This window comes from Paraburkholderia elongata (assembly GCF_013177735.1).
Taxonomy (GTDB): domain Bacteria; phylum Pseudomonadota; class Gammaproteobacteria; order Burkholderiales; family Burkholderiaceae; genus Paraburkholderia; species Paraburkholderia elongata.
Map to the genome: position 1 here is coordinate 1 of NZ_WOEZ01000261.1, position 43,253 is coordinate 43,253.

The following is a 43,253-nucleotide window of genomic DNA, read 5'->3' on the forward strand; positions in this document are numbered from 1 at the left end:
CGTTCGCCACTCGCCACCAGGATTGCTCCCGTGCTGCCGTTCGACTTGCATGTGTAAGGCATGCCGCCAGCGTTCAATCTGAGCCAGGATCAAACTCTTCAGTTCAAACCTGTTACTGTTTTTCGGTTCTGTTACGAACCGGTCGCTCACTCAACGTACTGACGAATGATCCTCCTGCCTTCCGGCAGGAAAACCTTCCTTTAATACTAGTGTGAGACTTGATACTTTTGCTTTATGGCAGGCTCCGAAGAACCCACCCGCATCTCGCATCAAGCGCCCACACTTATCGGCTGTTAATTTTTAAAGATCGATTACGCATTCACTACCGAACCAGCACCGAACTTCCAACCACCCGGCACCGCTTCGTTCTGCGTCGCTGCATCAGCAGCAGAGAAACGAGATTATGAAGAACTTTCGCTACGCCGTCAACAGGTTTTTCTAACTTTCTCAACCCATTCACTTCGCTGAAAGCCTTGCCACTGCTGGCTCTCCCGCCCCCCGCGCCCCGGTGTCCGAGGCACGAAAGAGCGAGATTTTAGCGAGCGGAACGGTGCCTTGCAAGCGTTATTTTGACAAGCGTATTAACGATGCTTGAAAACCGGTTTGCGCTTCTCAACAAACGCGGCCATCCCCTCCTTCTGATCCTCCGTAGCGAAGAGCGAATGGAAGAGGCGGCGCTCGAAATGCACACCTTCTGCGAGCGTCGTTTCGTACGCACGGTTAACCGATTCCTTGACCATCATCACCGCCGGCAGCGGGAATTCAGCGATGGTTGCGGCCGCAGCCACCGCCTCGTCCAGCAGCGAAGCCGCGGGAATCACCCGCGAGACCAATCCAGCGCGTTCTGCCTCAGCAGCGTCCATGAAGCGAGCGGTCAGGCAAAGGTCCATCGCTTTCGCCTTTGAAACGGCGCGCGGCAGTCGCTGCGTACCTCCTGCACCCGGCATGATGCCGAGCTTGATTTCCGGCTGGCCGAACTTCGCAGTGTCGGCGGCGAGAATAATGTCGCACATCATCGCCAGCTCGCAACCGCCGCCAAGCGCGAAACCCGCCACCGCGGCGATGATCGGCTTGCGGATGGAGCGCACCGTTTCCCAGTTGCGAGTGATGTAGTCTCCTTTGTAGACATCCATATAGGTGTAGGTCGCCATCATGCCGATGTCGGCGCCGGCGGCAAACGCTTTCTCGCTGCCTGTCACCACGATCGCACCAATCGCGTCGTCGGCATCGAACTCGCGCAACGCTGCACCCAGTTCGTCCATCAAGGCGTCGTTCAGCGCGTTCAACGCCTTCGGGCGATTCAACGTGACTAAACCGACCCGCCCTCGCGTCTCAACCAAAATGTTCTCGTAAGCCATGCCGCCTCCTAATGGTTAATGGCGCGCAAAAAACGCTTCGCGCGGCCGTCTCAGTAATGCTACCATTCACCAACCAACCGGTCGGTCAATTATTCGACAGGCTTTTCCCAACGTACAGACAAGCCCCTCTGCCATGACACATCCGCTATTCACCAAGCACGAAGACACGCTGCAAAAGGCACTCACCGCGATTGAGACGCGCGGCTACTGGAGTCCCTTCGTCGAGATGCCCAGTCCGAAAGTGTACGGGGAAACAGCTAGCGCAGACGGCGAAGCCGCATTCAAAGCGCACCTGAACAAGACGTTCGAACTCGATCAGCCGTCGACCGGTGAAACCGTCGGCGCTGAAGTCTCGCCGTTCGGGTTCCCGCTTGGCGTGCGCTATCCGAAAGCTGATCCCGCCGCGCTGATCTCCGCGGCGGCCGCCGCACAGCGCGACTGGCGCGTGGCCGGCCCGCAGGCGTGGATCGGCGTATGCCTCGAAATTCTTGCGCGCGTGAATCGCGCCAGCTTTGAAATCGGCTACAGCGTGATGCACACGACCGGTCAGGCATTCATGATGGCCTTTCAGGCCGGTGGCCCGCATGCGCAAGACCGAGCACTCGAAGCGGTCGTGTACGCGTGGGACCAACTGCGCCGTATTCCCGCCGATGCCCACTGGGAAAAGCCGCAGGGCAAAAATCCGCCGCTCGCGATGCACAAACGCTACACCGTCGTACCGCGCGGCACCGGTCTCGTGCTCGGTTGCTGCACCTTCCCGACGTGGAACGGCTATCCGGGCCTCTTCGCTGATCTGGCAACAGGCAACACGGTCATCGTCAAGCCGCATCCGGGAGCGATTCTCCCGCTCGCGCTGACCGTACGCATCGCACGTGACGTGCTGCGCGAAGCCGGTTTCGATCCGAACATCGTTACGTTGCTAGCGACCGAACCGAACGACGGCGCGCTCGTCCAGGAGTTGGCACTACGCCCTGAAATCAAGCTCATCGACTTCACGGGCAGTACACAAAACGGCACATGGCTCGAGCGCAATGCGCACCAGGCTCAGGTCTACACCGAAAAAGCCGGCGTCAACCAGATCGTGATCGACTCGGTGGACGACATCAAAGCTGCCGCTCGCAATATCGCCTTCTCACTTGCGCTGTACTCGGGCCAGATGTGCACCGCCCCGCAAAACATCTATGTACCGCGCGCCGGCATCCGCACCGCCGAAGGCACACTCGGCTTCGACGAAATCGCTCAAGCTATCGCCGGCGCAGTGCAAAAACTGGTTGCAGACCCGGCGCGCGCCGTCGAATTGCTCGGCGCGATCCAGAACGAAGGCGTAATCCAACGTATTGACGAAGCTGCCAAGCTCGGCCGCGTTCTGGTAGAAAGCCAATCGCTCGAACATCCGGCTTTTGCCGACGCTCGCGTGCGCACACCGCTCGTGCTCCAACTAGATGCGGCAACCGACCACGGGCAGTTCACCAAAGAATGGTTCGGCCCGATCTCGTTCGTGATCGCGACGGACTCGACAGCGCAGTCGCTTGATCTTGCTGGCGCAATTGCCGCCGAACACGGCGCGCTGACGCTGTCGATCTACAGCACGGATGAAGCCGTGCTCGAAGCAGCGCACGAAGCATCGATCCGCGGTGGCGTAGCACTCTCGATCAATTTGACGGGCGGCGTTTTCGTCAATCAGTCTGCGGCGTTCTCCGACTTCCACGGCACAGGCGCAAACCCGGCAGCAAATGCCGCGCTGGCCGACGCAGCCTTTGTCGCGAACCGCTTCCGCGTCGTTCAAAGTCGCGTTCATGTTGAACCGAAAGCGGCATCAGCGGTAGCTGGCTGAATGGCATAAGACAAAAGCACGGCTTTCGTCCTATGCCGTTTGGCCGAATAGACCGAGTCGTGCGCCCCAAATAACATGAGACATCGGGTCGGCATGTCCCGCCGATCCGTCCCAGTAGGAGCCCACATGAACGACGCCTTCATTTGCGACGCGATTCGCACCCCAATCGGCCGCTACGGCGGCGCCCTGAAGGATGTCCGCGCCGACGACCTCGGCGCGGTACCGATCAAGGCGCTAATCGAGCGCAATCCTGGCGTCGACTGGCAGGCCCTCGACGACGTGATCTATGGCTGCGCCAATCAGGCCGGTGAAGACAACCGCAACGTCGCGCGTATGTCCGCATTGCTGGCCGGCTTGCCCACGGATGCGCCCGGCGCAACCATCAACCGCCTGTGCGGCTCGGGCATGGACGCGGTCGGCACCGCTGCTCGCGCCATCAAAGCTGGCGAAGCGCGGTTGATGATTGCAGGCGGCGTCGAAAGCATGACGCGCGCGCCGTTCGTGATGGGCAAGGCCACCAGTGCGTTCTCGCGGCATGCCGACATTTACGACACGACCATCGGCTGGCGCTTCATCAATCCGCTAATGAAGCGCCAATATGGCGTCGACTCAATGCCGGAAACCGCGGAAAACGTCGCCGCCGAGTTCGGCATAAGCCGTGCGGATCAGGACGCCTTTGCCCTGTCGAGCCAGCAAAAGGCAGCCCGCGCGCAGCGCGATGGCACTTTGGCTCAGGAAATCGTCGGCGTTGAAATTGCGCAGAAGAAAGGCGACCCCGTACGCGTGACGCTCGACGAGCATCCACGCGAAACGACGCTCGAAAGCCTGGGCAAGCTCAAGGGCGTGGTCCGTCCCGACGGCAGCGTGACCGCCGGCAATGCATCGGGCGTGAACGACGGCGCGTGCGCACTGCTGCTCGCGAATCAGGCAGCTGCCGATCAATTTGGATTGCGTCGCCGCGCGCGAGTTGTGGGCATGGCAACGGCGGGCGTGGAGCCGCGCATCATGGGCATCGGCCCGGCGCCAGCCACGCAAAAGCTGTTGAAGCAACTGAACATGACACTCGAACAACTCGACGTGATCGAGTTGAACGAAGCCTTCGCATCGCAGGGGCTTGCCGTCCTGCGCACACTCGGTCTGCGCGACGACGATCCGCGCGTCAATCCGAATGGCGGAGCGATTGCGCTCGGCCACCCGCTCGGTGCATCGGGCGCGCGCTTGATCACCACCGCGCTTTACCAGTTGGAGCGGATCAACGGCCGCTTTGCGCTTTGCACGATGTGTATCGGCGTGGGTCAAGGCATCGCCTTGGTGATCGAGCGGGTCTGACACCAACGCCACCCCGTCCGCCGCCCCGCCGGTCAAAGAGACTTTGAGGAGACACCCAATGTCATATGAAGCGATTCGCCTCGACATCGATACATCGAGTCGCGTGGCGACCATCACGCTGAACCGCCCTGACAAGCTCAACAGCTTTACGCGCGCGATGCATCAGGAATTGAGCACCGCACTCGACCAGGTCGAGGCGTCCAGCGCGCGTGCGCTTGTGCTGACAGGTGCGGGCCGCGGCTTCTGCGCGGGACAGGATCTCGCGGATCTCGACTTTACGCCCGGCGCGATGACCGATCTGGGCGAACTGATCGATGCGCATTTCAATCCGCTGATTCGCCGCCTGCAAGCACTGCCATTGCCCGTGATTGCCGCGGTCAACGGCACGGCCGCCGGCGCCGGCGCCAATCTCGCGCTGGCTTGCGATCTCGTACTTGCCGCTCGTTCGGCCAGTTTCATCCAGGCGTTCGTGAAGATCGGTCTCGTACCGGACTCGGGCGGTACCTGGTTCCTGCCGCAACGCGTCGGCATGGCGCGCGCCTTGGGTCTCGCCATCACCGGCGACAAACTCAGCGCGGAGAAAGCCGAAAGCTGGGGCTTGATCTGGCAAACGGTTGACGACACCGAGCTGGCCACCACGGCAAGCAAACTCGCGGCACAACTGGCGCAGCAACCCACGCGCGCCATCGCCGCGATCAAACAGGCGATGCGCGCGGGCGTAACACAACCCCTCGATCAGCAGCTCGATCTCGAGCGCGATCTGCAACGCGAACTCGGCGCTTCCCACGATTACGCAGAAGGCGTGCAAGCATTCGTGGAAAAACGCACGCCGCGCTTCGAGGGTCGTTGATATGTCCGCACAACCGAACCACCCGGCCCATATGACACCCGACGAACTCGCTCGCGCAACCGCGGCCGCCATGTACGAAAACGATGCATGCAGCCGCGCGCTCGGACTCGAAATCGTAGAAGTGCGCCTAGGGTACGCGCGCCTGCGCATGGCCGTGCGCGACGACTTCCTGAACGGTCATCAGATTTGCCACGGCGGCCTGATTTTCACGCTCGCTGATTCGACGTTCGCTTTCGCCTGCAACACGTACAACATCAACACAGTCGCAGCCGGCTGCTCGATCGAATTCCTGCTGCCGGTAAAAGGCGGCGACGTGTTGACGGCCGAAGCGGTCGAGCAAACGCTGAGCGGCCGCACCGGCATTTACGATATTCGCGTCACGAATCGCGCAGAGGAGACCGTGGCGATGTTTCGCGGCAAATCTGCACAGATCAAAGGCAACCTGATTCCTACGGGCGATTGAATAACAGATTGAACCGCAGAGTCGCGCCAAATTCGCAGCAGAGTCGCGGCGCGTCCGCAGCACATTGGCAGCACTTACATAGATAGCAATGAGTCCCCGGTTTTTGCGTGCAAGCGCACCGCACCCCAGACCCAAGCATTGAGGCAGCAAGGAGACAATCAATGACCACCGCCCTCCCGCTCGATCCCATCGAGACAGCCAGCCGCGACGAACTCGCCGCGCTCCAACTCGAACGGCTCAAATGGTCGCTGAACCACGCTTACGAGAATTCGCCTGTGTATCGGCACAAATTCGATGAGGCCGGTGTTCATCCGAGCGACGTGAAGACCCTCGCGGACCTGGCGCGCTTCCCCTTCACCACAAAGAAGGATCTGCGCGACAGCTACCCGTTTGGCATGTTCGCGGTGCCGCAAGAACAGATTTCGCGGATCCACGCGTCGTCCGGTACGACGGGCAAGCCGACAGTCGTCGGCTACACGGCGCGCGATATCGATACGTGGGCGAATCTCGTCGCACGTTCGATCCGCGCCGCAGGGGCGAAGCGCGGCGACAAGGTTCACATCAGCTACGGCTATGGTTTGTTCACAGGCGGCCTCGGTGCACACTACGGCGCCGAGCGCGCGGGGCTGACGGTGATCCCGTTCGGCGGTGGTCAGACTGAAAAGCAGGTGCAACTGATTCAGGACTTCCGGCCTGACATCATCATGGTGACGCCGAGCTATATGTTGTCGATCGCCGACGAACTCGAACGGCAAGGCGTCGATCCGGCGAATTGCTCGCTGCGCATCGGCATCTTCGGCGCGGAACCGTGGACCAACGACATGCGCCAGGCTATCGAAAAGCGCATGGGCATCGACGCCGTCGATATCTACGGTCTATCTGAAGTGATGGGACCTGGCGTCGCATCGGAATGCGTCGAGACCAAAGATGGCCCGACCGTCTGGGAAGACCATTTCTACCCCGAGATCATCGACCCCGAAACCGGCGAAGTGCTGCCGGACGGCGAGCTCGGTGAACTGGTATTCACATCGTTGACCAAGGAAGCACTGCCGATCGTCCGTTACCGGACGCGCGATCTGACGCGCCTCTTGCCAGGCAGCGCACGCACTATGCGCCGGATGGAAAAAATCACGGGCCGTTCGGACGACATGATGATCGTGCGCGGCGTCAATGTATTCCCGACGCAGATCGAAGAATTGCTGCTCAAGCAGCACGCCCTCGCGCCTCACTATCAAATCGTGCTAACCAAGGAAGGCCCGCTCGACGTACTGACGTTGAACGTCGAGCCCTGCCCGGAATCAGCGCCGGATACTGCCGCACTGACCACGGCGAAGCAGGCGTTGACCTATGACATCAAGGCGCTGATCGGCGTGAGCGCAGTTGTGAACGTGCTGGCTGTAAATGGGATCGAGCGTTCGGTGGGCAAAGCACGGAGGGTGGTGGACAAGCGGAAGCCGGGGCTTTAAGCCATGCGCCGAAACGCCGAGGGTTGACGCTTGATAACGGAGCTGATCGGCGTCAGCCCCGCTATCAAATGTGCTGGCGGGAAACCCGCCGCCCCCGCCAAACCCTCACGAATTCGGCAACAACAGCCACATCCGGCCGCCCTGCTTCATCTTGCCGGCCAGATCGCCGGCATCGTCGCCAAGACCCCAGAAGTAGTCCGCGCGCACGCCGCCTTTGATCGCGGACCCCGTGTCCTGCGCAAAGACGAGGCGATTCATCGGTGAGTTCGTCAACGGACGCGTGGTCTGCAAAAATACCGGCGTACCCAGCGGAATCGAAGTCGGATCCACCGCGATCGACCGCTCCGGCGTCAACGGCACACCCAGCGCGCCGATCGGACCGTCAGCGCCACCGCTCGGCGCACTCTCGCCAGATGGCATTTCGCGGAAGAACACGAAGCGTGGATTGGTATCGAGCAATGCGTCGACCCGCGTGGGGTTCGCGCGCGCCCATGCCTTGATGCCCTGCATGGTCGCCTGCGCCGGCGTCAGTTCGCCGCGATCGAGCAACCACCGCCCAATTGATTTGTACGGCTGGTTGTTGGTGCCGCCAAAGCCGACCCGCATCACGCTGCCGTCTTCCATCACAACGCGCCCGGACCCCTGCACTTGCAGGAAGAAGGCTTCGATCGGATCGTCGACCCACACGAGTTCATTGCCGTTGAGCACACCCGCACGCTCGAGTTGCGCGCGCGCCGGCAGCGGAGCACCCGCGCGATATCCGGATGGCCAACGGTACAGCGCCGTCTGATACACGCCGTGCCGCGTGCGCGAACCGCGCAGCAACGGCTCGTAGTAGCCGGTGACGAGACCATCGAGCGTGCCGTCGTTATTGGCTAATTGGAACGGCGTGAAATACGCCTCGAAAAACGCCCTCGCACTGGTAACGTCCAGATCGTCGATCTGCGAGGCCGCCGCGCATGCGCGGGACCAGTTCGGTTGACGCGCAAGCCTCAGGCAGTTTTGCCGCAATGCAGCCGTTGCGCCGATCAGCGAATCGTCTTGCCACCCCGGCACCTGCTGCCAGGCTACCGCTGTGAGCCGAGTCGCGGCGATCTGCCCGGGTATGATCGCGGCACCCGTGGGCGGCGAAACCGAAGGCCGGACCGCCCCACCGCCACCGCAGGAAGCCAGCATCACCGCAACCGAAAGCGCCCCAAGCCATGCTCCGGCCGTGCGGACAAAACGCATACAATGTTCGTTCTTGATGGAAACCGCCATGTCTGATCTGTTCGACGAATACCCGATGCTCATCTTCGCGCTGGAATCGCTCCTCGCGCTCTTCCTGCTCGTCTTTATCGTTGTATGGACGTCGTCCGGCAAGAAAAAGGCCGCGCGCGCCGCCACCAATGAACAGCAAAAGCAGCAAAAATCCCAGTAAAGCCGCGCCGTAAAGCTTCTTAAAGACCGCGAGCCGCGCCCTCGGTTCAATGCAAAGTACGCGGCATCCGCAGAATGAACTCGGGCACGGGTGCATCGAAGCGCTCGCCGTCCTCCGCCACGCAGAAATACTCGCCGCGCATGGTGCCGACGGGCGTAGCAATCACCGCCCAACTCGTATATTCGAAGTGCTCGCCCGGTTTGAGCAGGGGCTGATGCCCGACCACGCCCAGGCCTTTTACTTCCTGCACGTTGTTGTCGCTGTCGGTAATCACCCAGTGACGCGCAATCAACTGCGCGGGCACCTGGCCGCTGTTACGGATAGTCAGCGTGTATGCAAACGCATACTGGCGGCGCTCCGGGTCCGACTCTTCGGGCAGATACTGCACCTGCGCCGAGACGCTGAATTCGTACTGGCTCATCCTGATTCCGGTCTGGTGAAACGAGCTAAAAAATCGCGGGAAGCCCCGAACGCCAATGGTTTGCGGGCGCATTGGCGAAGCGGCACTTATGGTTTGGCATTCTGCTTGATGCGCGGCACGCCCGCAACCGGACAAATCCCTCTGGCCAAGGGCCGCTAAGGCGTTTTGTCACTTTTGCCGCGCTTGGTCGGTGCCGGCCTCAAACCGCCTGCGAGCCGGTTTAGAACTGCACAAAACGGTAAAATGGCGTTTTCCCGCTTGCATCCGCCCCCGCCATGACGCAATTCCGCATCGCCCCCAGCATTCTGTCCGCCGATTTCTCGCGCCTCGGCGAAGAGGTCCGCAACGTTGTCGCCGCCGGCGCCGACTGGATTCACTTCGACGTGATGGACAACCATTACGTGCCGAACCTGACGATCGGCCCGCTCGTCTGCGAAGCAATCCGTCCGCACGTCGACGTGCCGATCGACGTGCATCTGATGGTGCGCCCGGTCGACCGGATCGTGCCGGACTTCGCCAAGGCCGGTGCGAATCTGATCAGCTTTCACCCGGAAGGCTCCGACCATATCGATCGCACGCTGTCGCTGATTCGCGACCACGGTTGCAAGGCTGGCCTCGTGTTCAACCCGGCCACATCGCTGAACCATCTGGACTACGTGATGGACAAGGTCGATCTGGTGCTGATCATGTCGGTGAATCCGGGCTTCGGCGGTCAATCGTTCATTCCTGAGGCGCTCATTAAACTGCGCGAAGCGCGCAAGCGGATCGACGCCTACAAGGAGAAGACCGGCCGCGAGATTCATCTCGAAGTGGACGGTGGCGTGAAGGTCGACAACATCGCCGAAATCGCAGCGGCTGGCGCGGACACGTTCGTGGCAGGCTCGGCGATCTTCGGTGCGCCGGATCACAAGGTGGTGATCGACAAGATGCGCGCCGCACTCGCCAACATCGAGCACTGATCGGGCGCCGATCGATCACCGAGATCCCGCACTAAGAATGACGACTTCATACCCTGCCCCGACCTTCACCGGCCCGCGCCTGCAAGCCGCGATCATCGATCTCGACGGCACGATGATCGATACCGCTGACGATTTCACCGCCGGCCTGAACGGCATGCTTGCGCAACTCGACGCGGCGGAAACCTCGCGCGAGGAAGTGGTCGGCTACATCGGCAAGGGTTCGGAGAATCTGATTCGCAGTGTGCTGGCTCAGCGCTTCGAAACGGACCACGCACAGGACCGTTTCGACGAAGCGCTCGCGATCTATCAAGAGGAGTACGCCAGGATCAACGGCGTGCACACGCGGTTGTACCCCCAGGTCGAAGCCGGCCTCAGCGCCATGCGCGATGCCGGCCTCAAACTCGCGTGCGTCACCAACAAGCCGCACCGTTTCGCGGTCGAATTGCTGGCGCAATACGGGCTCAGCCAGTATTTCAGCGTCGTACTCGGCGGTGACAGCCTGCCGAAAAAGAAACCGGATCCGCTGCCGATGCTCGCCGCCGCGGCGCAGTTAGGCGTCGCGCCGCAAGCCACGGTCGCCATCGGCGATTCGGAAAACGACGCGCTGGCAGGCCGTGCGGCGGGCATGGCAACGCTGACGCTGCCGTACGGCTACAACCACGGCCGAGCTATACAAGAAATAAAATCCGATGGTATAGTTGCCTCGCTGCTCGATGCCGCCAAGGCTATCGCAGCGCACCATTCCACGACTTGAAAAGTCCCTCATCCTCATGTTTCTGAATAAAAAACGGAGTCTGATTAGCATCGACCGGGGTGCCTGGCCCTGGCGTCGCTGGTCGCGCTAACCTCGCCTGAGGTACGCTGAAGCTCGTCTTCGGCAACCGTTTTTTACTTCGCTGCGCTCACGCGTTTTTTCCATCACCTTGTTTCGCTGCATCGGTTGATTTGGCGTTCGTGTACCCGCAAAGTACATCTGTGCGCTGAAATCCCTTGCATGCGTCGATGGGAAACTCGCGCCGGTCGGTATCATCGTGTCGAAACGTCGAACGAACGCCTGACCGGCCGCGCAACGCCCCCGCTTTGTCCGACGCATAGTGCCGTCTGACGTACGTACAGGATCGGAACATGACCGAACTCGAATTCCAGTCCCTCGCCAACGAGGGTTTCAACCGCATTCCGCTGATCGCCGAAGCGCTTGCCGACCTCGAAACGCCGCTCTCGCTGTACCTGAAGCTCGCGCAGAGCGAACGCAACGGCGCCAACTCGTTCCTGCTGGAATCGGTGGTGGGCGGCGAACGCTTCGGCCGCTATTCGTTCATCGGACTGCCGGCGCGCACGCTGCTGCGCACCCGCAACGGCGTATCGGAAGTGGTGCGGGACGGCAAAGTCGTCGAAACGCACGAGGGTGATCCGCTCGAGTTCATCCAGCAATTCCAGGGCCGCTTCAAAGTGGCGCAGCGCCCCGGTCTGCCGCGTTTCGCGGGCGGGCTGGCGGGCTACTTCGGCTATGACGCGGTGCGCTACATCGAGAAAAAGCTCGCGCACTCCGCCCCGCAAGACGATCTGAACCTGCCAGACATTCAGTTGCTGCTCACCGAAGAAGTCGCGGTGATCGACAACCTCGCAGGCAAGCTCTACCTGGTGGTGTACGCGGATCCGACGCAACCCGAGGCGTACACAAAAGCCAAGCAGCGTCTGCGTGAATTGCGTCAGCGTTTGCGCACGACCGTGCAGCCGCCGGTCACATCGGCCAGCGTGCGCACCGAGACCTACCGCGAGTTCGCCAAAGACGATTATCTGGCCGCCGTGCGCAAGGCGAAGGAATACATCGCCGCCGGCGAGTTAATGCAGGTGCAGGTCGGCCAGCGTCTGATCAAGCCGTATCGCGACAATCCGCTGTCGCTGTATCGCGCGCTGCGTTCGTTGAATCCGTCGCCGTACATGTACTACTACAACTTCGGCGACTTCCACGTGGTCGGCGCGTCGCCGGAAATTCTGGTCCGCCAGGAAAAACGCGGCGAAGATCGCATCGTGACGATCCGGCCGCTCGCGGGCACCCGTCCGCGCGGCAATACGCCGGAACGCGATGCAGAGCTCGCCACCGAACTGCTGAACGATCCGAAGGAAATCGCCGAACACGTCATGCTGATCGACCTCGCGCGTAACGACGTGGGTCGCATCGCCCAGATCGGCTCGGTGGTCGTCACCGACAAGATGGTGATCGAAAAGTACTCGCACGTGCAGCACATCGTGAGTTCGGTCGAAGGCAAGCTGAAACCCGGCACCACCAATTTCGACGTGTTGCGCGCCACCTTCCCGGCCGGCACGTTGTCCGGCGCGCCGAAGGTGCGCGCGATGGAATTGATCGACGAACTGGAACCGGTGAAGCGTGGTCTCTACGGCGGCGCCGTCGGCTATCTGTCGTTCACCGGCGAAATGGATCTGGCCATCACGATCCGCACCGGCGTGATCGCAAACGGCAATCTGTATGTGCAGGCGGCAGCGGGTGTAGTCGCGGATTCGGTGCCGGAATCCGAATGGCAAGAGACCGAGAACAAGGCGCGCGCTGTGCTGCGCGCCGCCGAGCAGGTTCAAGACGGCCTCGATAGCGACTTCTGACCGGAGACACACCATGCTGCTTATGATCGACAACTACGACTCGTTCACCTACAACCTGGTGCAGTACTTCGGCGAACTCGGCGAAGACGTGCGCACCTTTCGGAACGACGAAATCACGCTGGACGAGATTGCGAAGCTCAACCCGGAACGCATTTGCCTGTCGCCCGGCCCGAGCAACCCGCAACACGCCGGCATCACCCTCGACGTGCTGCGCGAGTTCGCCGGCAAGACGCCGATTCTCGGCGTCTGCCTCGGCCATCAGGCCATCGGCGAAGCATTCGGCGGCCGCGTGGTGCGCGCGCAAACCATCATGCACGGCAAGGTGAGCACGATCGAAACCGACTGCAAAGGCGTGTTCGCCGACCTGCCGAAGCATTTCGTCGTGACGCGTTATCACTCGCTCGCGATCGAACGCGAATCGCTGCCTGACTGTCTCGAAGTGTCCGCATGGACCGAAGACGGCGAAATCATGGGTGTGCGTCACAAGGAACTGGCCGTTGAAGGCGTGCAGTTCCATCCGGAATCGATCCTGTCCGAACACGGCCACGCGCTGCTCGAGAACTTCGTGAAGCAGTCGAAGATGGCCCACCGCAACGCTTGATCAAGAGAGACGAAATCATGTCGATTACGCCCCAGGAAGCGCTGCAACGCACGATCGAGCACCGCGAAATTTTCCACGACGAAATGCTGCATCTGATGCGGCTCATCATGCGCGGCGAACTGTCGCCCGTGATGTCGGCGGCGATCATCACCGGCTTGCGCGTCAAAAAAGAAACCATCGGCGAAATCACCGCTGCTGCCACGGTGATGCGTGAATTTGCCCGGCACGTCGGCGTGCAGGACAACTCGAACTTCGTCGATATCGTCGGCACCGGCGGCGACGGCTCGCACACCTTCAATATTTCCACAGCGACAATGTTCGTTTCGGCCGCGGCCGGCGCCAAGGTCGCGAAACACGGCAATCGCGGCGTGTCGAGCAAGTCGGGCAGCGCGGACGTGCTCGAAGCGCTCGGCGTGAATATCGATCTTCAGCCGGAACAAGTGGCTGCTTCGATTGCGGAAACCGGCATGGGCTTCATGTTCGCGCCGAACCATCATCCGGCGATGAAAAACATCGCGCCGGTGCGCCGCGAACTCGGTGTGCGGACCATCTTCAACATTCTCGGGCCACTGACCAATCCGGCCGGCGCGCCGAATCAGCTGATGGGCGTATTCCACGCCGACCTCGTCGGCATTCAGGTGCGCGTCATGCAGCGCCTCGGCGCGAAACACGTGCTGGTGGTGTACGGTATGGACGGCATGGACGAAGTGTCGCTCGGCGCGGCCACGCAAGTCGGCGAGTTGCGCGACGGCCAGATCCACGAGTACGAAATCCATCCGGAAGACTTCGGCATGCAGATGGTGTCGAACCGCACGCTGAAAGTGGCCGACTCGGCCGAATCTAAAGTGATGCTGCTCGAAGCGCTCGACAACAAGCCGGGCGTCGCGCGCGAAATCGTCACGCTGAACGCGGGCACAGCCCTTTATTCGGCGAACGTGGCGGCGTCGATTGCGGACGGCATCCAGTTGGCGCGCGAAGCGATCGCGAGCGGCAAAGCACGGGCGAAGGTCGACGAGCTGATCCGCTTCACCCAGCAATTCAAGCAGTAACTACGTAGCGAGACACTCATGAGCGACATCCTCGACCGCATCATCGCGGTCAAACGCGAAGAAGTCCGCGCGGCCAAACAGAGCGCGCCGCTCGAAGAACTGCGCCTCGAAGCATCGTCGCGCGACATCCGCGATTTCGTCGGCGCATTGCGTGCGAAACACGCGGCGGGTCTTCCCGCGGTGATCACCGAGGTGAAAAAGGCGAGTCCGTCCAAAGGCGTGCTGCGCGAACATTTCGTGCCGGCCGAGATCGCGCGTTCGTATGAAAAGCACGGTGCAGCCTGCTTGTCCGTCCTCACCGACGTGCAGTTCTTCCAGGGCAGCGTGGCGTATCTGGAAGAAGCGCGCGCCGCCTGCAATCTGCCGGTGCTGCGCAAAGACTTCATCGTCGATCCATACCAGATCGTCGAGGCCCGCGCGATGGGGGCAGACGCGATCCTGCTGATCGCTGCCACGTTGGAAACCTCGCAGATGCAGGATCTGGAAGCGCTCGCGCATTCGCTGGGCCTCGCGGTGCTGGTCGAAGTGCACGACAGCAATGAGCTGATGGAAGCGCTCACGCTAAAGACACCCCTGATCGGCATCAACAACCGCAATCTGCGCACCTTCGAAACGTCGATCGAGACGACCATCGGCATGCTCGAATCGATTCCGGACGACCGCATCGTCGTCACGGAGTCGGGCATTCTGTCGCGCGTCGATGTTGAACGTCTGCGGGCGATGGACGTGCATACGTTCCTCGTCGGCGAGGCGTTCATGCGCGCGCAAGAGCCGGGTGTGGAACTTGCGCGGATGTTTTTCTAAGCGCAGGTTCAACACGCAGGCTAAGTAGCGGAGCAAGTCATGGGCATGGAACGTGAAATCAAGCTGGCACTGCCGGTGAGCCAGGTGAACGCGGCGACGCATTGGTTCGTCGCGCGCACCGGCAACAAGGGTCGCCCGATCGAGCTGGCGAATATCTACTTCGACACGCCGACACTGGTGCTCGCTCATTCGAAAAGCGCGCTGCGCCTGCGGCATACGCCGGACGGCTGGCTGCAAACGTTCAAGACCGTGGGCAACGCCAAGGATGGTCTGCACAGCCGGCACGAATGGGAAATGGCGGTGGCGGGCGAAAAACTCGAAATCGACGCACTGCTGCACGCATGCGACGAACCCGCTGCCGCTGAGGCCTTGCGCCAGGCGGCGCCGGAGTTGATCGAACTGTTCCGCACGAACTTCACGCGCACGCTCTGGCATATCGAGCTGGACGGCTCGGAAGTTGAGGCCGCGATCGACCAAGGCGACGTGCTCGCGGAAATGAACGGCGAAAATCGCCGCGCGCCGATCTCGGAAGTCGAACTCGAACTGAAATCCGGCGACGAAGCCGCGCTCAATACGCTCGCGAGCGAACTCGGCAAGCAGGTCGCCGGCCTTGCACCGGACAACATCAGCAAAGCACAACGCGGGTATCAGTTGCGAGCAGCCTGAGCGGTGGTGGCAAGCGCGGCGACGCGTCGTCGCGCTTGTCGGCCCGGTTGCAGACGCATCTTGAGCAACAGCGCGTTTGCTGCGACACTTCCCCGCCATGACCTCAGCTTCCCGTACCCGCTCCAATCCGTCGCAAGCCTCGTTGTTCGGCGACGCCTCTGCCACGCCGGCTGGCGCAACAGCGCAGCCGCAGCAGACACCAACAGCCGCCGGCTCGCCGCCGACGCTCGAAGCCCAATTCGCCGCCCTGCCCCCGGCCTGGCGCGCGCACCTCAAACCGTTCATCGAAAGCGACGCCTACGCGCCGTTGTGCCGTTTCGTCGACGGTGAGCGCGCGGCCGGCAAAACCGTCTATCCTGCCGACGTCTTCCGGGCCCTGCGCCTCACCAGCCCCGACGAAGTCAAAGTCGTGATCCTCGGCCAGGACCCGTATCACGGCGATGACCGCGGCACGCCGCAAGCACACGGACTGGCGTTTTCAGTGGCGCCGAACGTGCGCACGCCGCCGTCGCTGCGCAACATCTTCAAGGAAATCGCCGCGAGCCTCGGCCACGAGCCGCCGCGTCATGGTTGCCTCGACACATGGGCCAAACAGGGTGTGCTGCTGTTGAACACGGTGCTGACCGTCGAGCGCGATTCGGCCGCGAGTCACGCGAAACGCGGCTGGGAGAAATGCACCGACACGCTGATCCACGAACTGGCCATGCGCCATGACGGCCTTGTATTCATGCTGTGGGGCGCGCACGCGCAAGCCAAACGCGCGCTGCTCGGCGGCAAGTCGCATTACGTGCTGGAGGCGCCGCACCCGTCGCCGCTGTCGGCGCATCGCGGCTTTCTCGGCTGCGGACACTTTGCGTCGGCGAATGAGTATCTCGTGAAGCACGGCCGCACACCGATCGATTGGCGCTTGCCCGACGAAGCTCAGATGCTGGCGTAAAGCTAATCGCAGCAACAAAAACAAAAACGCCACGGAACTCACATCCCGTGGCATTTTTTCATTCCACCGCGCCGCGATCACGCAGCGCGAGACAAACCTCAAGACTTACGCAGCAGCAATCGCTTCACGCGCACCAGCCAACGCTGCGCTCGCAGCATCCGGGCCCATGTTCAGGCCTTCGGCGTAGATGAAGTTCACATCGGTCATGCCGAGGAAGCCAAGGAAGGCTTTCAGGTACGGCGTTTGGCTGTCATTCGGGGTGCCGACATACTTGCCGCCGCGTGCCGAAACCACGTGAACCTTCTTGCCCTTCACGAGGCCTTCCGGACCGTTTGCCGTGTACTGGAACGTGATGCCGGCGCGGGCGATGAAGTCGAAGTACGTCTTCAGTTGCGACGAGATGCCGAAGTTGTACATCGGGGCGCCGATCACGACGATGTCGGCGGCTTGCAGTTCGGCGATCAGCGCTTCGCTGCGAGCAGAGATCGCAGCTTGTTCCGGCGTGCGCTGGTCAGCCGGCGTGAAGAACGCGCCGAGGACGGCGTCGTCCAGATGCGGCAGCGGTTCAGCTTGCAGGTTACGGACGACGACTTGCGCGCCCGGATTCGATTGTTGCAGCTTTGCGGTCAGCTCGTTGACGAGCAGGGTCGAGTTCGCGCCTTGCGAGCGGGCTGCCGAGTTGATTTGCAGGATCGTGGTCATGGTTGACTCCAGTAGGGGCGCGCAGTGTTGCGCGAGTGGAGCCATTGTGGTTTTTTACCGCCCCGGGAAAAAGCCATCCGGCAGCGAAGGATTGTTGCACTGGTAGAACAATCCCCCGCTTTGAACCATCGATTAACACCGCTCAGTATTACGATCAGCTTGCTAGCCAACGCTCCCGCGCCTTGCGCGCGGCGGGCCGCTTGTCGCTCACGGCGAGCTTGTAGCGCGACACCTCAGGCCCGTCCAGCTTGACTTGCACGGTACGCAGCTCGTCGCGGCGGAAGGCATGGACTTCGACTTTTGCGCCCGGCAGATAGCGCGACAGCAGGGAATCAAGATTCGAGCCGGTTACACGTAGACCATCGAGCGCGATCAGCACGTCGCCCGCCGAGAGGCCGGCTTTTTGCGCCGCGCTGCCTTCGTGAACCGCCGCCAGCGTGCAATCCGCGCCGTTGCGCACGCGCGCGCCGAGTGACGGCTTGCCGTTCTTTTCCAAGTCCGGCGCGACCGTCACGCCAAACGGCGCGAGCAGCGTCTCGAGGGGCAAATCGCGTGTGCCGTACACGGCTTCGGCGAACAATTCGCCCAATTGCACGCCGGTCGCTTCGGCAAAAATCGCCTCGATCTCACTTTCTTCGACGCCGACGGGCTTGCCGCGATAGAAGTCGCGCCCAAACCGTTGCCACAGCAAACGCATCACGTCGTCGAGCGATTTGCGGTTATTGGTCTGCGCGCGAATCGTCAAATCGAACGCGAGCGCGACGAGCGAGCCCTTGGTGTAATAGCTGACGATCGCATTCGGCGCGTTTTCGTCCTGCCGATAGTACTTGACCCAGGCGTCGAACGAGCTTTCGGCTACCGTCTGCTTCAGACGGCCACTGCTACGCAGCACGCCGCCAATCACCTTGCCGAGCATGCCGAAATAGTCGTCTTGCGAGATCAAGCCGCTGCGCACGAGGATCAGATCGTCGTAGTAAGAGGTGAAGCCTTCGAACAGCCATAGTAGCGGCGTGTAGTTTTCGACGCTCAGGTCGTACGGCGCAAACACCGCCGGCTTGATGCGCTTCACATTCCAGGTGTGGAAGTATTCGTGGCTGCACAGCCCGAGGTAGGTTCGGTAGCCTTCTGTGGACGCGTCGCGGCCTTCCACTGGCAGATCGCCGCGATTGCAGATCAGCGCCGTCGAGGCGCGATGCTCCAATCCACCATAACCATCGGTGACGGCCTGCGTCATGAACACGTAGCGATCCATGGGTGCCTTCTTCGACTCCGGCTCGAACAACTCGATTTGCGCTTCGCAGATACGCTTCAGATCTGCGGACAGTCGCGCCATATCAAGCCCGATCACGCGCCCAGCGATCACGATATCGTGCGGTACGCCGTGCGCCTTGAACGTCTCCAGCGCGAACTCACCCAACGTGACCGGGTGATCGATCAGCTCGTCGTAGTTCTGCGCGCGATACTCGCCGAAGCCGTAGCGCTTCGTGCCACGCGCTTCCGGCAGCGCGGTCGCGACACGCCAGTGGCGATACGCCGCGCCTTCCGGCTTCTGGATATCGACCACACACTGCGCTTCCTCGTGACCGAGCGGCGCCAGAAACACGCTGGTGCCATTGAAAAAGCCCGTCGTATCGTCAAGATGCGCGGCGCGCACCGACATATCCCATGCATACACCTCGTAGCGCAGCGTTAGCGCGCCTTTGACCGGCGCGGCCTGCCACGTGTGCTTGTCGGTCTTTTCGACGCGCACCTTCCGCCCCGCGTCATTGGTGGCGCGCAGCGTGACGATGTTGCGGGCGAATTCGCGCACCATGTAGCTGCCCGGAATCCACACCGGCAGCATGAAACGCTGGCCGGCCGGATCGGGATCGGCGACGGTCACGGTGACTTCGAACAGATGGGCGGCGGGTTGCTTGGGAACGATGGTGTAGCGGATCGGCTTCATCGGCGGCGATTTGGAGGGTTCTGGCGGGGAGGTTCGGGGCTTGATGCAAAAGGAGGCGCACTTCGCGCCTCCTTTCTTCGACTAGTGCTGCGTGCTCAGTGCACGGCGGACATTTCCTTGTCCAGCCGGTCTGCCGGCACGGCGCCGGGCAAGCGGCGGCCGTCGGCGAGGAACACGGTCGGCGTGCCGTCGACGTTCATCGCGTGGCCGAGCGCCAGGTTCTTGTCGATCGCGGCGGTATCGCAGGTGCCGGCGGCAGTGGGCGCCTGATGATTCTGCATCCACGATTCCCACGCCTTCGCGCGGTCGGTCGAGCACCAGATCGATTTCGACTTGGCGGTCGAATCCGGCGACAGCACCGGGTACAGGAAGGTGTAGACAGTGACGTTATCGATCGACTTGAGCGTGGTTTCGAGCTGCTTGCAGTACGGGCAGTTCGGATCGGAGAACACGGCGATCTTGCGCGCGCCGTTGCCCTTCACGACCTTCACCGCGTCCGCGAACGGCAGGCTCGCGAAGTCAATGCGGTTGGTCTCCGCCAGACGCGCTTCAGTCAGATTCTTGCGGGTTTTCGCGTCGACCATATCGCCGAGCATGAGGTAATCACCGTTCGCATCGCTATAGATGATCTGCGTGCCGAGGTTCACTTCGTACAGGCCGGCAATCGGCGACTTCGTCACGCTCTTGATCGTCACGTCGGTCAGACGCGTTTGCAGCGTGGCTTTGAGCTTGTCGGTGGCTTGATCGGCCTGCGCGGAGCAGCCGATTGCCACGGCAGCGATCGCGAGCGCGACGGCAGCGATGCGGAAGGATTTTTTCATGCTTAATTCCTGGAGTTCAATCGCGCGCGATGCGCGTTTTTGGGACGTTTCTGGTCTGACCAGAATGGCGTCCATCCGTTCATCATACCTGTCTCGCCGAGCCAGGCATGCGGGCCGGCGCACACACTAGCCCAGCGCGGCCGACACCAGCCAGCGCTTGATGAACGGCTGCGCGCCGACGAATGCCATCCCGGTGTTGCGCAATACCTTGGCAAACGGACCGGGCACCGAGAAGATCTTTTGCAGGCCGTCGGTGGCGATCATCAGCGCGCGAATATCTTCGCGGCGGGCGCGCTCGTAGCGGCGCAGCAACACCATGTCGCCGAGATCGCGGAATGCTTCCTTGCCGGCGACCGTCTCGGCGAGCGCCGCGACATCGCGCAAACCGAGGTTCATGCCCTGACCCGCCAACGGGTGAATCAGGTGCGCTGCATCGCCGATCAGCGCGACGCGCGGCGCCACCAGCTTGTCGACGGTTTGCAGCGCGAGCGGGAAGCCTTGCGCGGGCGTCACGCATTCCAGCGCGCCGAACTGCTCACCCGTTACGCGCTCGACTTCAGCCGCGAGTTGCGCCGGGTCGAGCGCGAGCAGTTGCTCGGAGTGCTCGGTGCGCGCCGACCAGACCAGCGACACGTGGCCCCCCGGCATCGGCAGCAGCGCGATGATTTCGCCGTCCCTGAACCATTGGTAAGCGGTTTCGCCATGCGGCTTTTCGGCCTTGAAATTCGCGACCACGCCGGTTTGCTTATAGTCGCTCCGGTTCATTTTCGAGCCGATCTGTGCGCGCACCCACGAATGCGCACCGTCTGCACCGACCACCAGATCGGCCTCGAGCACATTGCCGTTGGCAAGACCGACGCTCGCGCTGTCGGCGGTAAAGTCGAGCGCCTGCGCACGCGTGTCGATCCAGGTGAGATTCGGCTGGAAACGCAGCGCGGCATCCAGCGCACGCTCGATCACCGACGACTCGACGATCCACGCCAGTTGCGGCACGGATGCCTGAAACGCGGAAAAGTGGAGTTCGGCGTGGGCGTCGCCATAGACGCGCATGTCGTAGACGGGTCCGAGCTTTGACAGATCGAGCGCCTGCCAGACCCGCAACCGCTCCAGCAGAGCCTGCGAACTCGACGACAGCGCGTAGACCCGAGAGTCGAAGGTGGCGCCCGGCGGCAGCGCCGCGCACGGCTGCGCAAGCAGCGCCACGCGCAGTCCGCCTTGCGTCAACGCCAGCGCCGCGGTCTTGCCGACGAGCCCGCCGCCGATCACGGCGGCATCAAAGGTCTGGTGGTGTGCGTTCATCCGCGCATTATAGCCGCGGGGGTTGCGGGGGACGGATCGAGACTCCAGCTTTACCGCAGGCAGATCAAGAACCCGATCCGAACGGGTTACAATTGCGCTTTCCGTGACAAAACTCGCCCAGAATCGTCGAGGCAACGCCCCGATCTGGTGTCTTGTCCCGCTCCGCTGCGCTTCCTCCGCCACGCCAAACGCGAAGGCTTTTCGAATCCTGCACGCAGCGTCGAGCGCATCACGCAACTTACTGATTCACTGAAGGATTTCCATGAGCCTCAAATGCGGCATCGTCGGCCTGCCTAACGTCGGCAAGTCCACCCTGTTCAACGCGCTGACCAAGGCGGGCATTGCCGCCGAAAACTATCCGTTCTGCACGATCGAGCCGAACGTCGGCATCGTCGAAGTGCCGGACGCGCGTCTGAAGTCCCTCGCCGAAATCGTCAAGCCGGAGCGCATCCTGCCGGCCGTGGTGGAATTCGTCGACATCGCCGGTCTCGTGGCCGGTGCGAGCAAGGGTGAAGGTCTGGGCAACCAGTTCCTCGCGAACATCCGCGAAACCGACGCGATCACGCACGTGGTGCGCTGCTTCGAAGACGAGAACGTGATTCACGTCGCGAACAAGATCGACCCGCTGTCGGATATTGAAGTCATCAACACTGAACTGGCGCTGGCCGACCTCGCGACCGTCGAGAAGGCGCTGACGCGCTATTCGAAGGCCGCCAAGTCGGGCAACGACAAGGAAGCCATCAAGAACGCCGCGGTGCTGGAAAAGGTGCGCGCACAACTCGACCAGGCCAAGCCGGTCCGCGCGCTCGACCTGTCGGATGAGGAAAAGGCCACGCTCAAGCCGTTCTGCCTGATTACCGCCAAGCCCACCATGTACGTCGCCAACGTGAAGGAAGGCGGTTTCGAAAACAACCCGCATCTGGACGCGGTGTCGAAGTTCGCGGCAGCGGAAAACGCGCCGGTCGTTGCGGTGTGCGCGGCGATCGAAGCGGAAATCGCCGACCTCGAAGAAGCCGACATGGAAGTGTTCCTCGCCGACATGGGCATGCACGAGCCGGGCCTGAACCGCGTGATTCGTGCGGGCTTCAAGCTACTGGGCCTGCAAACCTACTTCACGGCCGGCGTGAAGGAAGTGCGCGCGTGGACGATCCATGTTGGCGATACCGCACCGCAGGCAGCGGGCGCGATCCACACCGACTTCGAGCGCGGCTTCATTCGCGCGCAGACGATCGCCTTCAACGACTTCATCACCTACAAGGGTGAGCAAGGTGCGAAGGAAGCCGGCAAAATGCGCGCGGAAGGCAAGGAATACGTCGTGCACGACGGCGACGTGATGAACTTCCTGTTCAATGTCTGAGTGGAAGCGCTGTCAGGCCGGGCCCTACCCCGCCGCCGCCCAAAAAAGAAACCAGAAGGCCCGCTTCCAGCCAAGCCGGTCGCTTAAGCTGTTGAAACCAACCCCTTAATCCGGTGAAATAGCCGCCGTTAGTCAAAAACTTACAGGGGCTTCTTCATGTCCGGTCTTTCCGCCGAGGGCGCGATTTCAAAGCGAGGTGCCCAAGCCAAGGTGCCTCCGGCTGGCAAGGCAGCCTTGCCAGATGAGCGTTCCCGCTCGTTAGGCGCAATGGGAAACGAGCGCCGGACAGCCAGCTATCGAGTACCGCGTTGCAGCGGCTGACAAGAACGTGCCGCTACTTAAGTAGGCAGATTGCCTCGGCGCCGATGCTGGGCCTTCTGCGTCCGCTGTCCGCATGTATTACCTTGTCTGGTCAGTCCCGTTCAAGGGCTCGCCCTTCCTCCCACGAAGCCGCTGCGGCCTCGTAGATGCCGCCATCGCGGCGGCCGACCGCCAGCACGACGATATCCGGCGGATTCTCGTTATCGCGGACCAGATAGACCAGCCGGTACCCGATTCCTCGCAGCTTGATTTTGTAGCAGTCGATGAGTGGCGACCGGAGCTCGGCGCCCGGCAGCCTCGGCGTTAGCAGGCGTTTCTTCAGCGCATTCTTGAAAAGCACTTTGACCGAGCCGTCAAGGTCCACCCAGTCTTCAAGTGCTTCAGGCACGAATCGGAGTTCGTGCGCCATCACAGGTCGTCGAGGTTCACCTTGACCGCGCGGCTCACCGATTTGAGGCGAGACTGTACAAGCGTCGCCAGCTGACGCTCGTCGTATAACTCGGCCATCTGGGCCATCAGCTCCGGCGACACCGTGTAGAAGGCCGGACGATTGTGATTGAGCACGGCCACAGGCTGGCCATGCGCCTCTTCAACCACTTTCCCCGGGTTTTGTTTGAATTCCGAGATGCTGACGGTTAGCAGGCTGTGGATGTTTTCCATGGCAACACCATATAGGTCAAAATTTAGACCTATTTTACGCCACGTTTGTCCGGTGTGCTCGGTCAGCAATTGCCGCAGGGCGGCGCATAGGGCGCAAAACCAAAGAAACCGTGCCGCTCTGAGACTCCGAGTGCCACCATCAATCATATGATTCTGCGAAAACCGTCGCTTTTACCTTCAACAGGTTAAGCGCCCGGCTTGGTTTCCAGCGGGCTTTTTCATGTCAATCCAATCCGAACGAGTCGATAGACATCCAACGAGTAGCCGGGTACGAAACCAGGCGTGCTTCGTTCGACAGACGAGACAAAAACCCGGTACAGAAGAATCCGACACTCAGGGCCAGGCAGTGCTGAGTAATCGCCTGGCGCGACGGTCGAGGCGTATGCGCTAACCCTACGGGCGAGCCGAAGATTTCGAAGACAATACGGGTCATCTTTCTGAGCAACGCATCAAATTTCGCCCATGAACACGTTAAACGAAGTGCTCTTCCGGCTCACCAAGGACCGGTTGAAATCAATGATGCGCTGGCTTCCTGATGCTGCCCACACCGGCACGAAAGACCAACTGGTCGGGGAAATCACGCGAAGTCTTACGGGCGACGGGCTGCGCGCCCTCTGGGATCGCCTGGACGACACCCAACGTACGGCGGTGGCGGAGACGGCATACGCGCCAGACGGTTTCTTTGATGAAAACCGGTTCCGTGCAAAACACGGGTGCCTGCCTGAATTCACTGTCAAGGAGGATGGACGCCGGTATTCGTACTATGGGCCACCGACGGCGTTGTGCCTCTTTTTGTACGAACAGGATGGGTATTACAGCCTGCCCGTTGATATGCGCGAACGACTAAAAACCTTCGCGCCCGAACCCGAGCCCGTCCGGCTGAGCACCATCGAAACGCTTCCGGAGGAGATCGACGAAAATCGGCTAACGGTGCGACACACCGAGCGCGATGCCATGGTGGATCTAACGGTTCTGCTACGTCTGACGGATCAGGGCAAAATCCAGGTCAGCGAAAAGACATCTTTACCCGGTGCGGCAACGCTGCGCCTGTTGACAGAGAGTCTCGCCGGCGGCGACTTCTACGCCGACAAACCCCCGCAAGATCAATGGGATCAGGAGATTGGCCCAATCAAGGCGTTCTCGTGGCCGCTGCTGCTTCAGGCCGCCGGGCTGGTGCAACGGAACGGCAGCAAACTTGCGCTGAGCGCAGCGGGGCGGAAAGCTTTGGCCTCATCCCAAGCCAGCGTATTGAGCACGATCTGGAACAAATGGCTCAAATCCAATCTGTTTGACGAGTTCAGCCGCGTCGACGTCATCAAGGGGCAGAAATCGAAAGGTCGCGTCATGACTGCCCTAGCGCCGCGTCGCGCTGCTATCACCGAAATACTGCGGCTCTGTCCGATTGGAGCTTGGATCAATGTCGATGACATTTCCCGGTTCATGCAAGCGACAGGCCGCACGTTTGAAGTGACCCATGATCCGTGGAAGCTCTATATCATCGATCAGCAATATGGCGCCCTGGGCCACAACGGTTACCACGGCTGGGAAATTTTGCAATTGCGCTATTTGCTCTGTTTCCTGTTTGAGTATGCCGCCGCGCTGGGCATCGTTGACGTCGCCTACATCGAGGCGACTGGGGCGCGCGTTGACTTTGGCGGCATATGGGGAACGGACGATTTAGAATTCCTCAGTCGTTATGACGGCCTTATCTACTTCCGTGTAACACCGCTTGGTGCCTATTGCCTCGGCCTGAGTGATGACTACACGCCTGCCTCGGTCCAGCCCGGCGTCAAGCTTTCGGTTTTGCCCAGTCTGCACGTAAATGTTGTTGGCGGAAACCTGACGGCGGAAGAATTTCTGACGCTTGACACCTGGGCCGTAGAGGCAACGGATAAAAGTTGGCGGCTGGACCGTCAAAAGGCCGTTGGAGCGGTTGAAAGAGGACACGATATTGCCGAACTTCGAGCGTTTCTGCAGACCCGTGAAGACCAGCCCCTGCCAGAAACGGCGGAGTCCTTCATTAGGATCACCCAGCAGCAGGGCAAGGCGCTGAAAATTGCGGGTACCGCACTGCTGATCGATTGTGAGAATGCGGAAATCGCGACCATGATCGCTACGCGTAAGGAAATGGCGGGTTTGTGTCTTCGCGCGGGCGATCGGCAACTGGTAGTCCGGCGTGAAAACGAAGAAAAATTCCGGACTCTAATTCGCTCTCTGGGTTTTGGCATGCCGACTTAAAGCCCTATCCATGATGCACATGGCATGCGGTAGATGCTCGCCGAAAACACGCTCGAAGCGATAATCCTGGGCAGCGACGTTACCGGCGCCTGCCCCGTCTTCCGTCATGCCTGCACGCAGGCAGTTGCAACCAGCGGCCTGCGTTCAGGCATCACCTCGCGCAAAATCGCGCCTTCTGGCACCCATTGTTTCTGTCCCATGACAGCCGATGTTAAATTGCTGCAGTCGGCGCCAGCCAAAAGCGGGCCGCCGCCCGGTAACCGACGCCGGACTGTCATCGAACACAAATAGAATCGCGCGATCCGCATCCCCGTTCCGTTCCGATCAGCAACCATGTTGCATGGGACCGGAGTAAGCATGGGACCAGAGTAAGTGCTTTGCATGGGACCAGAGTAGCGCGCTGAAGCGCTAACTCCGGTCGACACAGGAGACCAATCGATGAGTTGCAAGCCGCTGTTCCGTTCGCTTTCCGTTGCCGCCGTGTTGAGTTTCGGCATCAGCCAGACGGCTCACGCCGCCACTGAAATCCAGTTCTGGCATGCCATGGAGGCCGCCCTGGGCGAACGTCTGAACGACATCGCCAACGCGTTCAACGCGTCGCAGAGCGACTACAAGATCGTGCCGGTGTTCAAAGGCGCCTACGACCAGACACTCGCCGCCGGCATCGCCGCTTACCGCAGCGGCAACGCGCCCGCTATCTTGCAGGTCTATGAAGTCGGCACTGCGACAATGATGCAGGCGAAGAAAGCCGTGATCCCGGTCTCGGACGTGTTCAAGCAAGCCGGCGTGCCGCTCGACGAAAAGGCCTTCGTGCCGACCATTGCAAGTTATTACAGCGACTCTAAAAGCGGCCAGCTGATCTCGATGCCGTTCAACAGCTCGACGCCGGTGCTGTATTACAACAAGGACGCGTTCAAGAAAGCCGGGCTCGACCCGAATCAGCCGCCGAAAACCTGGGCCGAAGTGCAGGTCGACGCGCAGAAGCTGAAAGCGTCGGGCATGGCATGCGGCTATTCGTCCGGCTGGCAGAGCTGGATTCAGCTTGAAAACTACAGCGCGTGGCAGGGCGCGCCGTTTGCGTCGGAGAACAACGGCTTCGACGGCGCGAATGCCCAGCTCGAATTCAACAAGCCGCTGCAAGTCGCACATATCCAGTTCCTGCAAAACATGCAGAAGGAAGGCACGTTCACCTATGTCGGCCGCAAGGACGAACCGGTGTCGAAGTTCTATAGCGGCGATTGCGGGATCATCACGAACTCGTCGGGCTCGCTCGCCACGATCAAGAAGTACGCGAAGTTCAACTTCGGCACCGGCATGATGCCGTACGACGCCAGCGTGAAGGGCGCGCCGCAGAACGCGATCATCGGCGGGGCAAGCCTGTGGGTCTTGTCGGGTAAAGATCCGGCGGTGTACAAGGGCGTGGCGAAATTCCTGTCTTATCTGTCGTCGGCGCCGGTTGCTGCGAAGTGGCATCAGGACACCGGCTACCTGCCGGTCACGACCGCCGCGTATCAACTTACGCAGCAGCAAGGCTTCTACGAGAAGAACCCAGGCAGCGACACCGCGATCAAGCAGATGCTCAACAAGCCGCCGCTGCCGTACACGAAGGGCTTGCGTCTGGGCAACATGCCACAGATCCGCACCATCATCGACGAAGAACTCGAACAGGTTTGGGCACAGAAGAAGACGCCGCAAGAGGCGCTCGATTCGTCCGTGACGCGTGGCGATGAGTTGCTGCGCCGCTTCGAGAAAGCCGGTAGCTAAGCACTAGCGGTACTAGCCGGCCGGGTTTCGGTGCGCTCGCGCCGAAACCCGATGTTGCAGCAGAACCTTGGGAATTCTCGATGGAAAAGCGCTCCCGCTTCGGCACCAGCGTCCTGCCCTATCTGCTCGTTGCGCCACAACTCCTGATCACGCTGCTGTTCTTTCTGTGGCCGGCGGGCGAAGCGCTGTGGCAATCCACGCAGAGCCAGGACGCGTTCGGCACGTCGAGCGAATTTGTCGGCTTAGCCAATTTCAAGCAGTTATTCGCCGATCCGCTTTATCTGTCGTCGTTCAATACAACGCTGATTTTCTGCGCGCTCGTCACCGTGTGCGGATTGGTGATTTCGCTCTTGCTGGCAGTCTGCGCGGATCGCGTGACACGCGGTGCCAAGGCCTATCAGACGCTGCTGATCTGGCCGTACGCGGTCGCGCCCGCGATCGCCGCCGTGTTGTGGTCGTTCCTGTTCAACCCGAGCATCGGCCTCGTCACCTATGCGCTCGCGAAGTACGGCATCGTGTGGAATCACGCGTTGAACGCCAGCCAGGCGATGTTTCTGGTCGTGCTGGCATCCGTGTGGAAACAGGTCAGCTATAACTTCCTGTTCTTCTATGCCGGCTTGCAGGCCATTCCGCGCTCGCTGATCGAAGCGGCGGCCATCGACGGCGCTGGTCCGGTGCGGCGTTTCTTCGGCATCGCACTGCCGCTACTCTCGCCGACCAGTTTCTTCCTGCTGGTGATCAACATCACCTACGCATTCTTCGACACCTTCCCGGTGATCGACGCCGCCACCGGCGGCGGCCCGGCGCAATCCACCCGCACGCTGATCTACAAGATCTTCGCCGAAGGCTTCCAGGGGCTGGACATCGGCAGCTCGGGCGCGCAGTCCGTCATCCTGATGGCGATCGTCGTCGCGTTGACGGTCGTGCAATTCCGCTTCATCGAGCGCAGGGTTCAATACTCATGATCGAGAACCGCCGCGGTTTCGACCTCTTCTGCCATGCGGTGCTGATTCTCGGCGTCGCGCTGGTGGTGTTTCCCGTGTACGTCGCGTTTTGCGCGGCGACGATGAGCGAGCATGAGGTGTTCAGCGTGCCGCTGTCACTGGTGCCGAGTACGCATCTGTTCGAGAACATCGCGACTGTCTGGTCGCATGGCAGCGGCAATGCGGCGGCGCCGTTCGGCCGCATGCTGTTCAACAGCCTCGTGATGGCGCTGGTGATTTCGATCGGCAAGATCGCCATCTCTATGATCTCCGCGTATGCAATCGTGTTTTTCCGCTTTCCGTTTCGCAATCTGTCGTTCTGGCTGATCTTCATCACGCTGATGCTGCCGGTCGAAGTGCGGATCTTTCCGACCGTGCAGGTCGTGTCGTCGATGCATCTGAGCAATACGTACAGCGGTTTGACCTTGCCGCTGATCGCATCGGCCACCGCCACCTTCCTGTTCCGCCAGTTCTTCATGACGCTGCCCGACGAACTGATGGAAGCGGCGCGCATCGACGGTGCCGGAGCGATGCGTTTCTTCTGGGACGTGGTGTTGCCGCTGTCGAAGACGAATATGGCGGCGCTGTTTGTCATCACATTCATCTACGGCTGGAATCAGTATCTGTGGCCGATCCTGATTACGAGCCAGCAATCGCTGACCACTGCCGTGGTCGGCATCAAGAGCATGATCGCTTCCGGCGACACCGCGACCGAATGGCACCTGGTGATGACCGCGACGCTGCTCGCGATGCTGCCGCCGCTCGCCGTCGTGCTGACGATGCAGCGCTGGTTCGTGCGCGGGTTGGTGGACTCCGAGAAGTAACTCGCGCAGCTTGGGCGAGCTTCGGCGTTGGGCATGGAATCAAGCATGGAATCAAGAACACCGCGCAACACGCGGCAAGCAACGAAAAGGCTAAAACGGCATGGCTGCACTGACTCTGCAAAGCGTTAAAAAGACCTACGACGGCAAACAGTTCGTGCTGCACGGCATCGACGTCGATGTGGCGGACGGCGAGTTCGTCGTGATGGTCGGCCCGTCCGGTTGCGGCAAATCGACTTTGCTGCGGATGGTGGCCGGGCTCGAAGGCATTTCCGAAGGCACCATTTCGATCGCCGGCAAGGTGGTCAATCAACTGGAGCCGAAGGATCGCAACATCGCAATGGTGTTCCAAAACTACGCGCTGTATCCGCACATGAGCGTTGCCGAGAACATGGGCTATGCGCTGAAAATTGCAGGCGTCGATCGTGCGCGAATTACGAAACGCGTGCAGGCTGCGGCGCAGATTCTCGAGCTTGAACCGCTGCTCGCACGCAAGCCCCGCGAGTTGTCCGGCGGCCAGCGACAACGCGTCGCCATGGGCCGCGCAATCGTGCGCGAACCGGCAGTGTTTCTGTTCGACGAACCGCTGTCGAATCTCGACGCAAGGCTGCGTGTGCAGATGCGTCTCGAAATCCAGCGCCTGCATGCGCGGCTCGCCACTACGAGTCTCTACGTGACGCACGACCAGATCGAAGCAATGACGCTCGCGCAACGCGTGATCGTGATGAACAAGGGCCACGCGGAGCAGATCGGCGCGCCGACCGAGGTCTACGAGCGGCCGGCGACGGTGTTCGTCGCGAGCTTCATCGGCTCACCGGGGATGAATCTGCTGGAAGGCCGCGTGTCAGATGACGGTTCTATGTTCGAGGTCGCAGGCAACGGGCCGAAGCTGCCGCTCACACGCGTAGCGTCGATCGGCCGGGAAGTTTCCAAGGGCCGCGAATGGACGCTCGGAATTCGCCCCGAGCACATGACGCCGGGTCAAGCGGACGCGTCTCACGCCACATTGACCGTCGATTCCTGCGAACTGCTCGGCGCGGACAACCTCGCGCACGGCCGCTGGGGCAAACACGACGTGACGGTCCGCTTGCCGCACATGCATCGGCCCGCGGCAGGTGAAGCGCTGCAAGTGGCGTTGCCCGCACAGCATCTGCATTTCTTCGATCCGTCGACGGGACGGCGAGCAAACTGACGCCACTGCGGACACCCTCTGCCGCCGCACCCCCACCCCGAAGTACAATGCCACCTGAACTACCCGCCCGCGCGCGGGGCGTCGTTGAACTCGACGCCGCGCCGGCCGGCGCCGGGCGCACTGCCCGGCTACAACACCCATTACCCATCCACCCACGACCGCCGCCCCAAAGCGGCCGGCGTCGTCAACGTCTATTGCAAGCAAATGGCCCAATACGTCTTCACCATGAACCGGGTCGGCAAAATCGTGCCGCCCAAGCGTCAAATCCTGAAAGACATCTCGCTGTCATTCTTCCCCGGCGCGAAGATCGGCCTGCTCGGCCTGAACGGCTCGGGCAAGTCGACGCTGATCCGCATCATGGCCGGTGTGGACAAGGAAATCGAAGGCGAAGCCACGCCGATGCCGAACCTGAACATCGGCTATCTGCCGCAGGAGCCGAAGCTCGATCCGAACAAGACGGTGCGTGAAGCGGTCGAAGAAGGTCTCGGTGACGTCTTCGGCGCGCAAAAGAAACTGGACGAAATCTACGCGGCCTACGCGGAGCCGGACGCCGACTTCGACGCACTCGCCGCCGAGCAGGCAAAGTACGAAGCGATCCTCGCCACCACCGACGGCAGCGCGGAACAGCAGATCGAAATCGCCGCCGACGCGTTGCGCCTGCCGGCATGGGACGCGAAGATCGAGCATCTGTCGGGCGGCGAAAAGCGCCGCGTGGCACTCTGCAAACTGCTGCTCGAAAAGCCCGACATGCTGCTGCTGGATGAGCCGACCAACCACCTTGACGCGGAATCGGTCGAATGGCTCGAGCAGTTCCTCACGCGCTTCCCGGGCACGGTCGTCGCGGTGACCCACGATCGCTACTTCCTCGATAACGCCGCCGAGTGGATTCTCGAACTCGACCGCGGCCACGGTATTCCCTGGAAGGGCAACTACAGCAGTTGGCTCGACCAGAAGGAAGAGCGTCTGAAGCAGGAAGAGTCGTCGGAATCGGCGCGTCAGAAAGCGATCAAGAAGGAACTGGAGTGGGTGCGCCAGAATCCGAAGGGCCGTCAGGCGAAGTCGAAGGCGCGTATTGCCCGCTTCGAGGAACTGAACAGCCAGGACTATCAGAAGCGCAACGAGACCTCGGAAATCTTCATCCCGGTCGGCGACCGCCTGGGTAACGAAGTGATCGAGTTCAAGAACGTCAGCAAGTCATATGGCGACCGTTTGCTGCTCGACGACGTCAGCTTCAAGATTCCGGCGGGCGCGATAGTCGGCATCATCGGGCCGAACGGCGCTGGTAAGTCGACGCTGTTCCGCATGCTGACCGGCCGTGAACAACCGGATTCGGGTGAGATCGTGCAAGGACCGACGGTCAAGCTCGCGTACGTGGACCAAAGCCGCGACGCACTCAACGGCTCGAAGACCGTGTTCGAAGAAATCTCCGGCGGTGCGGACGTGCTGACGGTCGGCAAGTACGAAACACCTTCGCGTGCGTACATCGGCCGGTTCAACTTCAAGGGCGGCGATCAGCAAAAGACCGTTGGCAATCTGTCGGGTGGTGAGCGTGGCCGGTTGCATCTGGCGAAGACGCTGATCGCGGGCGGCAACGTGCTGCTGCTGGACGAACCGTCGAACGATCTGGACGTCGAAACGCTGCGCGCGCTGGAAGACGCCTTGCTCGAGTTCGCCGGCTCCGTCATGGTGATCTCGCACGATCGCTGGTTCCTCGACCGGATCGCGACGCACATCCTGGCGTTCGAAGGCGATTCGCAAATCACGTTCTTCGACGGCAACTACCAGGAATACGAAGCGGACAAACGCGCACGCCTCGGTGAAGAAGCTGCACGTCCGAAGCGTCTGCGTTACAAGCCGATCGCGCGATAAATCTCGAGCTTGGCAGCCCGCTCGTTGGCTGATGAGCGGGCTGTTTTGCTGGCCGGTTTTTTGCTGACGGTTTTGTGGACCCAGCGCGGCGACGAGGAGGCAAGCATGGCGATGTCGAAGGGCAAGCGCTGGGCCATTGCCGTAGGTGGCGTGCTGGTGGTGCTGATCGTCGTCGTGGTCGGTGCGCTGCAGTTCGCGCAGCGCGAAGTCAAGGAACACGTCATTGCGGCGCTCGGGCCATTAGGCAGCGCCGAAAGCATCCGGGTCGGCCTTACTTCAGTCCATCTCACCCATGTTCTGCTCAAAGCGCCACCCGGCTGGCCCGCCGGTGATCCGCTACGCGCCGACGAAATCACGCTCACACCCGATATCCGCGATTTGCTCGCGCGGCGCATGCATATTCGCAGCGTGGTGGTGCGCGGCTTCGACATCGCGGTAATGCGAACGAAGGACGGTGCGATCCGTCTGGTGCCGAATCTGCGGCAGGCGGTGAACGGCCCCAACGACGACGAAGCCAGCGGCGTGGCAACACCCGGCTCCCGCGAAAAGCTGGTCGATCATATTAGCTTCGAGCAAGGCAACTTCCATTTCTACGACATGACGGTCGGCCAGCCAGCATTCAAAGTGGCGGTCAGCAACGCCAACGCGACTGTCGACCACCTGCATCTGCCCGCGCTCACCGAACCGACCAACGTCAGCGTCACCGGCTCGATTAAGGGCCCGACGCACACGGGCACCGTTTCGTTCGACGGGTGGATCAAGATCGCCAGCAAGGATTCGCAGACCACCAGCAAACTGCGCGGCGTCGATGTCGTGATGCTCGATCCGTACCTGATGAAAAAAACCGGCGCAAAGGCGCAAGTGACGGGCGGCACGGTCGACCTGACGGTCGACTCAACGGTGCGCAACTATCAGTTGCACGCGCCTGGCACGGTGACGATCCACCATTTGCAGCTCGCCGACAGCGACAACCCGCTCGACACCTTCATGTCGATTCCGACCAAAGCCGCCATCGCCGCGCTCAAGACACACAACGGCGACATCACGCTGCATTTCGTGCTGGATGGGAATTTGCGCGACCCGAAGTTTTCGGTGCAGGAGAGTCTGATGACGCGCGTTGGCGCCGGTTTTGCGAAAGCGATGGGCGTGAGCGTCGAGGGCGTGGCGAAGGGCGCAGGAGAAACGGTGAAAGGCTTGGGTAACGCGTTGAAAAATCTGCTTGGGCAGTAGGCTTAAACCGGCAACCCCAGCTCAAGCAATTTCGCTTCGGTTTGCGCGGCGCCCGTGTGATGCACGCCGTGCCAGCCAAGTGCCGTTGCGGCCTCGGCGTTTTTCAGGTTGTCGTCGATGAAAACAAGTTCGCCCGGCTGGATGCCCGGCAGTTGTGCCTCGATCCGCTGACGCATGGCCGCGAAAATCGCCGGATCAGGCTTCACCAGCTTCACCCTGCCCGACACGACGATGTCGCGGAACCGCCGCAGCACGGGGTAATGCTCCCACGCATACGGAAACGTCTCCGCCGACCAGTTCGTTAGCCCAAAGAGCGGCACATCGGCCGCCTCGAGCTTCTCCATGATCGCCACGCCATCTTCCAGCACGCCGGCCACCATCTCGTGCCAGCGCTCGTAGAACGCGCGGATCAGCGGTGCGTGATCGGGAAACTTCGCGACCAGTTCGTCAGTCGCCTCGACGATCGGCTGGCCACCGTCCTGACGGACCACCCAGTCCATCGAACAGACGTGGGTCAGAAACCAGCGGCGCTCCGTTTCGTCGGGAATCAACTGACGATACAGATACTCGGGGCTCCAGTCGATCAGCACGCCGCCGAAATCGAACACGACTGCCTTGATGGCCATGCACGCTCCGTCAGTAAGGTCGTGGCGACAAGATCAAATAGGTTGCGTACGCAATTCCAGCCACGCCTTGGCCTCACCCGAGACATGCGGCGACAGGCGCGCGCGCACCATCTCGTGATACGCGTTGAGCCATGCGCGCTCGTCGTCACGCAATAGCGACAGGTCGAGGCAGCGCGTGTCGATCGGACACAGCGTCAGCGTTTCGAACTTGAGGAAATCGCCGAACTCGGTTTTCTCCCCGGGCACGTTCAGCACCAGATTCTCGATCCGCACACCCCACTTGCCCGGCCGGTAAATGCCCGGCTCGACCGAGGTGATCATGCCTTCTTCCATCGCCGTCCACGGTTCGGCCGGCGCGTAGTGCGAAATCACCTGCGGGCCTTCGTGCACGTTCAGGAAATAGCCCACCCCGTGACCGGTGCCATGACCGTAATCGGCGCCCGCTTCCCAGATCGGCGCGCGGGCGATCGCGTCGAGCATCGGCGAACGAATGCCACGCGGGAATTTCGCGCGCGACAGCGCCATGGTGCCTTTCAGCACGATCGTGAAGTCGCGCCGCTGTGCCTCGCTGATGGTGCCGACCGGTACGACGCGGGTGATGTCGGTCGTGCCGCTCAGATACTGCGCGCCCGAATCGATCAGCAACAGGCCATTGCCCTCGATTACCGAATGCGACTCATCGGTCGCGCGGTAGTGCGGCATCGCGCCGTTCGCGTTGAAGCCGGCGATCGTCGCAAAGCTCAGCGACACGAAGCCCGGACGGCGCGCGCGGGCCGCCGTCAGGCGCTCGTCGATCGTCAGTTCGGTGATCGTTTCGCGGCCCAGCGCGCCTTCGAACCACGCGAAAAATTCGGCGAGTGCCGCGCCGTCCTGTTCCATCGTCTCGCGCACATGCTCCGCTTCTGCTTCGGTCTTGCGCGACTTGAAGAACGTGGACGGATTGACCGCCTCGACGACGTTCACCGTTGACGGCACCAACTGAAGCGAGCCATATGTAATGCGGCGCGGGTCGATCAGCAGCGTGCTGCCGGCCGGCAGTGCGGCCAGCGCATCCGCCGCCTTTGCATACGGCTCGACGCTGATACCGTCACGCGCGAGCGCATCGGCCAACGCTTGCGGCACCTTGCCGTCGGCGACGAAGAGCGAAGCGCTCTGCGGACCGATCAGCGCGTGCGCCACGAACACCGGGTTGTAGCTGACATCGGCGCCGCGCAGATTCAGAAGCCATGCAAGGTCGTCGAGCGTGGAAATGAAGTGCCATTGCGCGTCCTTCTCCGCCATCGCACGGCGAATCTGTGCGAGCTTTTCCGAGCGGGCGACGCTCGCGTGCGGCGCGGCATGCTCAAACACGGCGGCGACGGGCAGCGACGGGCGCTGCGGCCAGATCGCGTCGAACAGATCGACGTCGGTGCGCAGCTTCACGCCGCGTGCAGTGAGCGCCTGGCTCAAAGCACGCGCCGCTGACACACCGAGCACGGCGCCGTCCACACCGACCGTGCCGCCGGTCGCGACGTTCTGTGCAAGCCATTCGAAATGCGGCGCGGTCTGCTGGCCGCCGGTCATCTTCATCAACTGAACGCCGGTGCCGGCCAGTTGCGCGTTGGCTTGTTCCCAATAGCGGCTGTCGGTCCACACGCCGGCGAAATCGGCGGTCACGACCAGCGTGCCAGCCGAGCCGGTGAAACCCGACAACCACTGTCGGCCTTGCCAGCGCCCGGGTAGATATTCGGAAAGATGCGGATCCGCGGACGGCACCAGATAGGCGGCTACGCCTTCGCCCGCCATCGCTTTGCGCAATGTCGCGAGCCGTTCAGGAATGGAGGAGGTTTCGGGAAGTCGGGCATTCATCGGAGTCACCTGCAAATATTCATCGACGGGAAAGCAAGCCGACCGTCACGGCAACGGCGACCAGCGCGATGGCGGTACATACCGGCCATTCGAGCGTATCGCCATCATGAAAGAGACCAACCACGTTGCCGGCCATACGCGCGACACTCGCGCCCAGCAGGCCGGCCAGTAACGCCACCCACCAACGGGCGCGGCTCGAACGGCGCAGCGGATGCAGCCACCAGCCCGCTAGGCCGATCACCGCGCCCAGCACCAGGATTCCGGGCCACCCCATCAGCGGCAGTTCTCGCGCAGTTTCAGATTTGTCTCATGGGCGCAAGGGGCCAACACAGATAGCATTTTTGTCTCATTAACTATAGAGGTTCAGCACGGCGCTTTCCGCATAGCGGTTGAGTTTAGGGGTCGGGGTGGTGTTAGGCAAGTTGTAAGCCTTACGGAGAAACCTAGTCCTTGGTAATTGCCAAGCTGAAAGCGTGCCATGCGAATCGCCCTTATCGAGCCGGACCTTCGGCACGCCACCCTGGTCGGCCGGCTGATCTTTGCCGGTGGCCATGCGTGTCAGCACTTCACCGCGAGCGCACCGTTCCTGGATCGCGCTGCCGACGAATTCTTCGATCTTCTCATTACTGAAGGCTGGGCCGGCGACCATTCCGCCGAAGACTTGATCCCGCACGCCCGCTCCATCCTGCCTGGCTTGCCGGTGATCGTGCTGCTGTCGGCGCCACGCGAGAGTCAGATCGTTGCCGCGCTGCACGCCGGCGCCGACGACTGTCTGATCAAACCGGTCCGTGGCCCGGAAATGCTGGCCCGGGTAGACGCGCTACTGCGCCGCGCGGGCTTGCGGCGGCCGCTCAACCGGCGACGCGACACGATCGGCGGCTATGCGTTCGACGCGGCGCAATTGGCCGTCACATTCCGTAATCAGACCGTCGCCCTGACGCCGAAGGAATTCCGCTTTGCGCTGCTCCTATTTACCAACCTGTCACGGCCGGTGTCGCGCGCGCATATCCTCGAAACCGTTTGGACGCGCCGCCGCGACGTAAAGTCACGGACCGTCGACACCCACGCGTCGCGAGTTTGGACCAAATTGCAGCTGCGCCCGGAGCTCGGGTATTGCCTCACACCGCTCTACGGCTACGGCTACCAACTCGACGCAATCCCCCCGGACGCCGTTGTAGAGGCCGGATGACGCGCGCAGAATGAAAGAATCGTGAAAACGCTATAATATTGGGCTAAACCATAGCTCCCCATATGCAGCTTCTAACGATCGGAATCAATCACCACACTGCGCCTGTCGCCTTGCGCGAACGCGTGGCGTTTCCGCTCGAACAGATCAAGCCTGCACTGGACACCTTCAAGAGCGTCTGGCTCAGCCGCACCGCCCGCACGGCGCCGGAAGCGGCGATTCTGTCCACTTGCAACCGCACCGAACTCTACTGCGTGACCGACGACCAGGCCGCGCGTGAAGCCGCGATCCAGTGGTTCTCGAAGTACCACAACCTGCCCGTCGACGAACTCGCGCCGCATGTCTACGCGCTGCCGCAGTCGGAAGCCGTGCGCCACGCATTCCGCGTCGCGTCGGGGCTGGATTCGATGGTGCTGGGCGAGACGCAAATCGTCGGACAAATGAAGGATGCAGTACGCACGGCGTCTGAAGCCGGCGCGCTCGGCACGTACCTGAACCAGTTGTTCCAGCGCACCTTCGCCGTTGCGAAGGAAGTGCGCAGCACGACCGAAATCGGCGCGCAGTCGGTTTCCATGGCGGCCGCCGCCGTGCGGCTCGCGCAGCGGATTTTCGACAAGGTCTCGAACCAGCGCGTGCTGTTCATCGGCGCGGGCGAAATGATCGAGTTGTGCGCTACGCACTTCGCAGCGCAGCAGCCACGTGAGCTCGTCGTCGCCAATCGCACCGCCGAGCGCGGCACCCGCCTCGCCGAACGCTTCAACGGCCGGGCCATTCCGCTCTCGGAACTGCCCACGCGCATGCACGAGTTCGACATCATCGTTTCGTGTACCGCTTCCACCCTGCCGATCATCGGTCTGGGCGCGGTCGAGCGGGCCGTGAAAGCGCGCCGTCACCGGCCAATTTTCATGGTCGATCTGGCTGTGCCGCGTGATATCGAACCCGAAGTCGGCCAGCTCGAAGATGTGTTCCTGTACACCGTCGACGATCTCGGCGCGATCGTGCGCGAAGGCAATGCTTCGCGGCAAGCCGCGGTCGCCCAGGCTGAAGCGATCATCGAAACGCGTGTGCAGAATTTCATGCAATGGCTCGACGCGCGCAGCATCGTGCCGGTGATCCGCCACATGCATACGCAGGCCGACGTGCTCCGTCGCGCCGAAGTCGAACGCGCGCAGAAAATGCTCGCACGCGGCGACGACCCGGCAGCGGTGCTCGAAGCGCTGTCGCAATCGCTCACCAACAAACTGATCCACGGCCCCACGCACGCGCTCAATCGCGCGAGCAGCGAGAACCGTGACACGCTCATCGAGTTGATGAGCGGTTTCTACAAACACTCCGGTTCTACGGAGCGTTAGCGGCGCAGCCACTGCCGCACCGTCCGCGCCATCCTGAGTGGCCCGCGACATGCTTCTGACCAGGGCATCTGCCCACTCCCCTAGTCGTCGTCCTTGCCGGAGTCCGCTCCGAAACCCGTCCGATGAAAACGAGCATGCAACGCAAGCTCGACCAGCTCACCACCCGGCTGGCCGAACTGAACGACCTGTTGAGCCGCGAGGACATCACCTCGAATCTCGACCAATACCGCAAACTCACGCGTGAACACGCCGAGCTTGGACCGGTCGTCGAGCATTACGCGCTGTGGCGCCAGGCGATGAACGACGCGGCAACCGCGCAGGAACTGCTGGCGGACGCGTCGATGCGCGACTTCGCGGAAGACGAAATTCGCACGTCGCGCGAGCGGATGGAAAAAATTGGCGCGGAATTGCAGAAAATGCTGCTGCCGAAAGACCCGAACGACGACCGCAACATCTTCCTCGAAATCCGGGCCGGCACGGGCGGCGACGAATCGGCGCTGTTCGCGGGCGATTTGCTGCGCATGTACCTGCGCTTTGCCGAGCGCAATCGCTGGCAAGTAGAGATGATGTCGGCGAGCGAATCGGACCTCGGCGGTTACAAGGAAGTGATCGTGCGGATCGCCGGCGAAGCGGCCTACTCCAAGCTCAAATTCGAGTCCGGCGGCCATCGCGTGCAACGCGTGCCGGCCACCGAAACGCAGGGCCGCATTCACACGTCGGCGTGCACGGTCGCGGTGATGCCGGAAGCGGACGAAATCGGCGAAGTCGAGATCAATCCGGCCGATCTGCGCATCGACACGTTCCGCGCGTCCGGCGCGGGCGGGCAGCACATCAACAAGACGGACTCGGCCGTGCGCGTCACGCACTTGCCGACGGGCATCGTCGTCGAATGTCAGGACGACCGGTCGCAGCACAAGAACAAGGATCGCGCGCTGAAGGTGTTGGCCGCGCGCATCAAGGACAAGCAGTCGCATGAGCAGCAGGCGAAGGAAGCCGCAACGCGCAAGAGCCTGATCGGCTCGGGCGATCGCTCGGAGCGGATTCGCACCTACAACTTCCCGCAAGGGCGTCTGACGGATCACCGGATCAATCTGACGCTCTATCGCCTCGACGCAATCATGGACGGCGATCTCGACGAATTGATCGCGGCCTTGGTCAGCGAGCATCAGGCCGAGTTGCTGGCATCGCTGGGCGACGCGGACTAAGCGCGGATGGATCCGGTCACGCCCGCCGCGCTGTTGCGCGCCTCGCCACTGCCGCCGCTCGAAGCGCGGATTCTGCTCACGCACGTGCTTGGCTGGCGGCATACGCAATTGATTACGCGTAGCGATGAAGCGCTCGACGGCACGGTCGTTGAGCGATACCGGGCCCTGGAAGCGCGGCGTGTCGCCGGTGAGCCGGTGGCGCAACTGGTCGGCGCACGCGAATTTTTTGGGCTTGATTTCGAAGTAACGCCCGACGTGCTGATTCCACGTCCCGAAACCGAATTGCTGGTCGAAACGGCGTTGGCGGCGATGGAGGACATCTCGCGGCCACGCGTGCTCGATCTGGGCACCGGCACCGGCGCGATTGCCGTGGCGATTGCGTCGATGCGGCCCGACGCGCAGGTTTGGGCGCTGGACCGTTCCGCCGACGCGCTGGCGGTGGCCACACGCAACGCCGCATGCCTGCTGGATGCCAAACGTCCAGGCGGCGCCGTAGTATTGCAGCCAAGCGATTGGTACGGCTCGCTCGACGCAGCGTTGCGCTTTAACGTGATCGTCAGCAATCCGCCGTATATCGCGAGCGACGACCCGCATCTGTCGGAAGGCGATCTGCGCTTCGAGCCGCGCGGCGCGCTCACCGACGAAGCCGACGGGCTGAGCGCGATCCGTAAGATCGTCGCTGGCGCGTCAACACGTTTGGCCGCCAACGGCGTATTGTGGATCGAGCACGGGTACGATCAGGCAGAAGCCGTGCGTGGCCTGCTGACGGCGCAACGTTTTGCACAAGTCCGCTCGGAGCAGGATCTTGCCGGCATCGAGCGAATCAGCGGCGGGCGGTGGCCCGGCTGACCTCGATGGATAGCCTTAATCGCCGAGGTGGCAAAGCGGCCCTCGGCCAGCGGTACCGAAATCCGCTATCATTTCAGCCTATTCCCTACACATAACGGAACCGCAAGGTCAGTCATGGATACGCAACAACGCATCAAGCAAATCGTCGACGAAAACAACGTCGTGCTCTTCATGAAGGGCACCGCTCAGTTCCCGATGTGCGGCTTTTCCGGCCGCGCCATCCAGATTCTGAAGGCGTGCGGCGTCGGCGAAATCAAAACCGTCAACGTGCTCGAAGACGACGAAGTCCGCCAGGGCATCAAGCAGTTCTCGAACTGGCCGACCATTCCGCAGCTCTACGTGAAGGGCGAATTCGTCGGCGGCTCGGACATCATGATGGAAATGTACGAATCGGGCGAACTGCAGCAACTGTTCGCCGCGGCCTGAACGTCCGCCGTCCGAACGTTTGTTGTCCTCCGATAAGGCGCCGCGAGCCATGGAAACACGCGCTGCGGCGCCACGCCGGCTGATCGTCGCGATCACCGGCGCGACCGGCTCCATCTACGGCATCCGGTTGCTTGAGACGTTGCGCAGGCTCGGCGGCGTCGAGAGCCATCTGCTGATTTCGAGCGCGGGCTGGCTCAATATCCAGCACGAACTCCAGTTGAGCAAAGAAGACGTGCATCCGCTCGCGGATGTCGTCCATTCGGTGCGCGACGTCGGCGCGAGCATCGCGTCCGGCTCGTTTGCCACCGACGGCATGGTGGTCGCCCCCTGCTCGATGAAGACGCTGGCCAGCGTCGCGCATGGTTTTTCCGACAATCTGATCACCCGTGCCGCCGACGTCACACTCAAAGAGCGCCGCCGGCTCGTACTTCTCGTGCGCGAAACGCCGTTCAATCTCGCGCACCTGCGCAACATGACGGCCGTCACCGAAATGGGCGGCGTGATCTTCCCGCCCTTGCCCGCCTTCTACAACCAGCCGGCCTCGATCGACGAGATGGTCGATCACACGGTGGCGCGGGTACTGGATTTATTCGCGTTGGGACCCGCCATGTCGCCGGCGTGGCAAGGATTGCGCGGTACGGATTAATAACACCTGCGACACAATCAATTCCGTTTTCACCCGTTTATCAAACGCCGGTGCGGACCTATATTGATAGCAACCCCACTTTCGCGCCGCGTTCCCGCGGCGGCGTTGCTGCCATGAATCGATTACCGTCGCTTTTCCTCTCCCACGGCGCGCCTACGCTGCCGATCGACCCGTCCCTGCCGTCCGCTGAATTCGGCACGCTGTCGGCGCAATTGCCGAGTCCGGAAACCGTGCTGATGCTGTCGGCCCACTGGGGCACGGCGCAGCCGGTGGCAAGCACGTCCACAGCGCCGGAAACCATCCACGATTTCTACGGCTTCCCGCGTCAGTTGTATGAGATTCAATATCCGGCTCCGGGCGCGCCCGATGTGGCGCGCCGTGCCGCTGTGCTGCTCGGCGAACACGGCATTCTCACCACCACCCAGTCGCATGGACTCGACCACGGCGCGTGGGTACCCATGCTGCTGATGTTCCCGGAAGCCGACGTGCCGGTCGCTCAGTTGTCGATCCAGCCGCACATGGACGCCGCCCATCACTTCCGTGTGGGCCGCGCGCTGCGCTCGCTGAGAGAGGACGGCGTGATGGTGATCGGCTCGGGCCAGATCACGCACAACCTGCGCGCTGCGGATTTTTCCGCGCGCCCGGAAGACGCCGATCCGCGCGTGGCCGAATTCACCGACTGGTTCGAGGCCAGGCTCGCCGCGCACGACATCGACGCGTTGCTCGACTACCGCCGCCAGGCGCCGCACGCGGTGCTGATGCATCCGACCGAAGAGCACCTGCTGCCCGTATTCGCGGCACTAGGCGCGGCAGACGACGATTATTCGCTGGCGATCCAGTCGCTCGGAACCTATCAGCGCTCGCTCGCCATGACGAATTACGTGTTCGGCACCGCCTGATTCAGCGCCGATGCAGCGCCATTAAAGCGCCTTCGAAGCGCCGCAAACAAAAAAGCCCGCCTGAGCAACTCCCAGCCCCTCACTTGGCGTGTTGTTAGGGGCCTTGCTGGACGGGGCTGATTCGAGGACAGGGACTCAAATCCCTGTCCTTTTTTATACAAAACAGCGTGTTTGTTTAAAAAAAGTCCAGAATTTCCTGCGGGTCGACCGGATTCGATGCCTGTCCGAGACGCATGGC

At 61.8% G+C, this 43,253-nt stretch carries 42 protein-coding genes and 1 rRNA gene; 30 read left to right on the plus strand and 13 right to left on the minus strand.

All coding sequences use genetic code 11. The annotated features are described in order from the left end of the window. Positions 1-105, minus strand: a 16S ribosomal RNA gene (locus GNZ13_RS43930); the annotation flags it as partial. Positions 106-581: 476 nt separating this feature from the next. Beyond that, positions 582-1,358 carry an enoyl-CoA hydratase gene (locus tag GNZ13_RS43935; RefSeq protein ID WP_097390485.1) on the minus strand — a complete coding sequence of 259 codons (777 nt, stop codon included), beginning with the start codon at positions 1,356-1,358 and terminating at the stop codon, positions 582-584. Between the two features lie 133 nt (positions 1,359-1,491). On the opposite strand from GNZ13_RS43935, the gene paaN reads away from it, so the two are divergent. From paaN to paaK, 5 genes are all read left to right on the plus strand, one after another. Next, positions 1,492-3,192, plus strand: a complete 1,701-nt coding sequence (gene paaN, locus GNZ13_RS43940; RefSeq protein WP_172176816.1) for a phenylacetic acid degradation protein PaaN — start codon at positions 1,492-1,494, stop codon at positions 3,190-3,192. Positions 3,193-3,318: 126 nt separating this feature from the next. Beyond that, positions 3,319-4,521, plus strand: coding sequence for a 3-oxoadipyl-CoA thiolase (gene pcaF / locus GNZ13_RS43945; RefSeq protein ID WP_172176818.1), 1,203 nt, complete (start codon positions 3,319-3,321; stop codon positions 4,519-4,521). A gap of 58 nt (positions 4,522-4,579) precedes the next feature. Beyond that, the gene (gene paaG, locus GNZ13_RS43950) at positions 4,580-5,371 is read left to right on the plus strand and encodes a 2-(1,2-epoxy-1,2-dihydrophenyl)acetyl-CoA isomerase PaaG (protein ID WP_172176820.1); all 792 of its coding nucleotides are present in this window, start codon (positions 4,580-4,582) and stop codon (positions 5,369-5,371) included. Between the two features lies 1 nt (position 5,372). After that, the gene (gene paaI, locus GNZ13_RS43955; protein ID WP_172176822.1) at positions 5,373-5,834 is read left to right on the plus strand and encodes a hydroxyphenylacetyl-CoA thioesterase PaaI; all 462 of its coding nucleotides are present in this window, start codon (positions 5,373-5,375) and stop codon (positions 5,832-5,834) included. Between the two features lie 161 nt (positions 5,835-5,995). Continuing rightward, positions 5,996-7,300 carry a phenylacetate--CoA ligase PaaK gene (gene paaK / locus GNZ13_RS43960; protein ID WP_172176824.1) on the plus strand — a complete coding sequence of 435 codons (1,305 nt, stop codon included), beginning with the start codon at positions 5,996-5,998 and terminating at the stop codon, positions 7,298-7,300. Between the two features lie 105 nt (positions 7,301-7,405). Here the strand turns inward: paaK and mltA are convergent, their stop codons facing one another. Beyond that, positions 7,406-8,530, minus strand: coding sequence for a murein transglycosylase A (gene mltA / locus GNZ13_RS43965; RefSeq protein ID WP_216675257.1), 1,125 nt, complete (start codon positions 8,528-8,530; stop codon positions 7,406-7,408). A gap of 16 nt (positions 8,531-8,546) precedes the next feature. On the opposite strand from mltA, the gene GNZ13_RS51800 reads away from it, so the two are divergent. Continuing rightward, positions 8,547-8,720, plus strand: a complete 174-nt coding sequence (locus tag GNZ13_RS51800; protein ID WP_216675258.1) for a hypothetical protein — start codon at positions 8,547-8,549, stop codon at positions 8,718-8,720. Between the two features lie 46 nt (positions 8,721-8,766). Here GNZ13_RS51800 and apaG read toward each other — a convergent pair whose 3' ends face one another. Next, a complete protein-coding gene (apaG, locus tag GNZ13_RS43970; protein WP_172176826.1) occupies positions 8,767-9,141 on the minus strand; it encodes a Co2+/Mg2+ efflux protein ApaG in 375 nt (124 codons plus the stop codon). A 275-nt stretch (positions 9,142-9,416) separates the two neighbouring features. Here apaG and rpe point away from each other — a divergent pair, with 275 nt between their 5' ends. From rpe to GNZ13_RS44010, 8 genes are all read left to right on the plus strand, one after another. After that, positions 9,417-10,100 carry a ribulose-phosphate 3-epimerase gene (rpe, locus tag GNZ13_RS43975; RefSeq protein WP_172176828.1) on the plus strand — a complete coding sequence of 228 codons (684 nt, stop codon included), beginning with the start codon at positions 9,417-9,419 and terminating at the stop codon, positions 10,098-10,100. Between the two features lie 37 nt (positions 10,101-10,137). Beyond that, positions 10,138-10,854: a phosphoglycolate phosphatase gene (locus GNZ13_RS43980; protein ID WP_172176830.1), complete on the plus strand. Its 717-nt coding sequence runs from the start codon at positions 10,138-10,140 to the stop codon at positions 10,852-10,854. Between the two features lie 371 nt (positions 10,855-11,225). Further along, positions 11,226-12,719 carry an anthranilate synthase component I gene (gene trpE, locus GNZ13_RS43985; protein WP_172176832.1) on the plus strand — a complete coding sequence of 498 codons (1,494 nt, stop codon included), beginning with the start codon at positions 11,226-11,228 and terminating at the stop codon, positions 12,717-12,719. A 13-nt stretch (positions 12,720-12,732) separates the two neighbouring features. After that, positions 12,733-13,320 carry an aminodeoxychorismate/anthranilate synthase component II gene (locus tag GNZ13_RS43990; RefSeq protein ID WP_172176834.1) on the plus strand — a complete coding sequence of 196 codons (588 nt, stop codon included), beginning with the start codon at positions 12,733-12,735 and terminating at the stop codon, positions 13,318-13,320. Positions 13,321-13,337: 17 nt separating this feature from the next. Next, a complete protein-coding gene (trpD, locus tag GNZ13_RS43995; protein ID WP_172176837.1) occupies positions 13,338-14,369 on the plus strand; it encodes an anthranilate phosphoribosyltransferase in 1,032 nt (343 codons plus the stop codon). 18 nt (positions 14,370-14,387) lie between these two features. Further along, a complete protein-coding gene (trpC, locus tag GNZ13_RS44000) occupies positions 14,388-15,173 on the plus strand; it encodes an indole-3-glycerol phosphate synthase TrpC (protein ID WP_172176839.1) in 786 nt (261 codons plus the stop codon). A 39-nt stretch (positions 15,174-15,212) separates the two neighbouring features. Then, positions 15,213-15,839, plus strand: coding sequence for a CYTH domain-containing protein (locus GNZ13_RS44005; RefSeq protein ID WP_172176841.1), 627 nt, complete (start codon positions 15,213-15,215; stop codon positions 15,837-15,839). A 97-nt stretch (positions 15,840-15,936) separates the two neighbouring features. Then, on the plus strand, positions 15,937-16,776 hold the full coding sequence (locus GNZ13_RS44010; protein ID WP_172176843.1) for a uracil-DNA glycosylase: 840 nt from the start codon (positions 15,937-15,939) through the stop codon (positions 16,774-16,776). Between the two features lie 105 nt (positions 16,777-16,881). On the opposite strand, the gene GNZ13_RS44015 is transcribed toward GNZ13_RS44010, so the two are convergent. The 4 genes from GNZ13_RS44015 to GNZ13_RS44030 all read right to left on the minus strand — a co-directional run bounded on the left by GNZ13_RS44015 (position 16,882) and on the right by GNZ13_RS44030 (position 21,543). Then, entirely contained in the window at positions 16,882-17,478 is a 597-nt protein-coding gene (locus GNZ13_RS44015) for an FMN-dependent NADH-azoreductase (protein ID WP_172176845.1), read from the minus strand. A 154-nt stretch (positions 17,479-17,632) separates the two neighbouring features. Continuing rightward, the gene (locus tag GNZ13_RS44020) at positions 17,633-19,423 is read right to left on the minus strand and encodes a M61 family metallopeptidase (RefSeq protein WP_172176847.1); all 1,791 of its coding nucleotides are present in this window, start codon (positions 19,421-19,423) and stop codon (positions 17,633-17,635) included. A gap of 95 nt (positions 19,424-19,518) precedes the next feature. Next, positions 19,519-20,244, minus strand: a complete 726-nt coding sequence (locus GNZ13_RS44025) for a DsbC family protein (RefSeq protein WP_172176849.1) — start codon at positions 20,242-20,244, stop codon at positions 19,519-19,521. Positions 20,245-20,370: 126 nt separating this feature from the next. Next, entirely contained in the window at positions 20,371-21,543 is a 1,173-nt protein-coding gene (locus tag GNZ13_RS44030) for a UbiH/UbiF family hydroxylase (RefSeq protein ID WP_172176851.1), read from the minus strand. Between the two features lie 262 nt (positions 21,544-21,805). Between GNZ13_RS44030 and ychF the strand changes: the two genes are divergently transcribed. Further along, complete coding sequence (gene ychF, locus GNZ13_RS44035; RefSeq protein ID WP_172176853.1) at positions 21,806-22,900, plus strand: redox-regulated ATPase YchF; 1,095 nt, start codon at positions 21,806-21,808, stop codon at positions 22,898-22,900. A 412-nt stretch (positions 22,901-23,312) separates the two neighbouring features. On the opposite strand, the gene GNZ13_RS44040 is transcribed toward ychF, so the two are convergent. Both GNZ13_RS44040 and GNZ13_RS44045 read right to left on the minus strand, forming a co-directional pair. Continuing rightward, positions 23,313-23,630, minus strand: coding sequence for a type II toxin-antitoxin system RelE family toxin (locus tag GNZ13_RS44040; protein ID WP_172176855.1), 318 nt, complete (start codon positions 23,628-23,630; stop codon positions 23,313-23,315). Next, on the minus strand, positions 23,630-23,881 hold the full coding sequence (locus tag GNZ13_RS44045) for a type II toxin-antitoxin system Phd/YefM family antitoxin (RefSeq protein WP_172176857.1): 252 nt from the start codon (positions 23,879-23,881) through the stop codon (positions 23,630-23,632). The genes GNZ13_RS44040 and GNZ13_RS44045 overlap by 1 nt, the downstream gene beginning before the upstream one ends. A 462-nt stretch (positions 23,882-24,343) precedes the next feature. On the opposite strand from GNZ13_RS44045, the gene GNZ13_RS44050 reads away from it, so the two are divergent. The 8 genes from GNZ13_RS44050 to GNZ13_RS44085 all read left to right on the plus strand — a co-directional run bounded on the left by GNZ13_RS44050 (position 24,344) and on the right by GNZ13_RS44085 (position 33,978). Beyond that, entirely contained in the window at positions 24,344-26,119 is a 1,776-nt protein-coding gene (locus GNZ13_RS44050) for a hypothetical protein (protein WP_172176859.1), read from the plus strand. A gap of 33 nt (positions 26,120-26,152) precedes the next feature. After that, positions 26,153-26,410, plus strand: coding sequence for a hypothetical protein (locus GNZ13_RS44055; RefSeq protein WP_172176861.1), 258 nt, complete (start codon positions 26,153-26,155; stop codon positions 26,408-26,410). A gap of 147 nt (positions 26,411-26,557) precedes the next feature. Then, entirely contained in the window at positions 26,558-27,883 is a 1,326-nt protein-coding gene (gene ugpB / locus GNZ13_RS44060; RefSeq protein ID WP_172176863.1) for a sn-glycerol-3-phosphate ABC transporter substrate-binding protein UgpB, read from the plus strand. Positions 27,884-27,963: 80 nt separating this feature from the next. After that, the gene (gene ugpA, locus GNZ13_RS44065) at positions 27,964-28,848 is read left to right on the plus strand and encodes a sn-glycerol-3-phosphate ABC transporter permease UgpA (protein ID WP_172176865.1); all 885 of its coding nucleotides are present in this window, start codon (positions 27,964-27,966) and stop codon (positions 28,846-28,848) included. Continuing rightward, on the plus strand, positions 28,845-29,690 hold the full coding sequence (gene ugpE, locus GNZ13_RS44070; protein ID WP_172176867.1) for a sn-glycerol-3-phosphate ABC transporter permease UgpE: 846 nt from the start codon (positions 28,845-28,847) through the stop codon (positions 29,688-29,690). Before ugpA ends, ugpE begins: the two co-directional genes overlap by 4 nt. Positions 29,691-29,790: 100 nt before the next feature. Then, positions 29,791-30,879 carry a sn-glycerol-3-phosphate import ATP-binding protein UgpC gene (locus GNZ13_RS44075; protein WP_172176869.1) on the plus strand — a complete coding sequence of 363 codons (1,089 nt, stop codon included), beginning with the start codon at positions 29,791-29,793 and terminating at the stop codon, positions 30,877-30,879. 204 nt (positions 30,880-31,083) lie between these two features. After that, positions 31,084-32,748: an energy-dependent translational throttle protein EttA gene (ettA, locus tag GNZ13_RS44080; RefSeq protein ID WP_172176896.1), complete on the plus strand. Its 1,665-nt coding sequence runs from the start codon at positions 31,084-31,086 to the stop codon at positions 32,746-32,748. Between the two features lie 105 nt (positions 32,749-32,853). Continuing rightward, positions 32,854-33,978 (plus strand): DUF748 domain-containing protein, encoded by a 1,125-nt coding sequence (locus GNZ13_RS44085; RefSeq protein WP_172176871.1) that lies wholly within the window; start codon positions 32,854-32,856, stop codon positions 33,976-33,978. Positions 33,979-33,980: 2 nt separating this feature from the next. Here GNZ13_RS44085 and GNZ13_RS44090 read toward each other — a convergent pair whose 3' ends face one another. From GNZ13_RS44090 to GNZ13_RS44100, 3 genes are read right to left on the minus strand one after another with little or no spacing between them, the layout of a single operon-like run. Beyond that, positions 33,981-34,604: an HAD family hydrolase gene (locus GNZ13_RS44090; protein WP_172176873.1), complete on the minus strand. Its 624-nt coding sequence runs from the start codon at positions 34,602-34,604 to the stop codon at positions 33,981-33,983. 33 nt (positions 34,605-34,637) lie between these two features. Beyond that, the gene (locus GNZ13_RS44095) at positions 34,638-36,452 is read right to left on the minus strand and encodes an aminopeptidase P family protein (RefSeq protein ID WP_172176876.1); all 1,815 of its coding nucleotides are present in this window, start codon (positions 36,450-36,452) and stop codon (positions 34,638-34,640) included. A gap of 19 nt (positions 36,453-36,471) precedes the next feature. Then, positions 36,472-36,726 carry a hypothetical protein gene (locus GNZ13_RS44100; RefSeq protein WP_172176878.1) on the minus strand — a complete coding sequence of 85 codons (255 nt, stop codon included), beginning with the start codon at positions 36,724-36,726 and terminating at the stop codon, positions 36,472-36,474. A 204-nt stretch (positions 36,727-36,930) separates the two neighbouring features. On the opposite strand from GNZ13_RS44100, the gene GNZ13_RS44105 reads away from it, so the two are divergent. The 7 genes from GNZ13_RS44105 (at position 36,931) to GNZ13_RS44135 (ending at position 43,015) form a co-directional block, all read left to right on the plus strand. Continuing rightward, positions 36,931-37,641, plus strand: coding sequence for a response regulator transcription factor (locus GNZ13_RS44105; RefSeq protein WP_172176880.1), 711 nt, complete (start codon positions 36,931-36,933; stop codon positions 37,639-37,641). Between the two features lie 62 nt (positions 37,642-37,703). Next, positions 37,704-38,990 (plus strand): glutamyl-tRNA reductase, encoded by a 1,287-nt coding sequence (hemA, locus tag GNZ13_RS44110; protein ID WP_172176882.1) that lies wholly within the window; start codon positions 37,704-37,706, stop codon positions 38,988-38,990. Positions 38,991-39,112: 122 nt separating this feature from the next. Next, on the plus strand, positions 39,113-40,195 hold the full coding sequence (prfA, locus tag GNZ13_RS44115) for a peptide chain release factor 1 (RefSeq protein ID WP_172176884.1): 1,083 nt from the start codon (positions 39,113-39,115) through the stop codon (positions 40,193-40,195). A gap of 6 nt (positions 40,196-40,201) precedes the next feature. Then, a complete protein-coding gene (gene prmC / locus GNZ13_RS44120; protein ID WP_172176886.1) occupies positions 40,202-41,044 on the plus strand; it encodes a peptide chain release factor N(5)-glutamine methyltransferase in 843 nt (280 codons plus the stop codon). Positions 41,045-41,158: 114 nt separating this feature from the next. Next, positions 41,159-41,470 carry a Grx4 family monothiol glutaredoxin gene (gene grxD / locus GNZ13_RS44125; RefSeq protein WP_012434475.1) on the plus strand — a complete coding sequence of 104 codons (312 nt, stop codon included), beginning with the start codon at positions 41,159-41,161 and terminating at the stop codon, positions 41,468-41,470. Between the two features lie 49 nt (positions 41,471-41,519). Then, positions 41,520-42,116: a UbiX family flavin prenyltransferase gene (locus tag GNZ13_RS44130; RefSeq protein ID WP_172176888.1), complete on the plus strand. Its 597-nt coding sequence runs from the start codon at positions 41,520-41,522 to the stop codon at positions 42,114-42,116. A 113-nt stretch (positions 42,117-42,229) separates the two neighbouring features. Beyond that, the gene (locus GNZ13_RS44135; protein ID WP_172176890.1) at positions 42,230-43,015 is read left to right on the plus strand and encodes a DODA-type extradiol aromatic ring-opening family dioxygenase; all 786 of its coding nucleotides are present in this window, start codon (positions 42,230-42,232) and stop codon (positions 43,013-43,015) included. Positions 43,016-43,253: the final 238 nt, after the last annotated feature.

What these genes read in the sequence shown, in the direction of transcription:
- prfA (WP_172176884.1), top strand. Translation starts at nt 39,113, where the DNA reads ATGAAAACGAGCATGCAACGCAAGCTCGACCAGCTCACCACCCGGCTG.
- GNZ13_RS44085 (WP_172176871.1), top strand. Translation starts at nt 32,854, where the DNA reads ATGGCGATGTCGAAGGGCAAGCGCTGGGCCATTGCCGTAGGTGGCGTG.
- GNZ13_RS44050 (WP_172176859.1), top strand. Translation starts at nt 24,344, where the DNA reads ATGAACACGTTAAACGAAGTGCTCTTCCGGCTCACCAAGGACCGGTTG.
- trpE (WP_172176832.1), top strand. Translation starts at nt 11,226, where the DNA reads ATGACCGAACTCGAATTCCAGTCCCTCGCCAACGAGGGTTTCAACCGC.
- paaI (WP_172176822.1), top strand. Translation starts at nt 5,373, where the DNA reads ATGTCCGCACAACCGAACCACCCGGCCCATATGACACCCGACGAACTC.
- GNZ13_RS44025 (WP_172176849.1), bottom strand. Translation starts at nt 20,244, where the DNA reads ATGAAAAAATCCTTCCGCATCGCTGCCGTCGCGCTCGCGATCGCTGCC.
- ettA (WP_172176896.1), top strand. Translation starts at nt 31,084, where the DNA reads ATGGCCCAATACGTCTTCACCATGAACCGGGTCGGCAAAATCGTGCCG.
- ugpA (WP_172176865.1), top strand. Translation starts at nt 27,964, where the DNA reads ATGGAAAAGCGCTCCCGCTTCGGCACCAGCGTCCTGCCCTATCTGCTC.
- ugpB (WP_172176863.1), top strand. Translation starts at nt 26,558, where the DNA reads ATGAGTTGCAAGCCGCTGTTCCGTTCGCTTTCCGTTGCCGCCGTGTTG.
- mltA (WP_216675257.1), bottom strand. Translation starts at nt 8,530, where the DNA reads ATGCGTTTTGTCCGCACGGCCGGAGCATGGCTTGGGGCGCTTTCGGTT.
- pcaF (WP_172176818.1), top strand. Translation starts at nt 3,319, where the DNA reads ATGAACGACGCCTTCATTTGCGACGCGATTCGCACCCCAATCGGCCGC.
- paaN (WP_172176816.1), top strand. Translation starts at nt 1,492, where the DNA reads ATGACACATCCGCTATTCACCAAGCACGAAGACACGCTGCAAAAGGCA.
- GNZ13_RS51800 (WP_216675258.1), top strand. Translation starts at nt 8,547, where the DNA reads ATGGAAACCGCCATGTCTGATCTGTTCGACGAATACCCGATGCTCATC.
- ychF (WP_172176853.1), top strand. Translation starts at nt 21,806, where the DNA reads ATGAGCCTCAAATGCGGCATCGTCGGCCTGCCTAACGTCGGCAAGTCC.
- GNZ13_RS43935 (WP_097390485.1), bottom strand. Translation starts at nt 1,358, where the DNA reads ATGGCTTACGAGAACATTTTGGTTGAGACGCGAGGGCGGGTCGGTTTA.
- ugpE (WP_172176867.1), top strand. Translation starts at nt 28,845, where the DNA reads ATGATCGAGAACCGCCGCGGTTTCGACCTCTTCTGCCATGCGGTGCTG.
- GNZ13_RS44055 (WP_172176861.1), top strand. Translation starts at nt 26,153, where the DNA reads ATGCTCGCCGAAAACACGCTCGAAGCGATAATCCTGGGCAGCGACGTT.
- GNZ13_RS44020 (WP_172176847.1), bottom strand. Translation starts at nt 19,423, where the DNA reads ATGAAGCCGATCCGCTACACCATCGTTCCCAAGCAACCCGCCGCCCAT.
- apaG (WP_172176826.1), bottom strand. Translation starts at nt 9,141, where the DNA reads ATGAGCCAGTACGAATTCAGCGTCTCGGCGCAGGTGCAGTATCTGCCC.
- GNZ13_RS44105 (WP_172176880.1), top strand. Translation starts at nt 36,931, where the DNA reads ATGCGAATCGCCCTTATCGAGCCGGACCTTCGGCACGCCACCCTGGTC.
- GNZ13_RS44135 (WP_172176890.1), top strand. Translation starts at nt 42,230, where the DNA reads ATGAATCGATTACCGTCGCTTTTCCTCTCCCACGGCGCGCCTACGCTG.
- GNZ13_RS43980 (WP_172176830.1), top strand. Translation starts at nt 10,138, where the DNA reads ATGACGACTTCATACCCTGCCCCGACCTTCACCGGCCCGCGCCTGCAA.
- GNZ13_RS44100 (WP_172176878.1), bottom strand. Translation starts at nt 36,726, where the DNA reads ATGGGGTGGCCCGGAATCCTGGTGCTGGGCGCGGTGATCGGCCTAGCG.
- GNZ13_RS44015 (WP_172176845.1), bottom strand. Translation starts at nt 17,478, where the DNA reads ATGACCACGATCCTGCAAATCAACTCGGCAGCCCGCTCGCAAGGCGCG.
- paaG (WP_172176820.1), top strand. Translation starts at nt 4,580, where the DNA reads ATGTCATATGAAGCGATTCGCCTCGACATCGATACATCGAGTCGCGTG.
- trpD (WP_172176837.1), top strand. Translation starts at nt 13,338, where the DNA reads ATGTCGATTACGCCCCAGGAAGCGCTGCAACGCACGATCGAGCACCGC.
- GNZ13_RS44010 (WP_172176843.1), top strand. Translation starts at nt 15,937, where the DNA reads ATGACCTCAGCTTCCCGTACCCGCTCCAATCCGTCGCAAGCCTCGTTG.
- GNZ13_RS44005 (WP_172176841.1), top strand. Translation starts at nt 15,213, where the DNA reads ATGGGCATGGAACGTGAAATCAAGCTGGCACTGCCGGTGAGCCAGGTG.
- GNZ13_RS44095 (WP_172176876.1), bottom strand. Translation starts at nt 36,452, where the DNA reads ATGAATGCCCGACTTCCCGAAACCTCCTCCATTCCTGAACGGCTCGCG.
- GNZ13_RS44040 (WP_172176855.1), bottom strand. Translation starts at nt 23,630, where the DNA reads ATGGCGCACGAACTCCGATTCGTGCCTGAAGCACTTGAAGACTGGGTG.
- prmC (WP_172176886.1), top strand. Translation starts at nt 40,202, where the DNA reads ATGGATCCGGTCACGCCCGCCGCGCTGTTGCGCGCCTCGCCACTGCCG.
- paaK (WP_172176824.1), top strand. Translation starts at nt 5,996, where the DNA reads ATGACCACCGCCCTCCCGCTCGATCCCATCGAGACAGCCAGCCGCGAC.
- GNZ13_RS44075 (WP_172176869.1), top strand. Translation starts at nt 29,791, where the DNA reads ATGGCTGCACTGACTCTGCAAAGCGTTAAAAAGACCTACGACGGCAAA.
- GNZ13_RS44090 (WP_172176873.1), bottom strand. Translation starts at nt 34,604, where the DNA reads ATGGCCATCAAGGCAGTCGTGTTCGATTTCGGCGGCGTGCTGATCGAC.
- GNZ13_RS43990 (WP_172176834.1), top strand. Translation starts at nt 12,733, where the DNA reads ATGCTGCTTATGATCGACAACTACGACTCGTTCACCTACAACCTGGTG.
- GNZ13_RS44045 (WP_172176857.1), bottom strand. Translation starts at nt 23,881, where the DNA reads ATGGAAAACATCCACAGCCTGCTAACCGTCAGCATCTCGGAATTCAAA.
- GNZ13_RS44030 (WP_172176851.1), bottom strand. Translation starts at nt 21,543, where the DNA reads ATGAACGCACACCACCAGACCTTTGATGCCGCCGTGATCGGCGGCGGG.
- grxD (WP_012434475.1), top strand. Translation starts at nt 41,159, where the DNA reads ATGGATACGCAACAACGCATCAAGCAAATCGTCGACGAAAACAACGTC.
- hemA (WP_172176882.1), top strand. Translation starts at nt 37,704, where the DNA reads ATGCAGCTTCTAACGATCGGAATCAATCACCACACTGCGCCTGTCGCC.
- rpe (WP_172176828.1), top strand. Translation starts at nt 9,417, where the DNA reads ATGACGCAATTCCGCATCGCCCCCAGCATTCTGTCCGCCGATTTCTCG.
- trpC (WP_172176839.1), top strand. Translation starts at nt 14,388, where the DNA reads ATGAGCGACATCCTCGACCGCATCATCGCGGTCAAACGCGAAGAAGTC.
- GNZ13_RS44130 (WP_172176888.1), top strand. Translation starts at nt 41,520, where the DNA reads ATGGAAACACGCGCTGCGGCGCCACGCCGGCTGATCGTCGCGATCACC.